Raw genomic sequence first — 57671 nt, forward strand, 5'->3', positions numbered from 1 at the left:
GGCGAACCGGCGACCTCCTGCTCACCGGGCGCCGCCACGACCGTCACGCTCCTGCCCGACGGCCGCCTGCGCCGCGTGGACACGGCGGGCAAGTCGGTGACCTACACGAAGGGCTGAGCCGGGGGGCGCCTTGTGGCTCGGGGTGCGGATGCGTTGCCGGGTGCGGGTCGGTGGGGGTTTCTCGTGCAGGCCCCCGCGCCCTGAAGGCTTGGCCCTGCGGCCCGGCCTTCAGCTGAAAAGCACGGGGCGCAGCCCCGGCCGCCACCCACCCGCACCCGCCAACGCACCCGCGGCCCCGAGCCGTGAGGCGCCCTCGCCCCGGTCACCTCGCGTCCGGCGGTCTCTGGCGAGGCATGTTCGGCCGTGCCCCCGGCGGCAGCGGCAGCCGGCCGCCGGGTGGGAGTTCCGCGGGGCGGGAGAGGGACCCGCCCGTCTGGATGCCCAGCGGCGCCGCCCCCGCGCGGAACTCGACCATCCAGTCCGTGGTCTCCGCCCGCACCAGCTCCGTCACGTCCTCCGAGAACCGCCGCAGCACCGACAGGCACCGCTCCGCGGCCTCCCCGGCCGTCCCCTCCGTCGGCCCGAGCACCTCCCGCGCGCTCTCCGACGCCCAGTCGAACTGGAGCGCCTGGAGCCGCCGCTGCACCGCCTGCGCCGTGGCGACGTCCCGCATCCACCCGGAGGTGACCCCGAAGAACCGATCCGCCGCCACACAGGCCACACCGCCGAGCAGGGCCAGATACCCCCAGGGGGCCATGCCGCCCACCGCGCCGGTGACGTCCAGCAGCGGCAGGCCGGCCCCCGCCAGCGCGCCCACCGCCGCCCCCACCCGCAGCACCCGCGCCGCGAGCCGTTTCCCGACCCGGTCCGCGAGATACCACGCGGCGGTCTCCATCGCGGCCCGCTCCACCCACCGGTACAGCTCGTCCAGCCGCTCCGCCGGCACCGCCCAGTCCCCGTGCGGAAAGGGCCGCCCGGTCAGATCACCCGCCCACGGTCCGGCCGCCCCCGTCCACGGCTCCGCCCACAGCCCGGACCCCTCACCCCGCCCGTCCTGGGGGGACCCCTCGGGCCGCATCTCCGGCTGGCTCACCCGGTACTCCCTACTGACGACGCTGCTGACGACAGTGCGAGACGCGTGTACGCACCCCGCGTCACCGCCCGTGCGCACGGGCTCTTCCTACCTCCCAATGGGTGGCGAAAACCCCGGTTTCACGGCTTTTCCGCCTGGAAGGGGTCCTTGATCAGGTATACGAATCCCCGCCCGCTCACCCGAAAGAGTGGCGCCGCGCGGGTCGGGCCGACCACGTAGGCTCGTGGGCGACCGCAAGAGAGCGAAACGAGGGAGCTGAACGTGATCCCCGGTGGTGGCCAGCCCAACATGCAGCAGTTGCTCCAGCAGGCCCAGAAGATGCAGCAGGACCTGGCGAGGGCCCAGGAGGAGCTCGCGAACACCGAGGTCGAAGGCCAGGCGGGCGGCGGCCTGGTCAAGGCCACGGTCAACGGCTCCGGCGAACTGCGCGCCCTGAAGATCGACCCCAAGGCGGTGGACCCGGAGGACACCGAGACCCTCGCCGACCTGATCGTCGCGGCCGTCCAGGCGGCCAACGAGAACGCCCAGAGCCTCCAGCAGCAGAAGCTGGGCCCCCTCGCCCAGGGCCTCGGCGGCGGCTCAGGCATCCCCGGTCTCCCCTTCTGAGCCGTCGCGCCCCTCCCCGACCCCATCCGTGCCCCGTACCGCCTTCCTCGGACCGGCGGCGGCCGACTACGGTACGTACTGAAAGACACCAGGAAGGACGGCAGTCCGTGTACGAAGGCGTGGTCCAGGACCTCATCGACGAGCTGGGGCGGCTGCCCGGCGTCGGTCCCAAGAGCGCGCAGCGGATCGCCTTCCACATCCTTCAGGCGGAGCCCACGGACGTCCGGCGTCTCGCGCAGGCCCTGATGGAGGTCAAGGCGAAGGTCCGCTTCTGCGCGACCTGCGGCAACGTCGCGCAGGAGGAGCTGTGCAACATCTGCCGCGACACCCGCCGCGACCCGTCGGTCATCTGTGTCGTGGAGGAGCCCAAGGACGTCGTCGCCATCGAGCGGACCCGTGAGTTCCGCGGCCGGTACCACGTCCTCGGCGGAGCGATCAGCCCCATCGAGGGCGTCGGACCCGACGACCTGCGTATACGGGAACTTCTCGCCAGGTTGGCCGACGGTACGGTCACGGAGCTGATCCTGGCCACCGACCCGAATCTGGAGGGCGAGGCCACGGCCACGTATCTCGCCCGCATGATCAAACCCATGGGCCTCAAGGTCACCCGCCTGGCCAGCGGCCTCCCGGTGGGCGGCGACCTGGAATACGCGGACGAGGTGACCCTCGGCCGCGCCTTCGAGGGGAGACGATTGCTGGATGTCTGACGCCACGCTGCACGCGACCGGCCAGAACCCGGACGACTTCGCCGTCCAGATCGCGGACCAGATCGAGAGCTTCCTGGTCGCGGTCACCGAGGTGGCCAAGGGCGACGAGCCGGACTCGGCCGTGCCCTTCCTGCTGCTGGAGGTCTCCCAGCTCCTCCTGGCGGGCGGCCGCCTCGGCGCGCACGAGGACATCGTGCCGGACGAGCGCTACGAGCCCGACCCGGGCCCCGAACCGGACGTCGACGAGCTGCGGGAACGCCTGGCCGCGATGCTCGACCCGGTCGACGTCTACTCCGAGGTCTTCGACCCGTACGAGCCCCGCAAGGCGCCCGTGCCGGCCCGGATCTCCGACGACCTCGTCGACGTCATGGCCGACCTCCGCCACGGCATGGCCCACTACCGCGCGGGCCGCACCACCGAGGCGCTGTGGTGGTGGCAGTTCTCCTACTTCTCCAACTGGGGCTCCACCGCCTCGGCGACCCTGCGCGCCCTGCAGTCCCTGGTCGCGCACGTCCGCCTCAACCAGCCCCTCGCCGAACTCGACGGCCTCGACACCGACCAGGAACTCATGGGCGACGAAACCCTGGAGTTCGAGGCGGGCAAGGTCATGGCGGAGGAGATCGCGGGCCCGCTGGGCCTGCGACAGGTCAAGTAGACCGCCGCGTGTACACGGCGGGAGCGCGGCGCGTGAGAGCGTCCGACTCGCGCCGTACGTATGACGAACCGCGCCACCGGCGGTCATCATGGGACGTATGAGCGCCTCGCACGACCGTCGCCCCGCCGCCGTGGACGCCTCCGGTATGGCTTCCGTCGCCGCCGCGGGCAATGTCGGCCAGGCGTTCACCGGACCCGGCGCCGTCGGCCTCAACATCGGTACCGCTCACCTGATGTCCCCGGTGGCGTGCCCGCACGCGGAGTCGGTCGACTGCCCGCCGGGCCTGAACAACCTCCGCTCCCGCGCGACGATGTTCGTGGGCCGGGACGACGAACTCACCGCCCTGGACGACGCCTCGGCCGTCCCCGGTCAGGCGCTCGCCCACGTCCTGCACGGACTCGGCGGCATCGGCAAGTCCACGCTCGCCGCGCGTTGGGCGGCCCGCCACAGCGAACGGCACGGTGTCGCGCCGGCCTGGTGGATCAGGGCGGACAGCCCCTCCGCGATCGACACGGGTCTCGCCGACCTCGCGATCGCCCTCCAGCCGTCCCTGTTCGCCCTCCTGCCCCAACAGCAGCTGGCGGAGTGGGCGTTGAGATGGCTCGCCGCCCACTCCGGCTGGCTGCTCGTCCTGGACGACGTCTCCAACCCCGAGGACGTCACCCCCCTTCTCTCCAGGGCGCCTTCGGGCCGCTTCCTGATCACGAGCCGGCAGTCGACGGGCTGGCGGGGCGTCGCGGAACCGGTGCCCCTGGACGTGTTGCCCGGCCCCGACGCGGTGGAACTCTTCGCGCTGCGCCACCGTGAGGACCCCGACGCCGCCGAACTCTGCGCGGAACTGGGCCACCTGCCGCTCGCGATCGCGCAGGTGGCGGCGTACTGCGAGCAGAGCGGCTGCTCCGCCCGCGAGTACCTGGAGGATCTCGCCGACCTGCCCGCCGAGATGTACGCGGCCAGGGACGAGAACAGGGACCACGAACGCACCGTGGCCCGCGTCTGGCACGTCACCCTGGACCGCCTCGCCGACGATCCGCTGACCGCCCGCATTCTGCTGACGCTCGCCTGGTACGCCCCCGACGGCATCCCGCGCACCCTGCTCGGCGGCCTCGGCTCCCGCCCGGCCGTCCGCGGCGCCCTGGGCCGCCTCGCGGCCCACAGCATGGTCACGCTCTCCGACGACGGTGACACGGTGTCCGTGCACCGCCTGGTGCAGGCGGTCTCCCGCACCAGGGACACCGCCGACCGGCACCGGAGTCCCACGGCGGTCGCGGACGCGTGCACGGCGGCGACCGAAGCGCTGGGGCGGGCGGTGCCCGACGACGTCGACGACCCCTCCACCTGGCCCCTCATGCGGACGCTGCTGCCCCATGTCGAGGAACTCGCCCGGCACACGCGCGAGCAGGAGGACTCGGCGGCGATGCTGCGGCTGCTCACGCGGGCCGGTGACTACATGCTCGGCGCCTCGGTGGGGTTCGTACCGCGCGCACGCGCGCTGCTCCAGCGCGCGGAGGCGGGCTGCGTACGCCTGCACGGGCCCGACTCCGTGGAGTCCCTGGACGCGCGGGTCCAGCTCGTCTCCGCGCAGCGGTTGTCGCTCGACATCGAACAGGCCGCCCACAACGCCGAACAGACCTTGGCCGATTGTGTGCGGGTGCTGGGCACCGAGCACGCGTTGACGTTCTCGGCGCAGCTCAGTGGCTACAAGCTGGCCTCCCTCGCGGGCGACACCCAGCGGGCGCTCGCGCTGGCCCGGGACGCGCTCGCGGGCCGGGTCCGGATGTTCGGCGAGGACGACCACCGGACGTTCGCCGCCCGGGGCTCCGTGGCCCTGGCCCTGGCCGAGACCGGCGACCCGGCGGGCGCCCGGGACCTCGCCGCGGAACTGCTCGACGACTGCGTGCGCGTCCTGGGCGAGGAGCACCCGCAGACCCTCGCCACCAAGAGCACCGTCACGATGCTGACGCAGCAGGCATCCCTTCCCGTGGTCCCCATGGCCGCGATGTTCAAGTTCTTCAACGCGGCCGTGGTCGGTGAGGACGTCCTCACCGCGGCACGCGACGTGGTCGAAGAGCTCGTCGTCCACGGTCCGGTGACGCTCGTCCGCCCGACGGAGGAGGACGTGGCTGCCGCGGAACGGAACCTGGAGACCTGTCTGCGGGTGCTCGGTGAGGACCACGTCGAGACGTTCAGCGCGAGGATGACCCTGCTGGGCGTCTACGCGGCCACCCGGGACGAGCGGTACGCCGAGAAGGGGGTGCGCCTCATGGTGGACGCGCTGACCACCCTCGGCGAGGACCATCCGATCACGGGCCTCCTGCTGAACGTCTTCGAGGCCCTGCACACCGCCTCCGAGGACTGGGCCGGCTTCGGCTTCCCCGACCCCGGTGCCGGGCCGGACCTCCCGGAAGCCCCCGACGCACCCCCGGAGCGCTGAGCCCGGCGGACTCCGCGGGCAGACGGGCGAGCAGACGGGCAGACGGGCAGGCGGGCGGGCAGACGGGCAGACGGGCAGGCGGGCGAGCAGACGATGGCATCGGGGCTGGGCATGATGCCCCCATGACACTCAAGCCATGGGCATGGGCGGGGATCGGCATCTGCGGGGCGGGCGTCGCGACACTGGTCGGCCTCGCCTTCGTCGACCTGGGGACGGCGGACCAGATCGCCAGTGTGGCCGGGGGATCGGTGGGCCTCATCGGCCTCGTGCTCGCCGTCGTCGCCCAGTTCGGCGGTTCCTCCGCACCGCCGGCGCCACCCACCGCGCCCGCGGGACCTCCGCAGGTCACCGCGTCCGCCGCCGGTGCGATCGCCGCCGGCGGCAACATCGGTGGCCTCCACCGGGGGTGCGCCCCTTCCGGCGCCCGCGTCCCCGCCGCCTTCCCCCTCACCCGCGTCGGCCCCGCCGGCGGGCGGGGTGACCGCGTCCGGGGCCGGATCCATCGCCGCGGGCGGCGACATCGGAACGGCGTCCACAGGAAACTGACCGGCGGCGTCCACAGGAAACTGACCGGCGGCGGCCACAGGAAACTGACCGGCGGCGGCGTCCGCGGGGACCTGACCTGCGGCGGCCGCGTCGCACGAGCCCGGGCCGGCCGGCAGCGTGGCTCGGCTTCCGGGGCGGCGGGCCGGTCATCAAGGGGTCACAACCCGCCGGACGGACGCGGATGTGGCGTGCGCGACCGCCTGATGGGGGCCGGTACCGGCGGTAGCGTATGCACCGTCGTACGTACTGCGTGCCTCCCCCCGACAAGGAAGCGGACCACCGACGTGACCGTCCTCCTGCTCCTTCTCCTCGCCGTGGCTCTGGCCGCCGCCGTGCTGGGCCCCCGTGCGCTGCTCCGGGCCGGGTGGCCGGAGCGGGAACCGGTGGTCGCGCTGTGGGCGTGGCAGTGTCTCGTCGCGGCCGCGCTGCTCAGCTGCCTCGCGGCGCTGGTGCTGGGCGCGGCGGCCGTGTTCGAGACGGTCCGGACGCATGCCTTCGCGCCCGCGCCGCCGGCCGTGACCGCCGCGTACGACCTCACGGCCGCGCCGCCCTGGACGGCCGTACTCACCCTGCTGCTGGCCTGCGGGGCCGCGTGGAGCGGGGCCATGCTCGCCCGGGAGGTCGTCGAGGCCCGGCGCCGCCGCCACCTCCGCCGCGCCCATCTGCGGGAGCGCGCCCCCGATCTGCCGGCCGGTCTGCCGGACGCGCAGGGGCCGCTGCTGGTGCTGGAGGACGAGTACCCGGACGCCTGGCTGATGCCCGGTACCCCGCCTCAACTGGTCGTCACCACCGGCGCGTTGGGCAAGCTGACCGACCGTCAACTGGACGCGGTGCTCGCGCACGAGCTGGGCCACGCCCGTGCCCGTCACGACTGGCTGCTCCACCTCTCCACCGCCCTCGCGACCGGTTTCCCCCGCGTCCCGCTCTTCGCGCACTTCGCCGACCAGACCCACCGCCTCGTCGAACTCGCCGCCGACGACACGGCGTCGCGCCGCTGCGGCCACCTCACCACCGCGCTCGCACTCATCGAACTGAACCAGCACCGGGGCGTGTTGAGCTGCGCCAGCACCCGCCGGCTGCTCGGCGACCGGGTGGAGCGGCTCCTGTCGCCGCCGCCCCGCCTCGACCGCCTCCGCCGCGCCGGAACCACCGCGGCCGCGGCGCTCCTGGCCCTCCTGCCCCTCCTCATCGCCTTCGCCCCGGCGCTTGGCACGCTGTAGCCCTCACGGCGACGCCGGACACGTACGGGGGCCCGGGCGCCCCGGGTGTCGGCAGGGCGGGCTCCCGTCGCGGCGGCGTCCCGGACAGCGGTCGGATCCGGGCCCGTGCGCGCTACCGTCTCCTGGAGGAGAGGGGGCGGGCTCATGGGCGAGGAGTCGCCGTCGGCGGAGGCTTCGGGGGAGCGGGCGGTCGCCGCCGGGCGGGACATCGGCAGTGTGTCGACCGGTGACTTCGCCACCCACATCGAACGGGCGGTCGTGCTCCCGCCGGAGGCGTTCACGGCGGCATCCGCACCGGCACCCGGACCCGCGCCGGCCGCGGGTGGGGCCCGGGTGCATCATCTGCCCTTCCGAGCGGGCCCCTTCGTGGGGCGCGAGCGCGAGATGCGGCTGCTGGACGAGGCGTTCGACGAGGCCGGAGGTGTCGTGGTGCACGCCGTTCACGGTCTGGGCGGCATCGGGAAGTCGACACTCGCCGCACACTGGGCCGCCACCCGTTCCGCGGACTTCGACCCCGTGTGGTGGATCACCGCCGAGTCCACGGCCGAACTGAACACCGGGCTGGCCGCGTTGGGCCGCGCCCTGCGACTCGACCCGGTCGGCGTGCTGACCGAGGAGGCCCTGAGGGAACGCACGGTCCAGTGGCTCGCGTCCCACGAGGACTGGCTCGTCGTGCTGGACAACGTCTCGGACCCGAAGGTCATCGAGCCGCTGCTGGCGCGGGCGACGCGTGGGCGTTTCCTGGTCACCACGAGGCGCGGGCCGACGAGTTGGCGGGGTGTCGCCCGGACGCTGGAGCTGGACGTGCTCGCGCCGGCCGAAGCGGTGGAACTGTTCACGGGGCTGTACGACGGGCCCGCGGAAGGCGTCGAGGAGCTCTGCGGTGAGCTGGGCCTCCTTCCCCTGGCGGTGGACCAGGCCGCCGCGTACTGCCGGGAGGCGCAGGTCACCCCGCGCGCCTACCTCGGTCTGCTCGCCCGCCGCCCCGCCGACATGTACGCCGCCACAGCGGAGGGCGCCGACGCACAGCGCACGGTCGCACGGGTGTGGCAGGTGACTCTGGACCGGCTGGACGACACGCCTGCCGCCAAGGGCATCCTGCGGACCGTCGCCTGGTGGGCGCCGGACGGCATTCCCCGCAGCTATCTCGACGGACTCGCGGATCCCGTCGAACTGAACGAGGGCCTGCGCCGCCTGGCCGCCTACAGCATGATCAGACTCCGGGACGAGACCCTCTCCGTCCACCGCCTGGTACAGGCGGTGACGCGCGCGGCCGAGCCGGAACTGGCGCTCGGACTGCGCAACTACGCCGCCAAGACGCTCCAGGACGTGCGTCCTGAGGGGAGCCTGTGGGGCGAGGCGGGACAGGTGTGGGCAACGCATGTGGAAGCGATGGCGGGCTGCGCGCCACCGGAGTCCGACACCGAGGCCATGGCCATGCTCCTCGTCCGTGCCGGTACGAACCTGGCGAAGGTCGATCCGGCGCGTGGCATGGCGCTGTACGGGCGGGGCGTGGCCGCCGTGGAACGGTTCATGGGCGACGAGGTCCCGGACGCGGCCTATCTGGGCCGCATGCAGTTGCCCCTCTTCCACATCATGAACGGTGAGTACGCCCAGGCGGTGTCCCTTCTGGAGCGGAACGTGGAGGAAACCGCCGACCGGTTCGGAGAGGACGACCGAAGAACCCTGAGGGACCGTGACGCACTCGTCGCCGTTCTGACGCGCACGGACCCCGTCAGGGCGGAGGCGCTGGCGCGCGAGAACGTCGAGCGCGCCGCATCGGTTCTGGCGCCGGACGACCCGATGCTGATCGGTTTCCGTCTGGTGCTCAGCATGCTCACCTGGACGGACCCTGACCTTCCGGAGATCGAGGCACGCGTCGCGGAAGTGCGCGGTGTACTGCCCGAGGACGATCCGGAGTTCGCGGCGCTCGAAAGGCTGCATCTCAATGCGCTGATCAGCGCCGGAGAGACAACGGCTGCTCGTGAACTGGTGCAGAGGCTGATCGTGTTGCATCAGAACATGCTCGGAAGCCTGGACTTCCTGACCGTGGAACTCCGTGTGGCACAGATCAAGCTCCTGGCCACCACCGGTGAGGAAGAGCGGGCGGCGGAACTCCTTCACGCCCTTCTGGAGGAATGCGAACGCAGCGAGAACGGCGAGCCCCACCAGGGACATCCGCTTGACTTCGTGTTGCGGCAGTTCAGCGACGACTGATCGCGCTTTCCCGGCGACCCGACGAAAGTTGTCCGCCTCTTGCACCGGCCCTGTACGTCCGCTGCACGGCCCCTAACCGGCTCCACGCGAATCTGGAGTCACTTCCACCGCACACGACGCGGAGGCAGTGAAACCCCCCATTCGCACAGGAGTTAACGATGACCCGCAAGAACCGCATACGCGCCGCCATCGTCGCCGCCACCGCCCTCGTCACCGCCGGTACGGTGACCGCCGGCGTCAGCATCGCCGGGGCCGAGGCCGCTCCGCAGAAGCCCTCCAAGAAGGAGATCGCGGCGCTCTTCGACGGCTGGAACAAGTCGCTGCAGACCGGCGACCCGAAGAAGGTGGCCGACCGCTACGCGAAGGACGCGGTTCTGCTGCCGACCGTCTCCAACAAGGTCCGCGCGGACCGCGCCGGAATCGTCGACTACTTCCACCACTTCCTGGAGAACAAGCCCAAGGGCAGGAAGATCCAGACGATCATCAACGTCCTGGACGGCAACTCCGCGATCGACGCCGGTGTCTACGCGTTCACGCTCACCGACCCGAAGACCGGCGACCAGCGCGTGGTCAAGGCCCGCTACACGTACGAGTACGAGAAGCGCAACGGCGTCTGGAAGATCGTGAACCACCACTCGTCGGCGATGCCCGAGGGCTGATCACCGGTGCCCGTACCGGTGGCTGAGCGACACCCCCCAGCTCAGCCACCTCTTGCTCGGCGGGGCACTCCGCTCGGCGGCCTCCCGCTCAGCCACCCCCGTGCCGCGCCGCCCTCAGGGTGAGCGCGACGCACAGGCCGCCGCCGGGCGCGTCCTTGAGGATCACGGTTCCGCCGTCGTCGGTGACGAGTTGCTTGACGACGGCGAGACCGAGGCCCGAACCGGACTTCCCGGTGAGGCCCTGACCGCGCCAGAAGCGGTCGAAGGCACGGGACTTCTCGGCGTCCGACATACCGGGCCCCTCGTCCAGCACCGACAGCACCACCTCGTCGCCCCGGGGCTCCACCCGCACGGTGATGGTCGCACCGTCCGGTGAGACCTCCAGGGCGTTCGACAGCACGTTGTCCAGGACCTGGTCCAGATGACCGGGACTGGCCAGCACAAGCGGCCGGCCGTCGGCACTCCCCCCGAGCGTGATGGTGACTCCGCGCTCGTCGGCGGCCGGTCTCCACACGCCCAGGCGCTCCCGGACGACGTCCCGCAGGGACAGCGGTTCCGCCGCCGTCACCTTCGCCTCGGCCCGGGCCAGCACCAGCAGCCCGTTGACCAGCCGGCTCATCCGGACCACCTCGGCGGTCGCCTGCTCCACGTCCTCCCGTACGAATTCGTCGTCCACGCCGTCCGCGATGTTGTCCAGCGACAGGCGCAGGGCCGTCAGCGGGGTGCGGAGCTGATGGGAGGCGTCTGCCACGAAGATGCGCTGCGAGGCGATGAGCGTGTCGAGGCGCTCGCTCGCCTGGTTGAGCGTGCGCGCCAGGGTCTGTGTCTCCTGCGGGCCCGTGATCGCGGAACGTGCCTTGAGGTCGCCGTCGCTCATCTTGCTCGCCATCTCGTTCAGCTGGCGCAGCGGGGCGGTCAGGCGCCGCGCGGCGAACACGCCGATGCCGGCGGCGGCCAGCAGGACGAGTACGGCCAGGCCCGCCCGGAAGCCCCAGATCTGCCAGAGCCGGGCGGTGAGGTGGTCGGTGGAGAACTGGATCCGGACGGCACCGACGACGACGTCCGCCCGCTTCTTCTCGTCGGCTCGCTTCCCGTCCCGGTCCGCGCCTGTTCCGTTCGCCGCGTCACCGTCCGCCGTGTCGCTGTTCGAGGAGTGTTCGAAGGAGGGGACGGTGACCACCAGGTTCTTGCCCCAGATGAAGTCGGAACCCCAGTCGACGGTCTCCTCGCCCCGGTCCAGGGCCCTGGTCAGCGCCGCGTCCCGGGTCGGCCGGCGCAGCACCTCCCCCGCGCAGCGGTCGGTGGCGGAGACCTCGACCTTCTCCTGGTCCTTCGGGTACGCCCCGGCCATCTTCGCCAGCGCCTCGCAGGAGGCGACGTCACCCGCGCCGAGCAGCCGGGCCATCGTCCTGGCCTCGCGGGTGATGGACTCCTTGGTGTCGTCCCGCAGCTGCTTGGTGAGCGTGAACGCCACCGGCACCGTGAACAGGGCGATCGCCACAGCCACGAGGAGCACGTAGCTGCGGATGAGCTGCCGGATCATGACGCGCCGCTGTTCCCGCTCGCGCCGCTGGGAGCCCCGTTGTCACGGTTCACGCTTGCCCCACTTGGCCCGCTCGCCCGGCTGGCCCCGCTTGCCTGGCTGGCCCCGCTTGCCTGGCTGGCCCCGCTCGTGGCGCCGCCGTTCTCGTCCCCGCCGTTCACGATCAGCCGGAAGCCCACCCCGCGTACCGCCTCGATGGTGATCGCCCCGGCGAGCTTGCGCCGCAGCGCCGCCACATGGACGTCGAGCGTCTTCGTCGGGCCGAACCAGTTCGCGTCCCAGACCGCCTCCATGATCTGCTCGCGCGACATCAGCGCGCCCGGCTCCTCGGTGAGGAACGCCAGCAGGTCGTACTCCTTGGGGGCCAGCCCCACCTCCGCGCCGTCCAGGTGCACCCGCGCGGCCTTGCGGTCGATGGTGAGCCGGGAGCCGTACCGGTCGGGGCCGGCCGCGGGCGCGTCGGCGGGGCGCGGCTGCACCCGGCGCATCACGGCCCTTATCCGGGCGATGACCTCGCGCACCCCGAACGGCTTGGAGACGTAGTCGTCGGCGCCGAGCTCGAGCCCGACCACCCGGTCCGTCTCGTCGCTGCGGGCGCTGATCACGATGATCGGTACGGCACTGCGGTCCCGCAGCACCTTGCAGACGTCGAGACCGTCCGTGTCGGGCAGCCCCAGGTCGAGGAGCACCACGTCGTACGGGCCGTCGTACGACAGCGCCGCCCCGCCCGTCGACACCCACTCCACTTCGAAGCCGTATCGCTGCAAGCCACGCCGGAGCGACTCGGCCACCGGCTCGTCGTCTTCCACCAGAAGTACGCGCACAGCCGAACCATAATCGTTGAACTTTAAGGCGGTTGCCGTACCCGGGGGGAGTGCGGTCGAGTGACCTCGCCCACTTTAGGACTGCGGTGTGCCCGGGGCGGGCAGGGACCACCCCGGAGCGGCCTGGCCACCGGCGGTCTCCCGGCGAAGAAGCCGGGGTGAATTCCGGCGGCGGCCCGCAGGAATCCGAGGTGATCGAAGGGTGAGCGGGACATCTCACCATGCGGGAGCCCGGAGGCGGAATTCGGCCGCTCGATAGACTGAGCCGACCGCAGTACGTGGGTATGTGCGGATAAGGGACGAAACCGAGCGAGGAGCGCACGTGGGCCTTGTCGTGCAGAAGTACGGAGGCTCCTCCGTAGCCGATGCCGAGGGCATCAAGCGCGTCGCCAAGCGGATCGTGGAAGCCAAGAAGAACGGCAACCAGGTGGTTGTCGTGGTCTCCGCGATGGGCGACACGACGGACGAGCTGATCGATCTCGCCGAGCAGGTGTCTCCGATGCCTGCCGGACGTGAGTTCGACATGCTGCTGACCGCCGGAGAGCGTATCTCCATGGCCCTGCTGGCCATGGCGATCAAAAACCTGGGTCACGAGGCCCAGTCGTTCACCGGTAGCCAGGCAGGCGTCATCACCGACTCGGTCCACAACAAAGCCCGGATCATCGACGTCACGCCCGGCCGTATCCGGGAGTCCATCGACCAGGGCAACATCGCCATCGTCGCCGGCTTCCAGGGTGTCAGCCAGGACAAGAAGGACATCACCACGCTGGGCCGCGGCGGGTCGGACACCACCGCCGTCGCGCTGGCCGCCGCGCTCGACGCCGAGGTCTGCGAGATCTACACCGACGTCGACGGTGTCTTCACCGCCGACCCGCGGGTCGTGAAGAAGGCCCGGAAGATCGACTGGATCTCCTTCGAGGACATGCTGGAGCTGGCCTCGTCCGGCTCCAAGGTGCTGCTCCACCGCTGTGTGGAGTACGCCCGCCGCTACAACATCCCGATCCACGTCCGCTCGTCCTTCAGCGGACTCCAGGGCACGTGGGTCAGCAGTGAGCCAGTCGTCGGAAAGACGCAGCAGCAAGGGGAACAGAAGGTGGAGCAGGCCATCATCTCCGGTGTCGCGCACGACACCTCCGAGGCCAAGGTCACGGTCGTCGGCGTCCCGGACAAGCCGGGCGAGGCCGCCGCGATCTTCCGCGCCATCGCCGACGCCGAGATCAACATCGACATGGTGGTGCAGAACGTCTCCGCCGTGACCACCGGCCTCACGGACATCTCCTTCACCCTCCCCAAGACCGAGGGCCGCAAGGCGATCGACGCGCTGGAGAAGAACAAGGCCGGCATCGGCTTCGACTCCCTGCGCTACGACGACCAGATCGGCAAGATCTCCCTGGTCGGGGCGGGTATGAAGACCAACCCGGGCGTCACCGCCTCCTTCTTCGAGGCGCTGTCCGACGCGGGCGTGAACATCGAGCTGATCTCCACCTCCGAGATCCGCATCTCCGTCGTCACCCGCGCCGACGACGTCCCGGAGGCCGTGCGCGCCGTGCACACCGCCTTCGGACTCGACTCCGACAGCGACGAGGCCGTCGTCTACGGAGGCACCGGTCGATGACGGTCCGCTCGTACGGTCCGCACGGCGGCGGCACCGGCCGTTGATGGCCGTCGCCGCCGGGCGGACCGGCAGGCCGACGCTCGCGGTCGTGGGGGCGACCGGGGCCGTCGGCACCGTCATGCTCCAGATCCTGTCCCACCGCGCGGACATCTGGGGCGACATCCGTCTGATCGCCTCCCCCCGCTCGGCCGGCCGCAAGCTGGCCGTGCGCGGGGAGGAGGTCGAGGTCCTCGCCCTCGCCGAAGAGGTCTTCGACGGGGTCGACGTCGCCCTCTTCGACGTACCCGACGAGATCGCGGAGCAGTGGGCGCCGATCGCGGCGGCCAAGGGCGCGGTGGTGGTGGACAACTCGGGCGCCTTCCGGATGGACCCGGAGGTGCCCCTCGTCGTCCCCGAGGTCAACCCGCACGCCCTGCGCGTCCGGCCGCGGGGCATCGTCGCCAACCCCAGCTGCACCACCCTCTCCATGATCGTGGCCGTGGGCGCGCTGCACGCCGAGTACGGGCTGCGCGAACTGGTCGCCTCCTCGTACCAGGCGGTCAGCGGCGCCGGCCGGGCCGGCGTCGACACCCTGCGCCGGCAGATCTCCCTCGTCGCCGGTACGGAACTGGGGACCAGCCCCGGTGACGTACGGCGGGCCGTGGGCGACGACACCGGGCCGTTCCCGGAGCCGGTGGCGCTGAACGTGGTGCCGTGGGCCGGGGAGCCGCGCGCGGACGGCTGGTCCTCGGAGGAGATGAAGGTGCGGGACGAGACCCGCAAGGTCCTCGGGCTGCCGGCGCTGCCGGTCGCCGTGACCTGTGTACGGGTCCCCGTCGTCACCGCGCACTCCCTGACGCTGCACGCCCGCTTCGAGAGCGAGGTCACCGTCGCCAAGGCGCGGGAGATCCTCGCGACCGCGCCCGGTGTGGTCCTCTTCGACGACCCCGGGGCGGGGGAGTTCCCGACCCCGGCGGACGTCGTGGGCACGGATCCGACCTGGGTGGGCCGGGTCCGCCGGGCCCTCGACGACCCCACCGCCCTCGACTTCTTCGCCTGCGGCGACAACCTCCGCAAGGGCTCCGCCCTGAACACCGTGCAGATCGCGGAACTGGTGGCCGGGGCGGGTGTGAGGGGCGGGCGGTAGGACGGGCGTCCGGTGGAGCCGGGGCGGCTGGTCGGCCGGGGGTTCGTGGGTCCCGGGTTCGGGCAGTGGTCCCGGGTTCGGGCAGTGGGTCCCGGGTTCGGGCAGTAGGTTCCGGGTTCGGGCCGGTGGGCGGCTGCGGGTGGGCCGTCGTGGGGGGGGCGCGGATTCCCTCCCCCTCCCCGTCCCTGTTCCGGTGGTCCTGGCGTCCATCAGTCGTTGTCCCGGGGTGCACTGCTCGTTGGCCCTGGGTGCACCGTTCTCCGAATTCCTCGCGTTGCGCCCGGCGTTGGGATAGACCGGCTGTCGCGGCGCGTGGGGCGCCGTCGGCTGCCGTGGGCGTTGTCGGTGGTGGCGTGTAAGTTCTTCGAGTCGGCGGTTCGGCGGTCGAAGGATTTTCGGCCGGACAGCCGTGTGATTTCCGGGTTGATTCAGGCCTCCCGGCGATCGAGGATTTTGCTCCCCGTCCGCCGCAACCGCGCGGCGGACGGGGAGCGTCTTTAACGAGCGCCCTTCGGCGGGGCTGGGCGCGCACGGAGTCGGGGCATAGGGGAAGAGCTGGTACGCATGAGGGCGTTCGACGCGCTGTCCGCTGTTCGGTCGGCCGTGCAAGGCGAGACGCGAGGCGCGGGGCGGGGGCCGGGCAGGGGTGCCGTACGAACAGGCGCGCGGTCTGACGCAAAAGTGATGCCTGTCGCGTACAACCCCGACGGGGGGATACGGGTCCAACAGGCGTGGCAGAGGTACTCGATTTCACCGCGGTACAGACGAGGGGCACCGCCCTCCGTCCACCCCGCCGTCCCCGCTTGCCCGGTCCGCCCGGCGGCATGCCGGTGATCGCGCCCATGCCCGCGGCGCGGCCCACCCGCATTCCCAGCCAGCGCGACGGCGCCGAGGACACGGCCACGCTGCCGGCCTCCGGCACGACCGTCGACCATCTCACCGAGACCTACCGCGCCCACTACCGCTCGCTGCTGGGCCTCGCGGCCCTCCTCCTCGACGACACCGCCTCCTGCGAGGACGTCGTGCAGGAGGCGTTCATCCGCGTGCACTCCGCGCGCAAGCGCGTCCGCGACCCGGAGAAGACGCTCGCCTATCTGCGCCAGACGGTCGTGAACCTCTCGCGTTCCGCCCTGCGCCGCCGCATCCTCGGTCTGAAGCTGCTGTCGAAGCCGATGCCGGACATGGCGAGCGCGGAGGAGGGCGCCTACGACCAGCTGGAGCGGGACTCCCTCATCAAGGCGATGAAGGGCCTCCAGCGCCGGCAGCGCGAGGTCCTCGTGCTGCGCTACTTCGCCGACATGACCGAGGCGCAGGTCGCCGAGACCCTCGGCATATCGCTGGGCTCGGTCAAGGCGTACGGCTCCCGTGGCATCGCGGCTCTGCGCGTCGCCATGGAGGCGTCGGCATGAACGGCGACGCCAGGGACGACCGGCACGACACGCACACCAGGCGCGAGGGTCACGACGAGCTCGGCGCCCGCAGGCGGGCCTCCTGGGGCCGCCGGGACGACGAGCGTGCCGAGGGCACCGCGGACGCCGAGGGCACCGCGGACGCCGAGGGAACCGCGGACGCGGAGGGCACCGCGGACGCCGACGGCACTGAAGGCACCGCAGGGCAAGGGCGGGACCGGCGCGTCGGGGGGCGCGGGCTCGACGAGCACGAAGAAACGCAATCGCACGCTGGGAACGGAACTGTGAATCACGGCCCCGAAGAACAAGACCCCGTCAAGGGTCAGGGTCTCGAAGGCCGCGGTCCGGACGAGCCGGCTCCGGACGACATGCGCGCGGACGACCCGACCCTGGGGGAGACACACACCAACGGCACGGATCCGGGCGGGACCGGCTCGGGCGACGACGGCTCGGGCGACGACGGTACGAGGGACGACGGTACGAAGGACGACGGTGCGAAGGACGCCGGTTCGGGCGGCGAGCGCCCAGCCGCCTCCGCCTCGGGCGACGAGCGCTTCGACGACCCGGCCCCGACCGCGACCGGCTCGAAGGGCCAGGGTGGCTCGAACGGCTCGAACGGCTCGCACGGTCTGCATGGCCTGCCCGGGCTGGACCGCTTGGACGGTCTGCGCGGCTTGAACGGGGCGAAGCCGTCCGGGGCGAAGGGGCTGGACGAAGCCGGTCCCAAGGGGCCCGGCGGGTTCGACTCCGACGAGCTGATGCTGCGGAACCTGCTGCACCAGGCCGTCTCGGAGATCGAACCCCGTGACGGCACCCTGGACCATCTGCGGCGGGCGGTTCCGGCCCGGCGCGCCCGCAAGCGTCAGGCCGTCGTCGGTATGGCGGCCGCCGCGCTCTTCATCGGCACGGCGATCCCCGCCCTGGTCCACGTCTCGAACTCCACCGGCTCCGACGCCAACCCCTCGGTCGTCGGCCACGGCTCGGCGACCCGTGGGAGCGAGGGCCAGTCCAAGGGGCAGACCGGCGGCAGCGGTTCGTCGGGCGCTTCCTCCGGCGGCACCAAGGACTCCGGCAAGGGCAGCGGCAAGGGCAAGGGCGACAAGGGCAAGGGATCGTCCGCCGGCGTACCCGGCGGCACCGAGGCGACGCCCACCGCCGCGAGCGCGGCCCTGTGCACGGCCGCCCAGCTCAGCGGCAGCGCCGGCGTCGGCTCCCCGGACTCCGGCGGCGCCGTCTACGGCAGCTTCCGGGTGTCCAACGTCTCCGGCTCCAGCTGTACGGTCGCCGGCGGGGGCGGGGTGAGCGTGGCACCCCAGGGCGCCGCGGACGCCGCCAGGATCACCGTGGCGAACCATGTCGCGGGTGACGCGGCCGCCGGGCTGCCCGACCCGTCGCTGTTCCTCTCCCAGGTGGTGCTGGAGCCGGGGGCGGCGTACGAGGTGCGGTTCGCCTGGGTGCCCTCCGAGCCCTGTCCCACCACCAGCGGCGGCACGACCGACGGCGGCACCGGTGGTACGGATCCGAGCCCGGACCCGACGCCCACGCAGGAGGACCCGGGGGCGACAGCCGACGGCGGCAGCTCGATGTCCACCCAGCTCGGCAGGGAGGACGGCGTGGCCGACGGCAGCATCGTCATCTCCCACACGGCGGAGGGCGGCGTCGCCACCTACTCCACCGGCGTCGGCAACGCCTGCGCGGGCACGGTCTACCGGACGGGCCTGCTGACGGCGTCCTGACAGGGGGAGGGGACCCGGACCGTGAGGGTCCCGGACCGTGAGGGTCCCGGACCGTGCGGGACCGGACGGTGCGCATCCCCTCCCGCCGGCACGGCCCTATTGCGGGGCGGGCGCCGCTTCCCGCGACCGGCCGTCGCCGGAACGGTCCTCGTCGGAGCCGCCGTCGCGGGAACGGTCCTCGTCGGAGCCGCCGTCGCGGGAACGGTCCTCGTCGGAACCGCCGTCGCGGGAACGGTCCTCGTCGGAACGGTCGGCGTCCGTGTCGCCTGCGCCCCCGGACGGCCCCTCCTTCGGGGCCGTCGAGCGGTGGCCCCCCTCCGGCACCAGGCCCAGCTGCTCGTCGCGGACGATCTCCACCTCGCGGCGCAGCAGCCGGAACCACATGAAGACGACGAAGCCGGCGAAGACGAACCACTCGCCGGTGTAGCCGAGGTTCTGGAACGCCTTGAGGTCGAGCCCGGTGTCCTGCGGTGCCGTCGCGGGCACGGCCTTCATCCCCGAGTCGCCCTTGTCGAGCGTGACCCACGCGTCGTACAGGTCGTCCGGCACCAGGTTCACCAGCGTGGCCGCGCTGATCGCCCCCGTCTGGCCGGCGGGCAGGCCGCCCTGCACCGGCACGCCGTTCGAGCCGGGTGACTCGGATGCCTGGAGCGCGCCGGTCACGGTGACCTCGCCGGTGGGCGCCGCCGGGGGACGGTCCGGGTCCGCGGTGCCGGGCAGCCAGCCCCGTACGACCGGAAGGGACTTGCCCCCGTCGGTGCGCAGCAGCGTCAGGACGTAGAAGCCGTCCTTGCCGTCCAGTTCGCGGTGGGGGACCAGGAGCTGCTCTCCGTACCGTCCGGTCGCGGTGACCAGCTCGCCGGACGTCTCCTTGTCGACCGGCAGCAGCTCGTCCAGCGGCCGGGCAGGGGCCCGGTCCGCGGGGTCGACGCGCTCGGTCGCCGTGCGGTGGTCCTGCATCCGGTCCTCGAACCGGCTCAGCTGCCACGACCCCATGAACACGCAGAAGGGGATGGCGAGCAGCACGAAGACGTTGATCCCCCACCATCGGGGCGTCAGCAGAAACCGGTACACGCCTTCCACCGTACGGTGCCCGCACCGTCCGTCCGGCCGCGGGGTGGGGCGGGTCGGCCACCCGCCGGGGCCGTTCAGTACCGCTCGACGAGGTGCTCCCGGCCGGTCGGCGGCTCGTACGGCTCGGGCCAGAAGTCGGTGACGGAGGTGATCCGGCCGTGCGCGTCGGCCGTGAAGAAGGAGACCGCGTACATCTCCTCCAGTCCCACCGTGACGTGTATCCAGCTGACGGCGCGGTCCGGCTCGGCGACGATCCGCTCGACTCGGGCGTGCCAGTCCGCCGGGTAGTCGCGGTTGAACCGCACGTACCGCTCCCGGCCGCGGATCCGCTCCCTGGTCTGCGGCAGCTCGTACACCACGTCCTCGGCCAGGGTCGCGGCGAACGCGTCCCAGTCGTGGGCCTCCGCGCTGGCCCAGTACGTCTCGACGGTCCGGCGCAGCCCGCCCGCCGGGGTGTCGGCCGTCGGCACATCGCTCGTTGAGGTCATGCGGCGAGTGTGCACCCGGGCACTGACAACCGGTCCGGCAGCCCGCACAACCCGCCCGGGCCCGACCTGGGCTTTCAGCGGTTTTCCACAGGCGTGGGGGCGGGGCCGGGCGGAAGTTTTCCACAGGCTGGGGGCCTCGGCGGCGCAATGTCCGACGGTCGGGGCAGTATGGGGCCATGACTGAGAGCAACGGGTCCACCCCGCAGCAGCAGAGCGGGTCCATGCCCGACTGGGAGAAGAGGTTCCGGGCGCCGAGGGTGTCGCTGCCGGACTGGGCCGAGGACGCGCCGCACCGCTCGCTGTTCGTCTCCAACGCCACGGGGACGTACGAGTTGTACGCGTGGGACCGTGTGACCGGGGAGCAGCGCCAGGTCACGGACCGGGCCACCGGGACGACGGACGGGGTGCTGTCCCCGGACGGCGAGTGGATCTGGTGGTTCGACGACAAGGACGGCGACGAGTTCGGCGTCTGGCGCCGCCAGCCCTTCCACGGCGGCCCGGACGAGGAGGCGACGCCCGGCCTGGACGCGTCGTACCCGGCGGGCGTGGCCATCGGCCGCGACGGTCTGACGGCGGTCGTGGGCCGCTCCACCGACGAGGACGGCTCGACGATCCATCTCGTCCGGCAGGGTGAGGCGCCCGTCGAGATCTACCGGCACCGCGAGTCGGCCGGCGTGGGCGACCTCTCGCACGACGGCTCCCTGATCGCCCTCGAGCACACCGAGCACGGCGACGCGATGCACTCGGCGCTGCGCGTGGTCCGCCCGGACGGCTCGACGGTCGCCGAGCTGGACGACACCAAGGGCGGCACGATCGAACTGGGCCTTGAGGTGCTGGGCTTCGCCCCCGTCGAGGGCGACACCCGACTGCTCATCGGGCACCAGCGCCGGGGCCGCTGGGAACCCCTCGTCTGGGACGTGGCGTCCGCCGAGGAGACCGACCTCGGGCTCGCCGACCAGCTGGAAGGCGACCTGAGCGCCGAGTGGTATCCGGACGGCTCCGCCCTGCTGGTCGTCCACAGCTTCGAGGCCCGCAGCGAGCTGTGGCGCTATGAGCTGGCGACCCGCCGTCTGGAGCGCGTCGAGACCCCAAGAGGCACGGTCTCCGGGGCATCGGCCCGCCCCGACGGCAGCGTGGAGTACCTCTGGTCGTCGGCCGCCGAGCCGCCGGTCGTGCGGTCCACGACGGGCGAGGTCGTCCTGGACCCGCCGGGCCTGAAGTGCCCGGGCTCGGTGCCGGTGGAGGACGTGTGGGTGGAGAGCCCCGGCGGCCGGGTCCACGCGCTCGTCCAGCGCCCGGTCGGCGTGTCCGGCCCGTACCCCACGCTCTTCGAGATCCACGGCGGCCCCACCTGGCACGACAGCGACTCCTTCGCCGCCGGCCCGGCCGCCTGGCTCGACCACGGGTACGCGGTGATCCGCATCAACTACCGCGGCTCCACCGGCTACGGCCGGGCCTGGACCGACGCCCTCAAGCACCGGGTCGGCCTGATCGAGCTGGAGGACATCGCGGCCGTCCGCGAGTGGGCGGTGAGCTCCGGCTTCGCCGACCCCGACCGCCTCGTCCTGTCCGGCGGCTCCTGGGGCGGCTACCTCACCCTCCTCGGCCTCGGCACCCAGCCCGACCTGTGGAGCCTCGGCATCGCCGCCGTCCCCGTCGCCGACTACGTCACCGCGTACCACGACGAGATGGAGGCGCTGAAGGCGATGGACCGCACCCTCCTCGGCGGCACCCCGGAGGAGGTCCCCGAACGCTTCGCGGCGTCCTCCCCGTTGACGTACGTCGACGCGGTGAAGGCCCCGGTGTACATCTCCGCCGGGGTGAACGACCCGCGCTGCCCCATCCGCCAGATCGACAACTACGTGGACCGACTGGTGGCCCGCTCCGCCGCCCACGAGGTCTACCGCTACGACGCGGGCCACGGCTCCCTCGTCGTCGACGAGCGCATCAAGCAGCTCCGCCTGGAGCTGGACTTCGCCTCCCGCCATCTGGGGGTGGGTGCGTAGAAACGACAGGGACGGGCGCGCAGCGGCTGCGGTGGGCGCCGAGCGACTGGGACGGATGCCTGGGACTGGGATGGATGCCTGGGGCTGGGATGGGTGCCTGGCGACTGGGGGTGAGTGTCTGAGGGCTCCGCTCGCCGACGCCCACCTCCCGACACTCGCCCGCCGCTCGCCCACCGCTCCTCGCTCACTGCCGCTCGCCCACCGCTCACCGCTCAGGCGGCCGCCAGGGCCGTCGGCTTCCGGGACTCCGCGGTGTCCCGGGGCGCCTCGGCCGCCATGAGCAGGTCCACCAGGGTCGCCCGGGCCCGGGCGACCCGCGAGCGGACCGTCCCTATGGGGCACGCGGTCAGCCGCGCCGCGTCCTCGTAGGGCAGCCCCAGCACCTGCGTGAGCACGAACGCCTCGCGCCGTTCGTCGGGCAGTGCGGCCAGCAGGTCGACCAGCGCGATCCCGTCGTCGAAGCCGGGCAGTCCGCTCGGCTGGGCCCGTTCCACGGCCAGCCGCCAGTCCGGTACGTCGGCCGGCCGGGGCCGCGAGGCCGCGTACCGGAAGCTGTCGGTCACCGCCCGCCGGGCGATGGACAACAGCCAGGTGCGGGCCGAGCAGCGGCCCTCGAAACGGTGCAGGCTGCCGAGCGCCCGCAGGAACGTGTCCTGGGCCAGGTCGTCCACCACCTGAGGGTCGGCGCAGAGATGGGCGACGAAACGCCGGACGTCACGGTGCAGGGCGCCGACGAACCGCTCGACGGCCTCCGGGTCACCACCGCGCGCGGCGAGCGCCCAGGCGGTTATCGACTCATCGCTCGACGCGGGGGCGGTCGCGGGTGGGGTGGGGGTAGGGGTGGTCACCTGGTGTCCTTCTCGGGTCATCCGGGTGCGCGGACGCGGCGGCCGGTGGGCATCACGGCGCGCGCGTCGGCGATCCGGTGGGGAAAGGCGGCCGTACGGGGCGCCGACAGGGCGGCGCGGTACGGCCGAGGCCCGGGGCGCGCGGTTGCGCGTACGAGGTGCGGGCGTGCGCGAGGGCACGGCCCGCACGGCTGCCCCGGGGCACCGGTTGCCGTCAGCTGACAGCGATCGCGGCGGGCGGTCCCCGAGAGGTGAGGGTGTGGACGAGAAGGAGACGGCGCGGCGAACGGTCCGAGCGGCCACGGCGCACCCTCGGACGCGGCCTGCCCGGCGGCAGAGCGAGCGCGAGCGCCATCCGCAGCGGCGCGGCCAGCCAGCCGGCCACGGCCCGCAGCAGCCCGAAGGCGGCGCGCTCGCCGTACGCCAGCCACAGCCCGGCCAGCAGCGCGGCCAGAAGGTGCGCGGCGAGCATGCCGGACGAGGACCCGAACGCCCCGTCCATGAGGTACCCGGTGTGGTCCGCATGGCTCATGTGACCGGCCGAACCCGGGTGGACGAAGTGATGCATGTGGGCGGAGCCCATGCCCATGCCCATGCCCATGCCCATGGCGCTCGCGCCGTCGGCACCGACGGCGCCGCCGTTCAGGGAGCCCGCGGCGGCCGGGTGGGACGGCTGCGCGAGCGAGAACCCCGAGTGGAGGGCGGTCTGCGCGGCGAGCACGACGGACACGATCAGCGGGAGCCCCCGCTCACGGCCCGCCAGGCACCAGCCGACCCCGCCGGTGGCGGCGGCCGCCGCGCCCATGGCCCACCACGGGACCGGGCTGCCGGACATGGTGACGTGGCCCAGGGCGGCGAGCAGCACACAGACGGCCGCGAACATCGCGGCCCGGACTGCGCGGGAACACCACCCTGCGGTCATGGCGCCCCATCCTCGCATTCGGACACCGGTCGTCACCCCCGTCCCCCTTGAGTACGGATGTCCACCCGCGGTCGCACTCACACCCCCAACTGTGATGTGGATCACGCGAGAATCGGTCACTTTCATGAGGCAGGCTTCTGCTTCGTGGGGAGTCCTTCGCAGCAGAGCAGCCGGCCCGGTCCGGGCCGACAGTCCGACCCGTCCGGCCCGAACTCCCAAGCGGTGCCGGGCACATCGGTCGGCGCGCCCCGGCCCGGCGTCCTCGCCGGGCTCGTTGGGCAGCGCGGACCGGCCGATTCGGGGGCGCACATGGTCGTCTGCGGCGACGACGGGCTCGCGCACCGGCTCGCCGCCGAACTGTGCACGGTGTACCGGGAGCAGGTGACGCTCGTGGTGCCGCCGACCGCACGGGTCGCACCCCGGCCGGTGGTGGGCCGCACCCGGGCCGCCACGATCCTCGACCGGGTCTCCGCGGCGGTCAACCGGGCGGCGGGCAACGGCGATCCGGCGGGTGCCGACCGCGCCGGTTCCGGGGCCGACCGGAACGCGCCCGCGGGCATCGCACCGCACGGTGAGCAGTTGCTGGAGGCCGGGGAGGCCACGGAGGCGGTCCTCGCCGAAGCCGGGGTGGAACGGGCCGCCGCGCTGGCGCTCGTCTATGACGACGACGAGACGAACATCCGGGCCGCCCTCACCGCCCGCCGGCTCAACCCGAGGCTGCGGCTCGTCCTGCGGCTCTACAACCGTCGGCTCGGCCAGCACATCGAGGAACTCCTCGACCGGGCGGCCGCGTTGGCGACCGGCGGCGACCCGGACGGCGGCGTCGACGGGTTCGGCGCCTCCACGACCGTCCTCTCCGACGCGGACACCGCCGCGCCCGCGCTGGCCGCGACCGCCGTCGCCGGCACCACCAAGGTCGTCCAGACCGACGGGCTGATGCTGCGGGCCGTGGAGCGTCCGCCGGGGTATGCCGCTCAGGGCCCCGGCCGCGGCCTGTGCACGCTCGCGCTGCTGTCGGCCACGACCAACGACCCCGCCGGCGCGGACGGTTCGGAGGGCAGCGGGGCGGGCGGCCCCCAACTGCTGCCCGACGAACGGGCCGTGGCCGAGGCGACCGGGCGCGGGACCATCGTCCTGGACACCGTGCGGTACGCGGGCCCCGCGCTGCCGCCGGGCCGGTCGGGCGGCGGGCCGTTCGGGATGATCGGCGCCTTCAGGTCGCTGTTCTCGCGGCGGCTGCGGTGGTCGCTGGCGGGGCTGGTGGCCTGTGTGTTCGCCCTCGCCGTCGCGCAGATGGTGACCACGGGTGAGCATCCGCTGCGGGCGACGTACGTGACCCTGCTCGACCTCTTCGCGATCAACGACCCGGCGACCGAGGGAAGCGACTCCCGGCAGATCCTCCAACTGCTGTCGGGCCTGATGGGCTTACTCCTGCTGCCCGTGCTCCTGGCCGCCGTGCTGGAGGCGCTGGGCACCTTCCGCAGCGGTTCCGCTTTCCGGAAGCCGCCGCGCGGCCTCTCCGGCCACGTCGTCCTCCTCGGCCTCGGCAAGATCGGCACCCGTGTCCTGGCCCGGCTGCGTGACCTGCACATCCCCGTGGTGTGCGTCGAGGCCGACCCGGAGGCCCGCGGGCTCGCGGAGGCCCGGCGGCTGCGGGTCCCGGTGGTGCTGGGCGATGTGACGCAGGAGGGCGTGCTGGAGGCGGCGAAGATCCACCGCGCCAACGCGCTGCTCGCGGTGACGAGTTCGGACACGACGAACCTTGAGGCGGGCCTGTACGCGCGTTCGGTACGCCCCGATCTGCGCGTCGTGCTGCGCCTGTACGACGACGACTTCGCGACCGCCGTGTACCGCACGCTCCGGGCCGCCCACCCGCACGCGCTCACCCGCAGCCGCAGTGTCACCCACCTCGCGGCGCCCGCGTTCGCCGGGGCGATGATGGGGCGCCAGATCCTCGGCGCGATCCCCGTGGAGCGCCGTGTGCTCCTCTTCGCCGCCGTCGAGGTGCGGGGCCATCCCCGCCTGGAGGGCCGTACCGTGGCCGAGGCGTTCAGCGCGGGTGCGTGGCGGGTGCTGGCCCTGGACACGGCCACGGAGCCGGCGGAGCGGGGTGGTGGTCCGGCCGCCGGTTCAGGGCTGGTCTGGGACCTGCCCCCCACGTATGTGCTCCGCGCGGAGGACAGGGTGGTCCTGGCCGCGACGCGGCGCGGGCTGGCGGAGCTTCTGGGCCGGCGGGCCCGGTCCACGTCGTAAAGGGCTGGGGCCGCCCAGTGGCTCCGGGGCGCCCAGTGGCTCGGGGGCGCCCAGTGGCTCGGGGGGCGACTGTCGCAGGGCGACTGCGGGTGCGTCGTGGTTTCTCGCGCGGTTCCCCGCGCCCCTGAAAAGCGCCCGGGGCCGCGCCCCGTGCTTTCAGCCGAAGGCCGGGCCGCAGGCCCGAAGCCTTCAGGGGCGCGGGGAACCGCGCGAACGGCCGAAGACCACCCGCACCCGCCCTGTGACAGTCACCCCCGAGCTAGAGCCTGTCCGATGGGGCGCCCGGGTGGTCCGCCGTGACCAGCCATGACGTGCTGCGCAGTCGTACCGTGCCGTCCGCCGCCTCATAGCCGCGCAGATGATCCGTCAGGGTGCGGCGGGCGCGGGCCCGTGCGGTCGCGTCGGCCTGCTCCATCAGGGAGCGACCGGGCCCCGTCCCCAGCAGGAACTCCGCCGCGTCCTCCGCTCCGTGCCCCCACGTCCCGTACGCCTGGGCCTGGTTGATGGTGACGTCGGTGAATCCGGACGCGGTGAGGACGTCGCGGATGCGGTCCGGGGCGGCAAGGGAGAACATGCCGGGCCGCCCCGACCGCCCGAAGTCGCCGACCGGCAGAAAGTCGCGCAACGCCGCCATCGCCACCACCCAGTCGTTGAGCATGGCGTCGGCCGGGCAGACGAACGCCAGGCGCCCGCCGGGCCGCAGAGCCCGGCCGACGTTGCCGAACGCCCCTACGGGGTCGGCGAAGAACATCACCCCGTAGCGGCTGATCGCCGCGTCGAACGCGCCCGCCTCGAAATAGTGCGCCTGCGCGTCTCCCTGCGTGAAGGAGACGTTGGCGATGCCCTCCCGCTCTGCTCGGGCCCGGGCCTCGGCCAGCATCGGGCCGGACAGGTCAAGGCCCAGCGCGCCCCCTTGGGGCGCCCGGAGCGCGGCGAGGCGCGTGGTCTGACCTGAGCCGCAGCCGAGGTCGAGGGTCCAGTGGTCCTCGGTGACTCCGGCGGCGTCGAGGAGCGGCTCGTTGAAGCCTTCGTTCACGGCGTTCCAGCGGTCCTGGTGGCGGGCCCAGTGGGCTCCTTCGGGGCCGTTCCACGCCTGGGACTGCTCGGTGTTGACGACGGCCGGCACGGGTGCCTCCTGTGGTGGATGACCGAGAATGGGCATGTGCCCAAACAGTATGGGCGAGTGCCCAAACCCGCAATCCCCGCTACCATCCGAGAAGTTGTGCCCCCGGAGGGCGCCGGAGAGCCGGAACGGAAGAGAGGCCCATGTCACCGCGCGGAGTGGCGACGCCGGACGTGCGCGAGCGGCTTTTCGCGGCCGCCGAGCGCGTCGTGGAGAGGGAGGGGCCCGGCGCGCTCACCAGCCGGTCCGTCACGACCGAGGCGGGCTGCGCCAAGGGGCTGTTGCACGCGCACTTCGCGGGGTTCGACGAGTTCGTGGCCGAGCTCTGTCTTGACCGGTTCGCGCGCACGGCGGCGAAGGCGCGGGAACTGTCGGGCCTTGTCGGGCAGGGCACGGTGGCGCGAAACCTCGAGGCTGTCGCCCTCGCGCTGTTCGACTCCGGTGGTCCCGCCATCTCGGGCCTGGCCGTGACCCGCCCCGCCGCCGCGCTGCGTATCCGCGAGGCCCTGGAAGGCGGGGCGCCCGGATTCACCGCGATCCAGGAGGCCATCACCGGCTATCTGCGGGACGAGCGGGAGCTTGGCCGGGTGGCGGACACCGTCGACCCGTCCACGGTGAGCCTCGCTGTCGTAGGCACCGCCCACCACCTCCTGATGACCAGCTGGCCGGGCACACCCGACCCACGGCCCCCCATGACGCGCCTGGTGTCCGTGTTGGTGGACGGCCAGGGCGGCCAGGACGGCCAGGGCGGCCAGGACGGCTAGGAAGGCATGGCGTGCCGGGTCAAAGCCGCCGGGCCGGCACGCTCAGCCGTCACGCGACTCTGCGGACACGCCCCAGAACGCCCCCACCTCCGCCTCGTGCCCCCGCCTCCGCCTCATGCTCACACCTCCGCCTCATGCTCACAACGCTCCTCCACCCCGAACGTCTCCCACGCGGGAAACGGGTCCTCGAAGCCGGCCGCACCTCCCGCCTCCCCGTCCCGCACCAGGCACGCACCCAACGCGGCCCGCAACGCCTCACCGCGCAACCCCGCCCCGATGAACACGAGTTCCTGCGCGTCACCGGCGGAGCCACCCCACGCCGCCGACGGCTCGAACCGGGCCACCGACCCCGCCTGCGACCACAGCCCCACCACCCGGGGCCGGCTCGCCAGCGTGAAGAAGCCCTTCGACCGCAGCACCTGCCCGAAGCGCCCGCTGTCCAGCTCCTCGGTCACGAAGTCCCACAACCGCCCGGGGTGGAACGGGCGCCCGGCCCGGAACACGGTCGACGAGATCCCGTACTCCTCGGTCTCCGGGACATGGTCCCCGTTCAGCTCCCGCACCCACCCCGGCGCCTCCTGCGCCCGCTCCAGGTCGAACAACCCGGTCCCGAGCACCTCCGCGACCCGCACCCGCCCGAACCGGGCCGGTACGACCCGCGCGGCCGGGTTCAGCCGGGTCAGCGTCCCCGTGAGCCGCTCCGCGGTCGCCGGGTCCACGAGGTCCAGCTTGTTCAGCACGATCACATCGGCGAACTCGACCTGGTCGATCAGCAGGTCGCTGACGGTCCGTTCGTCCTCCTCGTACTGGTCGAGCCCGCGCTCCGCCAACTCGTCGCCGCTCGCCAGTTCCGGCAGGAAGTTCACGGCGTCGACGACGGTGACCATGGTGTCCAGCCGGGCGACATCCCCGAGCGTGGCGCCGTCGTCCCGCGCGAAGGCGAAGGTCGCCGCGACCGGCATCGGCTCTGAAATCCCTGAACTCTCGATGAGCAGGTAGTCGAAGCGGCCCTCGCGGGCCAGCCGGTCCACCTCCTCCAGCAGATCGTCACGCAGGGTGCAGCAGATGCAGCCGTTGGTCATCTCGACCAGCCGCTCCTCCGTCCGCGACAACGCCGCCTCACCGCCGCGTACGAGGGCCGCGTCAATGTTGATCTCGCTCATGTCGTTGACGATGACCGCGACCCGCAGCCCTTCGCGGTTGGCGAGGACATGGTTGAGCAGCGTGGTCTTGCCCGCGCCGAGGAAACCGGAGAGAACGGTGACGGGCAGCCGGTCGAGTCCGTCGTACGCCCCGTGGGCCGTGGGCATCGCTCTCAGTCCTCGGGGTGGAGCAGTCCGCGCTCGTACGCCTTCAGCAGTCGCTGCGGTACGAGATGGGTGACGCCGTCCACGGTGAAGGGCACCAGCTGTGGCGTGCTCGCCTTCCACTGGGCGCGGCGGTGACGGGTGTTGCTGCGGGACATCTTCCGCTTGGGCACGGCCATGGGGTCCTCCTCGACGAACGGTGGAATGCCGGAATGCCGGAATGCCGGAATGCCGCACGAGACGCTACATGAAAATGGATCCCATTACGAAAAAGCTGTCCGGGTGTCCGCGCGCGACGCCTCCCCGCCCCCTGTGCTGCGCGTCGCGGTGCGGCACTTGAGCGGGAACGTCCCCGTCGCCGTATGGGAGGGGAAGCCGGCGCCGACCCGGGCAGCGCGGCCGTACCCGTACGGAGGTACCGTCCCCCGTGGCCATCACCAAGGAAGCCCCCGACCGGCCCGGCCCCGAGGATTCCCGCGGCCGGCACCTCAACTCCCCCCTCCTGCTCACCATGCTGCTGGTCCTGGCCGTCGCCGCGCAGGGTCCCCTGCGCCGTGTACTGGCCGCGCCCGTGACGCAGAGCTGGATGACGGTGTTCGTGGCGGTGGTCGTCCAGGCGCTGCCCTTCCTGGTGCTCGGGGTGCTGCTGTCGGCGGTGATCGCGGTGTACGTGCCGCCGTCGTTCTTCGCCCGCGCGCTGCCGAAGCGGCCCGCGCTCGCCGTCCCCGCGGCGGGCCTGGCCGGTGTGGTGCTGCCGGGGTGCGAGTGCGCGTCGGTGCCGGTGGCGGGCGCGCTGGTGCGGCGCGGCGTCACGCCCGCCGCGGCGCTCGCGTTCCTGCTCTCCGCCCCCGCCGTCAACCCGATCGTGCTGACGGCGACCGCCGTGGCGTTCCCGGGCGACCCCGAGATGGTGCTGGCCCGTTTCGTGGCGAGCCTGCTGGTGGCGTGCGCGATGGGCTGGCTGTGGCAGCGGCTGGGGCGCGGCGAGTGGATGCGCCCGCCGGAGCGGCCGTCGTACGAAGGGCTCGGCAAGGGCGCGGCGTTCTGGGGTTCGGTGCGGCACGACGTGATGCACGCGGGCGGGTTCCTGGTCGTGGGCGCCATGGCGGCGGCCACGCTCAAGGCGGTCGTCCCGGCGAGCTGGCTGAACGCGGCCGCCGACAACCCCCTGGTCGCGATCCTCGCCCTCGCCGTGCTGGCCGTGCTGCTGTCGATCTGCTCCGAGGCGGACGCGTTCGTCGCCGCGTCGCTCACCCAGTTCTCCCTGACCTCCCGACTGGCCTTCCTGGTCGTCGGGCCCATGATCGACCTCAAACTCTTCGCCATGCAGACCGCCACCTTCGGCCGTGCCTTCGCCCTCCGCTTCGCCCCCGCCACCTTCGCCCTCGCGATCCTGGTGTCGGCCCTCGTCGGGACGGTGCTCCTGTGAACCGCCACGCCCAGACCGTCGTCCTCTTCCTCACCGGCGGCGCCCTGCTGCACGCCGGCTCCACCGACCTCTACCTCCGCTACGTCAAGGCGGGCCTGCGGCCGCTGCTCATCGGCGCGGGCGTGGTGCTGATAGCGGCGGCGCTGGCGACCCTCTGGTACGAACGCCGGGCGACACGAGCCGGACAGGGCCGGGCACACGAGCCCGAGCGGCATGCCGACCGCGACCCCGGACACGCCCACCGTGAACCCCGGGTCTCCTGGCTCCTCGTCCTCCCCCTCCTCGCCCTCGTCCTGGTCGCGCCGCCCGCCGCCGGGTCGTACACCGCGATGCGCACCGGATCGGCCCTCCAGGAGCAGCCCTGGGGCTACCCGGAACTCCCCGCCGACGGACCGCTGAGGCTCAGCGTCGCCGACTACGCGGGCCGCGCCGTCTACGACAGGGGCCGCTCCCTCGCGGGCCGGCAGATCAAGGTCGCCGGCTTCCTCGCGCTCGACGGCCACGGCGCCCCGTACCTCGTCCGCATGGCCCTCAACTGCTGCGCCGCCGACGCCCAGCCCGTCAAGATCGCCCTCACCGGCGAACTCCCCCCGGTCCTCCAGCCGGACACCTGGATCGAGGTGACCGGCGCCTACACCCCGAAGCGCACCAAGGACCCGGTCAACGGCACGGCCGTCCCGTATCTCTCCGTCGCCTCCACCCGCCCGGTCAAGGCCCCCCAGGACCCGTACGACGAGGCGTGGAACGGCTGACACCGGCCCGCCCGGCGTCCTCCACCGCCGCCCCGTCCACTCGTGGCCGCCACTCGTGGCCGGACTCGGCCTGGATAGCTGACGGCCCGTCAGTTATGGTCGCGGACAACGCCGTACCCCGAGAGGTGAGTGCCGTGCCGACACGTCCCCGGACCCCGAGCCCGCAGCCGCCCGGTGCTCCCCGCTGGGTCGCGATGTTCTACGAGCCCTCGTCGTCCTCGTGGAAGGTGGGCGCCCAGTCGCCGTACCGTTCGCCCGTGCTGTACGCCGTGGGGGAGATGACCCAGACCCTGCGGGCGCGCGGCGAGGACCCGGCGGTCGTGGTGTGGGGCCCCGGGGTCGGTCCGGGCGGCGAGGGCTGGGAGCGGCACGACCCGGCTGACCTCGCGGCGGACGCCACCACACCCGGGGCGCCCGTGCCTGCCGCCGAGGCGCCCGCGGCGAAGCCCAGCACGCTCGCCGAGCGCATGACCGGCCGGCGTCAGCAGGTGCTCATGGCCGGTCTCGGCAAGGCGGGCCTCTACGACCTGGCGCCGGACGACCTGGCGGCCCTCCGGGCGGTCGTCGACTGTCTCGACGAGACCACCGTCCGCAGGGTGGCCCACTGGCTCAGCGTGGCGGGCACCGGCCGTCCCTAGGGGCGGGCGCCGGTCGCCCTCAGGTGCCAACTAGCCGGCCGTGGGTGGGAACTGCCGTCGCCTAGGCCCTGTCGTCAAATTCCCGCCGTCGCCCGAAGGGCGGGGTAGGTGGGAATTTGACGACAGGGCCTAGGGGGTGCCGCTGCCTCCGGGGTCCCCGCTCGGGAGCGGGCCGTGGCTGTGGACGAGCGGGTCGAGGCGGTCCGGGTAACTCCAGCGGAAGGTGGCCAGGGCGCGGGCGCGGGCCTCTATCACGGCCATGCGGGCGGCTCGTTCGGCCTTGTCGCGGTGGGCCGCCTGGCCGGTCGCCTGCCCCTCCCACTTGCGGTAGAGGAGGCCGACCTCGGCGGAGAACCAGCCGCGGCTCACGGCGTTGAGCGCGAGGAGCAGTCCGGTGTCCTCGGAGGCGGGCAGGGCCATCCAGCCGCCGAGCGCGAGCGCGAGTTCGCGGCGGACGAAGAGCGTCGCGGGGTGCACCGGCGCCAGGAAGTCATGGGCCGCCCAGTGGTCGAGGACGGCGCCGCGCTCTATCGGGCCGTGCCCGGGGTCGCCGGGGAAGCCGAGGGTGGAGCCGTCGGGCAGGACGTCCAGGACGCGTGAGGTGGCCCAGCCGAGGGTGCGGTCCGCTTCGAGGGCGGCCAGATCGCGGGCGAGCGCCCCCGGCGTGAGCCGGTCGTCGGCGTCCAGGACCTTCACATAGGCGCCGTCCGCCTCGGAGAGGGCGATGGTGCGGGCGACGCCTGGCCCGCCGGGCCGCCCCTGGCGGAACGTCACCCGGGTGTCGTGGGGGACGTACGGGGCGACGGCGTCCGAGGCGCCGTCCTCCTGGATGACCCAGTGCCACTCCCAGCCGCCGGGTAAGCGCTGGTCGCGCAGCGACGCGTAGGCGTCGGCGAGGAAGGGGGCCGAGGGGGCGTGGACGGCGGTGACGACGACGATGCGCCGGGTCACGGCTGCACCCACCACCCTTCGAGGCGTCGTGTCGATCGGCCGCATGACAACGCCCGGCCGCTGGCGACGGGGGATGCACCAGCGACCGGGCTATGGCCAAGGCTAACAAGGTCGCCCCTGCGGCGGGAGTCGACTGCCCGACTGCGTTGACAAGTTGTGATCGGGATCACGTCCGGGGGACGCAGTAACCAAACGTTTGTTAGATCGCGCGGGCATCACCGAACCACCGGTCCACGGCGTCTCCGACCCGCCGAACCGCCTGGTCACCGCCCGTTTCAGGAACCCTCGCACGGCGGTTCGTACGACAGCCGTGGCAGGTACTCGTTCCACTTCGCCCGCGTCAGCACTCCGCGTGTCGCGGTGCAGATGTGCCGTACCGCCTCGTCCGTGTCCAGGTTCCACAGCCGTACGGTGTCGGCGCCGCTGGAGACGCCGAGCATGCCGCTCTTCGGGCTGAACGACAGGAAGTTGCCCGTTTTGGCGTTGGGGCTCATGGACGGGCCGATGGGGGAGGCGTCGGCGGGGTCGGAGACGTCCCACAGCCGCACCGTGTTGTCGTTGCCGCCGCTGGCCAGGGTCCGTCCGTCCGCGCTGAAGGTCAGCGACACGACGGCCTCGGTGTGGCCGGTGAGCGGCTCGCCGAGCCGGGTCGCACGGGAGGGGTCGGAGACGTCCCACAGCCGGACCGTGTCGTCGTCGCTGCCACTGGCCAGCGTGGCGCCGTCCGGACTGTACGCCAGGTCGTTGACGGGGCCCTGGTGGTCGGTGAGGGGGGCGCCGAGGCGGGCGGGGCGCCGCGGATCGGTCACGTTCCACAGCCGGGCGGTGCCGTCCGCGCTGCCGCTGATGAGCGTACGGCCGCCGGGGCCGAAGACGAGGGCGAGGATGTAGCCCTTGTGCCCGGTGAGCGGCTTGCCGAGCGGGACGGCGCGGGCCGGGTCGCTGACGTCCCACAACTGGATGGTGTGATCGTCGTACGGGGTGGCCAGCGTGCGCCCGTCCGGACTGTAGGCCAGCGCGTCGGCGTAGCGGGTCCGCAGCATCAGGGGCCGCACGTGCGGCGCCGGGCGGGTGGGGTCGCTGACGTCCCACAGGTGCAGCGACCGGTTCCCGGAGACGACCGCGAGGGTGCGGCCGTCGGGGGAGAAGGCGAGGGAGCGGTTGCCGCCGTCCTTGACCAGGAACGGCTTGCCCAGCGCCACGGGCCGGCCGGGCTTCTCCACGTTCCACAGCCGGATCCGGCCGTCGCGCCCGGCGGTGGCGAGCACCCGCCCGTCCGGCCGGAACACCCCTCGCCGGCCGACCATGTCCGCCGTCGGTATCGACCACAGCCGGACCTTGCTGTCCCCGCTCCCGGTGGCGAGGGTCCGGCCGTCGGGGCTGAAGCCCAGCGCGTACATCTCGCCGCTGGCCCCGGCGAGCGGCTCGCCCACCTGCGACGGGTACGCCGGGTCGCGGACGTTCCACAGGCTCGCCGTGCTGTCCGCGCTGGCGACGGCGAGCGTCCCCCCGTCGGGGCTGAACGCCACGGACCACACCGGCCCGGTGTGGCCGCTGAGCGGGGCGCCGAGCGCGTCCGGGTGCCGCCGGTCCGCCACGTTCCACAGCCGCACGGTGTTGTCGGCGCTGCCGCTGGCGAGGGTGCGCCCGTCGGGGCTGAACGCCACCGAGTGCACGGTGCCGGTGTGCGCGCGGAGCGGGGCGCCGAGCGCGTCCGGGTGCCGCGGGTCGGCGACGTCCCACAGCCGTACGGTCCGGTCGTCGCCCCCGGCGGCCAGGGTCCTGCCGTCCGGGCCGAACGCCACGGAGCGCACGGGCGCGCCGTGCCCGGTCAGCGGCCTGCCCAGCGGCTCGGCACGGGACGGGTCGGACACGTCCCACAGCCGTACCGTGCGGTCCTCGCCGACGGAGGCCAGCGTCTTCCCGTCCGGGCTGTACGCGATCAGGTAGATGGTGCCGTCATGGCCGGTCAGCGGCGCGCCGAGCGACCGCGGCGACCGGGGGGCGCGCACGTCCCACAGCCGGACGGTGCCGTCGTCGCCGGCGCTGGCGAGCGTCCGGCCGTCCGGGCTGAACACGGCGCTGCTCACCCAGCTCGTGTGCCCGGTGAGGGGCTTGCCCAGGGCCTTCGGGCGGGACGGGTCGGACACGTCCCACAGCCGTACGGTCCGGTCGTAGCTGGCGGTGGCCAGGTACTTCCCGTCGGGGCTGTGGGAGGTGAGGTAGACGGCGCCGGTGTGGCCGAGCAGGGCGGTGGCCAGCGGCGCGTTGACGATCGAGATCAGCCGGTTGCTGGTGCCCTCGTCACCGGGCCGCAGCCCGTGCGCCACCAGGTCGAGCTGGGCCGACAGCGACGGGTCGGTGTACTGGACGCGGTCGGCCTCGGCGACCACCTGCTCGAACACCGCGTCGTTGCGCTGCTGCCAGGCGACCACCGCCGAGCCGACCGCCACCAGGGCGAGGACCACCAGGGCGGCCACCGCGCTCCGGCTGATCCACACCGTGCGCTTGCGCAGCCTGACCGCGGCCGCCAGGAACTCCACCGCGCTGCGGGTCAGCAGGGTGTCGTCGGCGGACCTCGCCCAACTGCGGGCCTGCTCCAGCCGGGAACCCCGGTACAGCAGCGACGTGTCGCGGTCCGACTCCTCCCAGGCCCGGCCGTCCTCCTCCAGCCGCTGGCGCAGCAGATGGTCGTTGCGGCCCTCGTCGATCCAGCTCCGCAACCGGGGCCAGGCGTGCAGCAGCGCCTCGTGGGTGATCTCCACGGTGTCCGCGTCGAGCGTCACCAGCCGGGCGCGCACCAGCGCCTCCAGCGACTCCTCCGTCTTGCCCGGGTCCGTCGACTCGTCCGCCAGCTGCCGCCGGGTCCCGCGCCGCCGGGTGGCCTGCGTGTCCTCGCCGAGCCGCACCAGCCGCAGCAGCAGCAACCGCGCCGCCGTGCGGGCCGCCGGGTCCAGCCCCGACCAGGCCCGCTCGGCGGTTGCCGCCACGGCACCCTGGATACCGCCGGCCGCCCGGTACCCGGCCAGCGTCAACCGCCCCGCCTTGCGCCGCTGCCAGGTCACGAGCAGCGCGTGCGACAGCAGCGGCAGCACGCCCGCGTCGTGCGCGCCCCGCGGCCCGTCCGCGCTCACCTCCCGCACGATCAGCTCGGCGAGCCCCGGCTCCAGCTCCAGGCCCACGGCCTTGGCCGGCCCGGTCACCGCCTCCCGCAGCTCGGCGGTGGTCAGCGGCCCCAGCACCATGTGCCGGTGCTGCAACGCGTCCGCCAGCTCCGGATACCCGAGGCACTCCTCGTAGAAGTCGGCCCGGATCCCCAGGACGACCAGCACGGGCGCGAGGTCTCCGGCCGCACCGGGGGTACAGGCGGCGCTGAGCACCTGGATGAACGTCCGCCGGTCGGCCTCGTCGGAGGAGAGGGTGAACGTCTCCTCGAACTGGTCGACGATCAGGACGGGGCGGGCGGGGGCGCCCGGGTGGGAGGTGCCGGAGGTGCCGGAGGCGGTGGGGGTGGGGGAGGTTGCGGTGGAGGTGGGGCCGATTGCGGTGGAGGTAGGGGTGGGGGAGGTGTCGGAGGCGGTGGTGGTCGCGGAGATGTCGGAGACGGCGGAGGGGGCGCGGCGCCGGGACCAGGCCGCGACCGCCTCCCGTACCGCGTCGGCGAAGTACGGTGTGCCGGGCTCGTACGCCGCGGACACGACCTGGGTCAGCTCGGGTATGTGACGGGTCAGCTCCCCGATGGGGTCGGCGCCGGGGACGAGCTGGAGGACGTGGTCGCCGTCGACGTTCCCCTCGCCGTCCTGGCCGCGCTCGCCGTGCTCGCCGCGCTCGCCGTTCCTGCCTCCGGTCCCGGCGTTGCCGCCGCTGTTCCCGGCGGTCCCGGCTGTCCCGGCGGTCCCGGCTGTCCCGGCGGTCCCTCGGTTTCCGGTGCTCCCGGTGCTCCCGCCGCCGAGTGCGCCGGCGCGCACGGCGGGGACGAGTCCGGCGTTGAGGAGGGAGGACTTGCCCGCCCCCGAGGCGCCGACGAGCATGACGAGGCCGCCCGTCTTCTCCACCGCCCGGAGCTGGCCGACGAGGGCGTCCGTGCTGCGCTCCCGCCCGAAGAACCAGCGGGCGTCCTGCTGCCGGTAGGAGGCCAGCCCTCGGTACGGGCAGACGCCGCCGGGTACGGCTGGCACCTCACCCGGAGGCTGCTGTTCCTCCTCCGCGGCGGCCCCGTTCGAGGCGGGCCGCTCGCCGGCCGGACCGGCGACCGCGCGCTCCCAGAGCCGCTGCCACTGGGCCAGGTCGTACAGCCCCTTGGACACCGGAGTGGGACGCGCGCGCCGCGCCTCGGGGATCAGGACCTGGAGGACGGCGGCGAGGGCGGCGAACTGCGCGGGTACGTTCTTGGCCCGCCGCCAGTCGCTGATCCGCTGGGCGGAGACCCGCACGGGACGCCCGCGTTCATCGACCCTTTGCAGTCGGACGACCGACTCCGAAACACTTTTGAGGGGAGGATTGCCCGCTTCCTTGTACAGCAGCGCGAGACGTTCCGCGAAGGCCGTGCGTGCCCCTGAGTCGTCACTCAAGGCCCCCACCCCTTACTTCCCCTGCCACTGGACATCCGGACCGGAAAACTCACTTTATATGCCTGACCTGCGGCGAAGCCGTCCGGATGCCCTCGGCCCCTCCTCGTCGCTGGCCCCGACTGGCAGGATCACGACCAAGCAGCCGCCGCTTCGTGCGGCGCCCTCGCAGGCCACCAGCGCAGCGCACGCAGAGACGACTCATGCCGCCGTTCGTTTTAGGTCAGCTTCACCGACGCGATCACCGGCACCGCCGTACACGATCACCGGCACCGCCGCACACGATCACCGCCACCGCCGTACGTGATCACCCGACTCACGGACGAGATCACCGATCCGTCCGCTGATACCTCGATCCAGTCCCCCTGACCCGGATCGAGCACCCCCGCAACGTCCGGCACCGGTCCCCACGTGGGGAGGGACCGGTGCCGGACGAAGGCGGGGAAAGGGCGGGTGCCGGGCCCGCGTATGAGTAGGGCACTCTCCCGGGCCCCGGAGCCACGACGCCGATGCGACCGGTCCCGCGCGGCCGGGGCAACCCTGGCGACGACCGGGGCACCCTGAGGGACGACCCGGGGCCACCCAGAGGGATGTGGATGCCCGGGGCACCCTGAGGGACGACCGGACACACTACGGAGGACACCCGAGACGCCCCGCAGGGATGACATCGCCCCGAGACGCATCGGTTTCTGGCCGCCCGCAGGGATGACATCGCCCCGTTTCGGCGCTATGCCGTTTCCATGCGGTGTGCCGAGGGGGAGGCGAGCCGGGGATGGCTGAAGCGGGGGCGGCCGGCGGCGGGAGGCGCGCCCGCCTACGGGCGATCGTCGTCGGCGCCGGGATCGGCGGGCTGACCGCGGCGGTGAGCCTGAGCCGAGCCGGATGCGATGTGACGGTGGTCGAACGGGCGGTCCGCTTCGGCGAGATCGGCGCCGGCATCCAACTCGCCCCCAACGCCACCCGCGTCCTGCGCCGCCTGGACCTGCTCGACGCGGTCGCCGCACAAGCGACCCGCCCCTCCCACTGGAGCTTCCGCACCTGGTCCGACGGTGCGGAGATCACCCGCTACCTGCTGGGCCGGGAGGCGGAGGCCGAGTTCGGCGCACCGTACCTCCAGGTCCACCGGGCCGACCTGCACGGGGCCCTCGCGGCAGCCGTCCCCGCGCGCTCGGTACGCCTCGGCACGACCGCCGTGGCGATCGCCCAGGACGACGACTCGGCGTACGTCACCACGGCGACCGGCGAACGCCTGGCCGCGGACCTGATCGTGGCCGCGGACGGCGTGCGGTCGCCGGCCCGCCGGTGGCTCTTCGGCCCCGACGAGGCGGTGTTCTCGGGCACGGCGGCGTACCGCGCCCTGCTCCCCGCCGCGGAGGTCGCCGACCTGGACCTCCCCGACTTCGCGATCTGGCTGGGCCCGGACCGCCACTTCGTCCACTACTGGGTACGCCGCCGGGAACTCCTGAACGTCGTGGCGGTGGTCAGGACGGAGGAGCCGCAGGGGCGCCGTACGGCGGCGCAGGCGCAGGCGTCCTCGATGGTCATGGCGACGGCGCGGGAGTCCTGGACGGCCCAGGCCGAGCCGGGAGAACCGCTGAACGCGTTCGAAGGCTGGGACCCCCGAATACGCCACATCCTCGAACGCGCCGACCGCACGAACCGCTACGGCATTCACACCCGCACCCCGCTCACCCGCTGGAACGTCGGCCGAGTGACGCTTCTGGGCGACAGCGCCCACGCGATGGTCCCGTTCCAGGCGCAGGGCGCGGCCCAGGCGATCATGGACGCGGCCGTCCTGGCCGACACCCTCACGGAGGCGACCCCGGCCGACGTCCCCAGGGCCCTGGACCACTACGTACGGCGCCGCCTGGCCACCGCCACAACCGTCCAGACCCACTCGGCCCAGGCAGGCGAGGACTACCACCTCCCCGACGGCCCCGAGGCCCGCTCCCGCAACACCCGCATGGCGAGCTACGCGACGAGACACCCCTTCGGCCCCCTGGCAGGAGCGTGGGCGGAAGACCTGACGGCCCCCACGCGCGGGGAGCGAAGCGCCTCCAAAAAATCGAGCACGTGAACGCTCCCCGTGGCACCGCCGTCCCGGCGTCCCAGCCTCTCAGCGTCTCAGGGCGACGTCTCAGGCAGCACACGTTTCCGCAGCTCAGGGTGGGTGGGATGGTTGCGTTGTCGCGGGTTGGGCGGCGGCGGTTGCGGTGGGCGCCCGGTGTCTCTGAACCTGTGGATGTCGCACCGACCGGGCCGGATCGAGGGCCCCGGTCGCAGCCTGCCGACGACCCCTCCTGATGCCTGCGTACCGGGCATCGGTGTGCCCCTGCGGGGCGCCCGATGCCTCGGCGGCCTGCCCCCGGATGCGGCGTCCGACGGGAGAGCCGGCGCAGCCGGGAGCGACCCCCTACTGATGACGAGAAGAAGGAAGACACGACATGAGCAGGAACACCCGCGTACTCCGTCGTCCGGGCCGCCGCGCGGCCGTCGCCGCCGGACTCGTCCTCGCCGTCGGCCTCGGCGTGTCGACGCAGACGGCGGCCCACGCCGCCGCCCCCGCCCCAGCGAAGGCATCCGCAGAGGCATCCGCGAAGGTGTCCGCAGAAGCGTCCGCGAAGGTGTCCGCCGCGCCGCGGTCGATCACCGGCTTCAACGGCGACCTGGTGACCCAGACCGCCGACTTCTACGGCGCGTACGTCGACGCGAAGGACGACGCCGCGGGCCCGGACACCAAGTTGGCCAAGGCGCTGCGCGCGCACTACCTGACGCCGGCCTTCGCGAAGCGGCTGGCGGCGTGGGAGAAGAAGAACAACCTGGACGGCGTCCTGCGCGCCCAGAACGTCCCGGTGGAGTGGACGGTGAGCGAGGGCCGCAACGGCCTCGAGACCATCGTCTCCCTGACCTACGGCGGCGGGGAGTCACCGACGACCACGACCAGGTTCGCCGTGAAGCATGAGGTGGCCGACGGCATCACCGACATCCGCCCCATCAGCGCGGCCCCCGCGAAGCCGTCCGCCGCGAAGCGGTCGGTCACGGGCCGGACCGGCGACTCGGTCACCCAGATCGCGGACTTCTACGGCGCGTACGTCGACGCGAAGGACGACGCCGCGAGCCCGGACACCAAGTTGGCCAAGGCGCTGCGCGCGCACTACCTGACGCTGGCCTTCGCGAAGCGGCTGGCGGCGTGGGAGAAGAAGAACAACCTGGACGGCGTCCTGCGCGCCCAGAACGTCCCGGTCGACTGGACGGTGAGCGAGGGCCGCGACGACCGCGAGATCACGGTCACCCATGCCTTCGGCGGAGGGGAGACGCCGACGGTGACGACCGACCTCGTCGTGAAGCTGGAGCCGGTGTCCGGCGACGTCACCGACATCCGCCGCACGCGCACCCACTGACGCCCCACCCACCCCGCCCGGCCCGCTCCCGGCCCCGCCCGGCAGCGGGCCTGAAGGCCGACCGGACGCCACCCCCACCCGATCCACCCGATCCACCCGATCCACCCGATCCACCCGATCCACCCGATCCACTCGATCCGGCCTCTGCCTGCGAACTGCCGCGCGTCAGCCGTCCTCTCCGGCCCCGTCGCCCTCCATGTTGGCGGCGGGGATCGGAACCCAACGGCCGGGGCTGTGATAGACGCGGTCGTACCGGTAGCCCGCCAGCCCTTTGGTGCTGGTACTGCGGAAGGGACGGCCGTGGTCGTCGATGCGGACCGTGCCGGTGCGGCCTTGCGAGGACCAGGCGAGTTCGAGGTACCAGTCGCAGGTGCAGGACTCGTTGAGCGCTGTGACCACCAGGACCTCGGGGTCCTGCAAGGACACCCGGTAGGGGAAGTTGATGGCCGGGATCTTCGTGCCGGACCCGTTGTCGCCGGGCACCGAACGGGCCAGGGGCTGGTGTGCGTCGAGGTTCACGGAGAAGTGGCGAGGGACGATGCCGGCGCCGCAGCCGTCGCTCAAGGAGTACACGGTGCCCCGGTCGGCGGCGGGTGCGGCCCGGTTCACCACGCGCACGTGCAGGGCGTCCAGGACGACGGCGGCGGAGCCGCGCCCCTGCACGGTGATCTGCACACCGGTGGCACCCCCGTGCACCGCCCGCTGGGAGTCCACCCACGCCGCGACGTCCTCCGGGTGCGGCGGCGGCGGAACCTGCTGCGGCCCCTTGGCGACGACGTAGTCCTCGCCGCACCCGGTGAGCCCCCGGGTGTGGAAGTTGGCGGTCCAGGTGAGGGGAGCCACAGGCTGAGCCGTGCCGGCCCGCGCCTGGTGCGGCTCGTGACGGCCACTGCCCGTGGCCGAGGTGGAGGGCGGCCCGGCGGCGGAAGCGGTGAGACCGAGAAGCGGGGCGACGAGCGAGACCGCCAGCACGACCGACCGGACGGGCCGCCGAGGGCGCCCACCGGGGAACCACGACCGGGACGGAGATGGAGTCACCCCGGAAACCTGAACACCGGTCGCCACGGGAACGGCCGAGACGGCCGAGGCGGCGGCACCGCCCGAGGCGGCGGCACCGCCCGAGGCGGCGGCACCGCCCGAGGCGGCGGCACCGCCCGAGGCGGCGGCACCGCCCGAGGAGTCGATGGACACCGCTGTGTTCGTGGCCTTGCGCGGCGCCGGTGCGTGCCGACCGTCGGACGGACGAGGCCGTTGCCGCGCGGCGTAGGCCATGATCCACCGGCGGTGCAGCTCCGTGCGCTCTGCGGGGGAGGCACCGCAGAGCACGGCGAACCGCTCGATCGAAGCGAAGTCCTGCGGGACGGCCTCACCGGAGCAGTAACGGTGCAGAGTCGAAGCATGCACGTCCAGCCGACGGGCAAGTGCCGCGTAGCTGCGGTCGGTACGTTCCTTCAGACGCCTCAGCAGCAACGCGAATTCCGCTACGTCATCGTGGATCGCATCCATGCAGTCCGCACTCGTATCCGCTCGTCGACCCACAAAGGCCGGTCCCGACGGAGCACGACATCCCGCCGCTCCCCATGTCTGCACGCCCATACGCGCGAGACGGTTCCAGCGTTGAGACCGAGTGCGGAAGTGGGCCGACCGCCCGACCGCCCGACCGCCCCACTGGGACTCCGTCCCTACCCGGATCTCATGGACGGCTGCATCCAGGCTTACTCCGTGTCGGAGAGCAGGGCGTCCAACGCCGCCCGAGCCTGGGCGATTCCACGACGCCACTCCTCGCTCCGGAGGGCCGCGGTGTCCCACTCGACCACCGGTTCGGCGCCGGTCACGCAGTAGCCGTAAACCTGGTGGGCCACCCGCTCGGTGAGAAGTTCGTCGTAGTGGAACGTCCCCTCGAAAGCCGCCCAGGCCACCGCCCGAGTGTCCGCGCAGACCCGCCGAAGCGCAGCTCGCGTGTACTCGCGCAGATCGAGCGAGACGTCATGGAAGTCGAGGTCGTACGACACCAGACCGAGCCGCTCGACAGCTTCGGGCTGCTCCAGCAGAGGGAACGACAGAAAGGCGTCGGGAACCATCCCGGCAAGGCGAAAAGCCTCCTCGGCCAACGGAATGTTGCCGGAGCCGACGACGAACACGTTCACCGAGGCCGGCCCCCGCCAGCACAACGCATCAAGCACCCCACCCACCAAGGCACCCCCTCCCCTCTAACCACCACCGAGGCACACACTGCCGCCGTAACGGGAAGCCAGTGACCCCCGCTAGACAAACAGCAACGCCAGAGGGACCTTACCGACTCGGTAAGGTCCCTCTGACCTGCTACTCAGCTGTCGGGGTGGCGGGATTTGAACCCACGACCTCTTCGTCCCGAATGAGCTTCGGCTACTGATCTTGCCAGCGCTGATGGTGTTTGCCCTGATCAGGGAGTCAGAGTGTCGTGGTCTCGGGTGGTCCCGCAGGGGCTCGGAGAGCGGATGCTCTGGACCGCTAAGCCGTCGCGTGTCATGGGCTCACTGCAGCTGACGCGACAGGTCCTCGACGAGAAGGTCGAGAGTGGCCTCCTCATGGAGCGCGACGCCGAGGGCGGTCATTGCCGGGGCCAGATTCGGGTCCCAGGTCGCGCGGACAGGCTCGCCGTCGAGCGGTAGCTGAGGGATTCCCTCGGCCTGACTGCGAGCAGCCAGGCGCTCGTAGTCCTCGGCACCCATTCGCCACGGCAGGGCCTCGTAACGGCGGATGATTCTGTTGGCCAGAGCAATCCCCGGCCAGTCGAAGTCACCGTGGTAGGCGAAGGTGCAACCGGTCGCGGCGAGGGCGTCGAGAAGCGTCATGACCACCGTGGCGGCGCTGCCGGAAGTGCACACCAGCGGTCGGACACATGCCGCGTCGGCCGCGGCTTCCACCACCCGCGGGTTCTCGCATATGTGGACCACCGTCCCGGCGGGCAGCCGCAGCCGCAGGGTGAGCAGGTCGCGCGCGGTGAGGTGGGCTTCGGCGTGGTGGGCGGCCCGCTCCCGCAGGGACTGCTCCCGCCATCCCTCTCCGGCAGGCCGCAGTCCGTAGGTCAGCACCGTGCTGGAGACCTCGTCCGGTGTGACGGACACCAGCCGCCACAGGGCGCGTCTGCCGGCCGCGTCGCTGGGAAACTCGGTGCCGTGGGCAACGGCGACGCCGCGCTGGACGAGGCGTGCGAGCCAGGTTCCATCGTCCAGGCCGTGCGCTGATCCGGTCACCGTGGCCGCGAGTTCCCCGCGGCCCTGGGTGCCGTCGCGTTCGGGATCGAGGAGTACGGCGAGGACCTGGACGGCCTGCTGGAGCGTGCGTACCGCCGCTTCGGGTGTCACTCCTCTCGGAACGCCGGTGCGGCGCAGCACGTCGGACCACTGCCGGGTCCAGTCCTGGCCTGCGAGGGGTGAGGCGTCCAGCGAGGAAGCGAGCGACGACCACACATGACTGCGCCGTGCTGCCGCGTCCGCGCGGGCGGCACGGCGGTCGGTGAGCGGTGGTCCGAGTTCTTGCAGGACCTCCTTGAGCCCGAGTCCGGCGGCCGAGGTGCGCAGTCGCGCGTCGAGCGCGTCGAGCCGCACGGTCACGGCGGCACCGGTCAAGGGTTTGCCCAGCAGGAGTGACAGGTCGTTACGCTCCTGAGCGTTCACCGCGGCCAGCCGGAGGGAACCGGTCGCCTGCACACCGTTGCCTTCCAGGCGTCTGCGTGCCGCGTCCCAAAGCCGGGTGAGCCCTGGCCCTGCCAGCCATTCGCGTGTCGCGGCGGGCAGCTCGCTCATACGGACACCAGACGCCGGTGCCGACCGTTCCAGGTGTAGTGCAGGGTGGCCACCCCGCGCACATGGGGGTCACGCAGACACTCGTAGATGTGCAGGGACGGCACCTCGGGCCAGTTGCCCATGAGCCGCTCGCTCGTGAGGACGAAGTCGAGATCGAGATCGACGAGGATGCGTCCCAGCCGCCCGTGGGTGGGTTCGTCGACCTTGGCGAAGGCGTCGTCCAGGAGGATCAGCCGCGGCGCGTGCGGCGCCGACTCGGCGAGGCTGGTGAAGTGGGCGGCAGCCGCGGCGAAGAGCACCAGGTAGGAGAGCACCCGCTGCTCGCCCTGGCTGAGCCCGGTACGGCCGGTCAGTCTGCGCCTGCGACCGGGAGCCGCGTCCTCCACCACGAAGGTGTGGAAACGGAACCAGCTGCGGTAGTCCAGTGCGGTCCGCAGATGGGCGGCGTAACCGGCCGAAGGATCGGCACGTCGGGCGTCCTCGATCCGGCGTTGCAGTACCTCGCGAAGCTGCTCGGTCTGCTCGCGCGTCCTCAGGCTCGACGGGCTGCGCAGCAGTTCGACGGCTGCCCGCACGTCCGCGTCCACATCGTCGTCCAGCTTCCACAGCAGCTCTACGCCGAGACCGTGTGACGTCCGTACGGTCCGCAGGGTGGCGTTGAGGGCCGCGACCAGGTTGGCCGCGGTGATGACCTGGGCCGAGAGGTGGTCGCCGAGTTCGCCGGTCAGGAACCGTTGGAACACGTCGCGTTCGCGCTCGGTGAGCCGCCCTCGTGCCTCTGCTGCCTGGGTCGCGATCCGCTCTCCCACGGCCGCGACATCGTGGGACCCGTGGTCGTCGAGGAGACGGCACACCTTGATTCCGTCGCGTTCTTCGAGTTGGGCGTCGAACCCGCCGGCCAACTGGTCGTGCAGCTCCGTGTGCCGGTTGAGCAGGGTGCTGTCCGACACCACGTCCCTCGGGTGGGGCAGGACGCGTGTCACGGCGTCTGCCAGTGACCGGAGTGCTCGCAGGCGGCTGCGGACGTCCGAGCCGGGATCGTCCGCCACGAGCTCGGCCAGTGCGGACCGGTCCAGTCCCGCGCCGCTCGTCACCTCCGGACGGTCCAGGGCGGCGCGCAGCGCTCCGCCGGTGGTGATGACCGCCGTCTCCTGGCCGGCCAGGTCCTCGCGCAGGCGTTTCTCCTCCTCTTCCGCGCGTACGCGCAGCTCGCGGAGTTCGTCGCGGGTCCGTTGCGCCGCCGGAAGGGCGCGGCCGGCGTCCGCGACGCGCTGCCTGGCTGCCTGCTCGCGGGCGAGGATCTCCTCTTCGGACGACCCGATGGCCTCCTCACGGGTGCGCAGGTCCTGTTGGGCGGCGCGCAGTTCGGTGAGGCGTACCCGGTGGTCGTCCTCCGCGTCCGTGCGGTCCTGCCGGGCGCGGTCGTACCGCTCGTCGTCGGCCGTGCTCCCGGAGAGCCGCTCGGCCGTGCCGCCGACCGCTCTGCGCAGTCGGCCGATGCCGGTGAGCAGGGCTGCCAGCGCGGTCCGTACCCGGTCCAGGGCGGCGGTGTTGGCCGGCAGGTCGTGGGCGGTCGCGGTGGCCTCGGCCTCGGCGCGTGCCGATACGGCGTGAGCGCGGGCTTCCTCGGCCAGTCGTGCCGCGCGGGTCGCCTTGGTGGTCAGGTCCCGCAGAGTCCGTTCGGCTGATTCGGCACGGCTCCAGGCGTCGGCGAGCAGCCGGGCCCGCGGGAAGTCCCGTTCCGCGAGTGTGAGGGCCCTGCGCCTGGAGTCGGCCTCGGCGAGCTCGTCGCGGGCGGCGGCCAGACGCTGTTCCGTCCGCGTGAGCCGGTCCTCCAGCTCGGCGAGGATGCGCCGCCGGGTCTCGGCGCGTATGGCGGCGCCCACGTACTCGGCGACGCTCTTGTGGTGACGGCCGCGCAGAACGCCCACGCGCCAGCTTCCGTCGTAGTGCACCGCGTCGGTACCGGTGGCCTCGTCGGCCGGTGTGAGCGCGATGGCGGCCAGCAGGCGTTCCACCTGTTCGGACGTGACGCCACAGTTCTGCTGCGGGGCCGGGCACAGGGCCGAGGCGAGCGTCGGCCCCTCCGGTGGCACGGCACCGGGTTGGAGCAGGGTGTCCCGGGTGCGGGAATCGAGGAGGGCACCGTCCGCGCTGACCCACGCGTCGAGGATGCCGCTCGCCTCCAGCGCCGCCTCCAGACCGGCCCGGTCGGCGGAGGTCAGGTTCTCCGCGAAGTCCACCAGCCGGTAGAAGGGCGCTCCGCTGCCCGGACTCCGCTCGGCGTCGCGGTGGTGCGGGACCGGCGGCTCGGGGTCGGTACGTCGCTCCCAGCCCTGCTTCTCCTTCGACAGGCGCTCGATCTCCTCGCTGAGTCGTCCGACGTCGAGCGCCAGGGCGTCACGGCGCCCGGTGAGTTCCTCGCCGTACGGTTCCAGGGCGGTGTGAGCGGCCTGCCGCGTCTGGCTGTCGACATCGGGCGGCAGGGTACGGTCCGCGAACGGCGCTTCGGCGGAGCTCTCACAGCCGACCGTGGCGAGGACGGCGTCCAGGGGCGGACAGCCGGGGCCCGCCGCGGCCCGGGTGCGTGCCACCCACTCGGCGACCGCGCGGGCGTAGCCGCCGCTCTCCGCGGCGACCTTCTCGCGACTGCCCTCAAGACGGGCGGCGGCCTCTTCCGCCTCGCCTTCCAGCCGTTCCCGCTCGGTGTCGGCCTGTCCCGCTCTGGCCCGTGCCTCGTCGGCCCGAGCGGAGAGGCGGGTCACCTCCTGGACCATCCGCGTCCGGTGTTTCACCACCGTCTCGGCGTCCTCCAGCTGTCCCTTCCAGATCCGCAGCCCTTCCTGCGCCGCGGTCGTGTCGACGTGGACCACCGGCCGGTGCCGTACGATCCGCGTCTCGCCGCCCGGGGCGATCAGCTCAGCTTCGCTGCCCCGGGACCGGACCGTGCGCGGCAGGGCCACCGCCTCGCCGAGATGGCCGGTGGGGAGCCCGGCCTTCTCAGCTTGGGCCAGCAGTTCCCGGTGCTCGGTTCTCAGCTCGGCCAGCCTGCTGCCGAGGTGCTCGATGCCCTCGGCCAGTCGCTCCGCCGCGTTCTCCTCCGCGTCGTGTGCGTTGCGCAGGGTCGTGAAGGCGGCCACAGCCGCGGTGTGCAGGGCCTCCACGGTGCCGCGACGTTCGGCGAGTTCGCGCAGGCTGCGGTAGGCGTGACTGGCGTGCAGGGCGGCGAGGTCGGTCCGGGCGGCCTCTTCTTCCTCTTGCAGGGTCTCCAGCCGGGCCTCCGACTCCTCCTCTCGCATCCGCAGGTCGCTGGTCCGCTGTGCGGCGTCACCGGCAGTCCGGCGTCGCTGTGCGAGGACGTCCAGCTCCTGGCCGACCCGCTGCGCGGATGTGTGCAGAACCCCCGCCAGGTAGTCGCGGTAGCTGACGAGGAACGTCCGCAGCGCCGTGTCCGTACGCTCCAGACGGCCCAGTTCGTCCCGTACGGCGTCCAGGTCGTGGAGGTTGCGTGCCACCTTCTCGACCACGTCCTCGTCGAGCCCCGGCAGGGTCTCGCTCAGCAGGGAGGCCAGGCCCCCGTGCTCGATGCGGTCCCCGACCGTGGGGCGCCGGAGCCGGTGGAGGAGCTGGGTGAGGTTGCGGTAGTGCGTCGCGTCCGTGATGCCGAACAGCTCCCGGGCCACGCGCGTGCGATGGAGGACGGCACGGTCCGTGGTGTTGTCGGGGCCGACGATCTCCTTGAGCCGGTCGACCGCCAGGGGCTGCCCCGCTTCGACCAGTTGGAGATCCTCACCGATGCGCAGCGGGGTGACGAAGAAGGTCGGCAGCGCCTTCTGCGTCGACTTCGAGGCGCGGATGGCGACACCGAGCGTCAGAAAGTGGTGGGCGCCCCCGTCGGCCATGGCCCGGAACTCCACCCACAGGTAGCCGAGGCGGTTGGTCTGCTCGAACCCGTCGAGCATCAGCCAGGCGAGGGTGGTCCGGCCGGTGCCCGTGGCGTCCAGGGCCCGGGAGTCGCCGTCCAGCAGGTAGGGCAGCAGCATCTCCAGCGCCTTGGACTTCCCCGCGCCGTTCTTGCCGCGCAGCAGAAGCCGCCCCTCGCCGAAGGCGAACTCCTGCTCGTCGTACTGCCAGACGTTCTGGATGCCGGCGCGGTGCAGCCGGAACCGGGTACCGGCTGTCGTCTCGGGGCCGGAGCGCGGCAGCGGGACGAGGCCGCGCGGTTCGGTGGTCATAGCGGCAACTCCTGCTGTGTGGCGGCGCTTCGGCTGGCCGTCGGGGCTGGGCGCACGGTGACGTGGGTGGCGTAGCGTGCCGCCGCGGCGAGCAGCACCCAGCCGCCCCCGGTCGGCCGCGCCCCGCGGACATCGGTCACCAGGCGTCCTTCCGGAGCCTGGGCGACGTACCCCTCCGGCAGTCCTTCCCCCTCGGCGCGCAGCGGACCGGCGGGGGCCATCAACCGCATGCGGGCCAGGAGGTCCAGTACGGCCTCCTTCAGGGCGGGCGGGTCCTCCAGATAGCCGCGCTGCCAGTTGCTGCGCTGCCCGTACTCGGCCACCAGCTCTGCCAGCAGCTCATCCACCAGACCGTCCGGGACCGCCACTCCGATGACGAGAGACCCTCCGGTGGCCGGATGCCCCGGCTCCTGCGGCCGGAGCCGCTCCACGAGCCGTTCCACCAGCAGCAGCGCGGCCTGCGCGACGGTACCGGTGCCCGGCAGGTGCAGGTCCGTCAGCTCTTCCTCGGGGTCCACCAGCGCCACCCCCTCGGCGCGGATCTCCGTCTCCAGGCCCAGGAGTTCGGAGAACGCCTGGGCTTCCCGGCGCTGCCGGGTGCGCAGCCAGTCGCGTTCGGCGTCGGTCAGTTCGTCGAGAAGGACGACAGGAGTCTCGACGAGCATGCGCCGCACGTAGGTGCGAGGCCCGCCGAAGCCCGGGTCCGCTGCCCGCCGGACCAGGTCGGCACCGTCCCGCGACTGGGCGAGCGGCCCGGCCACGACCACGCGGGCCAGCTCCCGGTCCACCGTGATCAGGGCCTCTCCGCCCGCCTCCTGCGCGAGCGCGGTCACATGGCCCTCGGTCTCGATGAGGACACCCCACTCGACCAGTTGGCGCAGAGCCGCGACCAGGGTCCGTTTCCCGGCCGCCCGTTGCGTCCCCTCCAGCTCGATCCCGGCATCGGCCGCCGCGGCCCTGACGTCGGCGACCAACTGCGACAGCAGCATCTGCTCGGGCGCGGTCACGAGCACGGACAGGGCCAGCGCGAGGCAGGCGTACGTGTGCGGGGTGAAGGGTGTGCCGGTGGACCGTGCGAGCCGGTGCCCCGTACCGGCGCCCAGACCGGCCTTGAACAGCCGGGCGTAGGAGCTGTCGACCAGGAGCCGATAGCCGAGCACCTGCTGGAACCGCTTGCCCAGCCAGTCGGCGTGCCTGCGGATCAGCGGGAAGAGGTCGGCGTGGGGTCCGTCCGACGTGACCAGCGGGTGGGCGAGCAGCAGCCGGGCGGCGGTCCGGCGCTCGGCGGCGAGGGCGACGTCGTGGGTCGAGGGGAGTGTCATGACACGCTCACCTCGGCAGGGCCGTCGGCCGCGGCGGAGGTCCTGCCGATCTCAAGCTCCAGGTCGTCCAACAACAGGTCGCCGTCGGTCGAGTGCAGGACCGTGCGTGCGCCCGCCGTTCGTCGCACGGTGAGCCGGATGCCCAGTTCGGCGTCCTCGCTCTGCGCCGCCTCCAGACCGAACCCCTGTGCCGCACCGTTTCCGTCCGCATCCCGGTGTTCCGTGCCGCCGTGCGGCCTCCTGAGCTGCGCGTTCCCGAGCGCCGTGGCCAGCAGTTCGAGAAGCAGCCCCAGTGCCGACGACGTGAGCCGTACGTCGGCGAAGCGACCGGAGGCACTACGCAGTTCGTCCGCTGCCGCCGTCCTGGCCGCCGCCCGCTCACGGGCGGCCTCCCGCAGCCGTCGCTTCTGGGCGGAGTGGTCCTCCACCGAGGAAGCCCGGCCCCGCTGTGCGCGGCTGCCCCTCTCGCGCAGCGCCACCGGGACCTCGACCACCGGGCCGGTCCACCAGCTCGTGTGGGCCGGTACCACCTCGTCGGTGGCCGGCGGGACGCCTAAGTGGCGGGCGCCGTACAGCCCGAAGGCGGCGACGGCGATGTCGTGTGCGTCCTGCGGCGCCGCCTCGTCGAACCACCGGGCCAGTCGCAGCAGGTCCCTGCGCCGGGACATCTCCCCGGTGGCCGAACGCAGCATCCGCTTGGCGTTGGCGAGCAGCGACTGCAACGCGCGCAGGGTGGCGTCCCGCAGTTGGTCGACCTGGCTTCCCTGACCGTCGGTGTCCTTGAACCAGCCGCGCAGCCCCTCCCAGTCGGCCTGCTCGCGCCCCCGACTGCGCTGGACCCGGGTCTCCGGGCGGCCGTCGCCTTCCGCCGACAGCCCGGTGAGACCCTGGGCGTGCGCGTCCAGCTGGGAGAGCAGGGCCGGAAGGTGCGGCCACAGCGTGTCCAGTGCCGCCGAGATCCGGGGCGCGCGAAAGGACACGTCCTCCGTGATCGCCTCGACGTAGTCCAGCAGCAGTTCCTTGAACCCCTGGTACTCGGTGCTGTCCAGGTCGTACCGGGCCAGCACCTGGCCGAGGTAGGCGTAGAAGTCCCGTACGGAGTCCGCGAACTCGGTGAACTGCACGAACAGCGTGCTGACCCGCTCCAGCCCGTCCTGCGGCTCGATGCCGCCCGGCGCGGTCACGCGCTCGGCCAGTTCCTTCAGACCGCGTTCGACCAGCGCCAGCAGCTCGCCGCTCACCTCCCGGGCGGCGTCGGCCTCGGCCAGCACCCCGTCGACGTCCCGCTGGACCCGCTCGCCCGCCTTGGACAGCTGGTAGCGCGAGCGGGAACGCTGGTACTCGCTGATGCTGGACGCCTTCACCGTGTGGCTGCTGCGCAGCAGATTGCCCCACTGCACCAGCTGCTCCAGCCGGACCGTGAGGGTGTCGGCGTCGAGACCGGCAGCCGGGCCACCGGCCTGGCGCAGCTTCGCCATGACGTCCGGGACGGCCAGGTCCGCCAGCAGCGTCCCGCAGAAGACCCGCATGATCGCGAGATGCTCCAGCCGCTCGGGCGCGCCGAGGTACTTGTACACGTCCAGCCGCCTGCGCGTCTCGTCGTCACCGGTGTCCGGTGGCGCGGCGTCCGGTGGTGCGCCGGGTGCGGGTCCCTCCATGTCCGCGAGGCTACGCGGCGTATTCGTCCGTTGGTGGGGCATGGCGGGAAATGATCCTGGACGGGAAGCCACTGGGTGGTCCGAGTCCGTGCCGTCCGCCGAATCGGTCAGGGCGGCCAGGTGCGCTCCACGCGGTCGCGTCGTACCGCGTAGGCGGCGGGACCGCCCCTGCCAACCGCGCGATGGATCGCCTCACGGTGAGCGCCGAGCCGTTCGACCATCTCGACACTGCGCAGCTGCTGATTGTCGAGGTAAAAGAGCACCGTCTCACGCTCCAGGACCGGTCGGATCTCCAGATCTCGGCTCTTGATCCGGCCGTCCTTCGAGAGCGGCACCCATGACTGGTCGAGACCGTAAGCGATCCACTCCTCATCGGCGACATCCTGTCCGTCGTCGGGAAAGACGTCACCGATGCGGTGAACGGTCCAGCCGCACGCCCTCAGCCCTTCCGCGACACGACGTCCGAGATTGCGGTCGAGGAAGAACTCAGGCGGCAAGGCGCACCACTGCCCGGCACAGCTCGTCCACCTGCTCGGGCGTCATGTCGAAGTCGTACGCGATGTCCTCGACGCTCTCCCCGGCCTCCCAGAGATCGGTGATGGCGTTGACCGCGACACGGTTGGCGGCCACGACGGGCCTCCCGTGACCGAACCTCGGGTCGATCACGACGGGTACGGAGTCCGGGTACTGCCTGAGCCGCAGACTGGAGGGGAAATCGTCGTCGGGCTCCCAGTTCAGGTAGCGGAGGTAGTCGGAGACCACTTCGTGGATGGGCGCCTGACCGTCCCGGGCCCTGCGGAGATCGCCGAGGCCGTGCTCGATGAAGATGTCCACGCCGTCCGTCGCGATCCGCTTCGACACGAGGCCGTACGGGGTGGCGAAGGCATCCCGTACGGCAGCGGCGGCTTCCTTGATCTCGCTCATCCGGAGCCCCAGGGATCGCAGGGAACGGAGGACGTGCGCCTCGGCCACCGCGATGAACGGCACCGAGGGCTGCCCCTTGCGCGGCGGCTCGACCTGGTGGACCAGGGGCGCCCCGGCAGCCCTGCCCTTCAGCCACGAATGGAGCGTCGACTGCGGAATCTGCAGGTAGGAGGCTGTTTCCGTGGGAGTCAGAAGTCCGTCCCGGAACCTGTCGACCATGACCCACCTCCTCCTGCCGTCTTGCTCGGTACCCGGTTTCGCATCGTCGCACATCAAGCCTGCCACCCAGGAGCGGACCGGACACCCGCCCACCAGCTCAGCCGGCCGCACGCAGGTGTTCCTCGCCAAGACGGTCACGGCAGCTCCGGCAGTGTCCGGGCTCCGGAGCGCGGAAGGCGCGCTCGCAGCCGTCGCAGGTCTGGAACGGCAACACGGCTGGGCGCTCGCCCGGCTCGGGCAGCGGTGCCGGGGGTGGCACGGGCAGCGGAGTCTCCCGGAGGCGGAAGGCGAGGACGCTGGCCGGTCGGGCCCGGAAGCGGTCGGGGAGCCGTGCGGTCAGTAGCTCGGTGATCTCCCGTGGTCCGACACCGGCCGCCAGCCACTCGGCGACGGCCGGCGCCAGGCGGGTGGCCTCCTGCGCGGACAGGACGAGGCGGGGGTCGACCCGGCGCAGGGTGGTCAGTACGGCCACCGCCTTGGGGTTCGCGTCGGCAAGCGCGGGCGCCGGGCCGCCGGGCTCCTCAGGAGTGGGAGCGGGCACCGGTTCCCGTCGGGGCGCGGGCTCCTGGACGGCAGGCCGGGGTCGGCGCGGTTTCGGCGGCTCGGGCGGGGCGTCCGGGCCGTGGCCGCCGGGCACGTCGTAGAAGTACGTCCGGGTACGGACCTGCCCGGTGGGCGTTCGTTCGCGGCGGCGTTCCAGGTATCCGGCCGCTTCGAGCTCCCTGAGCGCACGCGAGATGAGGATCTCGCCCTCGCTGAAGTGCTCGCAGAGGGCGGCGATGCTCACGGGGGAGCCGTCGGGGAGGGAGGAGATGTACGCCGCGACGCCGACCGTGACCGCGCTGCCGCGTCGCTGGGCGAGGGCGTTGGAGAGCACCGTGAAGTCGGCCGTCAGCCGGGTGCGTACATGGATCACGCCGGAGGTCGGAGCTCCGGCGTCGGCGCGCAGGGGCGCGTTAGACTGCGGGTCAGCCATCGGGAAGGCGTTCACTTCCTGATCGGTCAGGCCCTCGATCGGGATTGCCGTCCCGGCCGGGGGCCGTCGTCTGTGTGAGGTTGTCGCGGCGAACGTAACGGTCTGTGTCCCGCGCCTGCAAGCCGGTCACTCGCACGGGTGACGCACGCCCTCCGGCGCGGGGAGGGTGGGTGGGCGGGTAGTTCTTTCCCCGGTTCTTTCAGGAGGTCAGCGGCCCGCCGGACCCTCGCGAACAAGGGCCCGGTGAACCCGCAATGCGGACGGCGGCCAGGGCCCGGCCACCTCAGAGACGGTGGTGCCCGGCCTTCAACTCGTCTATGAAGGCAGCCCAGGCAGCGGCTTCGAAGCACAGCGCCGGACCCTGCGGGGCCTTGCTGTCACGGACCGGGACGACGACCCCTCGGAACCCGTCGGCCACCTCCACGCAGTTGCCGCCTTCCTGATTGCTGTAGCTGCTCTTGCGCCAGGCGGCGCCGTTCAGATCGGGACGGGACCTTCGCTCCACGGTGGTTGTCCTCCATCACGGATCGGATCATGTCGAGCGACATGAGCGGGGGCAAAGCTGCCGCCCGCAGCCGATCGTAAGCCAGCGCGAAACTCCTGACCTGGTCTGGCTCCTCGATGAGTTGGCCGTAGTGCGCGCCCTCGGTGTAGGCGATTTCCGAGCCGTCCGGCATGGTGAGCACCGTGAGCGAACCGCCCATGACATCGTGCTCGCCCTGGTCGAACGGCAGTGCCTGCACAGTGATGTGAGGTTCCACCCTGGTCCTGAGCAGCCGCTCCAACTGCTCACGCATCACCGCATGACCACCAACGGGACGCCGGAGCACCGCCTCGTCGAGCACCACCCACAGCTCGGGCCGACCGGGCGTGCCCAGCCGCTCCTGCCGTCCCATCCGAAGGGCGACCCGCTCTTCCAACTGCTCTTCGCTGCCGAGCGTCCGACCGACTCTCAGCACCGCACGCGCGTAGTCCTCCGTCTGCAGCAGGCCCGGCACCACATGAGCCGCGTACTCGCGGATGGCAACCGCCCGCTCCGAGTACTCCATGAACTTCCGCGACCAGTCCGGAAACGCCTCCCGGTACACGTACGGCCACAACTCAACCAGCAGGTCGTCCGCGCCGAGCGCCGCGTCCAGCGCACGCGCCAGCTCCAGCGTCGGCTTCGCTCCGGACGCCCGCTCGATCTGGGTGATCCGCGTGCTCACCACATGTGCCAGATCGCCCAGCTCAGCCTGCGTCAGCCCCGCCGTCGTCCGGAGCCTGCGCACCCGGGCACCGAACAGGGCCGCCATCGACGCGCTGGGGTCAGTTCCGTTGGCCAAGGCATCACTTCCGTTCCTTACGGCCTGAAAAGTAAGGCGGCGTCACCTGTCGAGCGTAGGGCGATCGGTCGACCCTTGAGTACGGAACGTGACGATTCGTATGCGTCGCGGAACGCCTCGACATGAATGAAAGGGACGAACGGCCGTGCTGACAGAAACCGCCACCCCGGGAGACAAGCCGCGACGCAGTGCGGCACCGCCTGCGGAAGCTGTGGTGCTCGGCGGTGGCGAGCGTGAACTCCAACCGCTCGTCGCGCATTTCCCCTCCTCTCCGCGAGCTGCGCAGCTCGCCCGGCGGCACGCCGTCCGGTGGCTGGAGGAACGGGGCTACCCGCCGGCGTCGGACGTGTCCTGCACGGTCGCCCTCGTCGTCGGCGAACTCGCGGCGAACGCCTTACAGCACGGTCGGGTGCCCGGCCGGGAGTTCGGCCTCCGACTTGCCCTCGATCGGGCTGCGGGCCTGCTGCGTGTCGAGGTCGCTGACGCCGCCTCCGCGAAGCGGCTGCCCACGACTGCGCCTTCGTCGTCTCCCGAGGAGGAGTCCGGCCGGGGGCTGCTCCTGGTGGACGCGCTGGCCGTGCGCTGGGGGTCGGCGCCTCGCCGCCCGGTGGGCAAGACGGTGTGGGCGGAGCTGAGCCTGAGCAGCCAACTATCTTTCGGATAAGGAATTCTGATAACCCTGGTCATCGCCATATTCATGGTCTGCAACTCCCTTCCGTTCCTAACGTCTGTCTCGTCAACCCGGGCTCAGCAGAGCCGTCGGAACAGACCACGGAAGGGCGGAGAGCACCATGACGGAACACCCCGAGCACAACCAGCCCCCAGAGCAGGGCGAGCAGGTCGGCCGTGCGCAAGCTCGCGATGGACGTGTCGGTGGACGGTACGGAGGCGGCGGCCCTCGGCGTCATGAGCCAGGGCGAACTGCACTCCCTCGCGCTCTCGCTCTTCCTGCCGCGCGCCGCCGCACCCGACAGCCCGTTCGGGTTCGTCGTCATCGACGACCCCGTACAGTCCATGGACCCCGCGAAGGTGCACGGCCTCGCGAAGGTCCTCCACGACCTCGGAGAGACCCGTCAGGTCGTGGTCTTCACCCACGACACGCGGCTCCAGCGGGCCTTCACCCACCAGGAGTTCCCGGTCACGGTCCTGGAGGTCGAACGGGAGGCGCGGTCGGCGGTGACCGTGCACCGGGTGACCGATCCGATCGGCCAGGCGCTCGCCGACGCGCGCGCCCTCGCCCGCACGCCGGACCTTCCGCCGGTCGTCATGACCCACGTACTGCCCAGCCTGTGCCGCACCGTCCTGGAGCGGGCCTTCTCCGAGGCCGCCTGGCTGCGGCTGCACCGCGCCGGACTGACCGAGCCCGAGGCCGAGAAGACCGTCGCGGCCGCCGTCACGCTCCTGGACATCGCTGCCCTGGGGCTCTTCGGCGACGCGTCGAAAGGGGTGGCGGACATCTACGGCGAGCTGCGCAGGCGGTGCGGATCCGAGGCGGTGAGCCTCGTCCGGCAGTGCCAGGAGGGCGCGCACCCGTCCGGCACCACGATGCCCGACCCCCTTCGCTTCGTGAGGGACGTCGAAGCCGTCGCCCAGACCGTGCGCAAGCCGGAGGAGAACACCCGGTGAACACGACGACCCGTCAGCTGATCGACGCCGCCGACCTGCTCCTCGGAGCCGGGGCCGGGACCTTCCCGGCCCCCGTCGCCAGGGTCGAAGCCGCTCCGCCCACCGTGCTCGCCGCCACGGCGGTGAGCAGGAACCGCGGTGCCGCCTTCGCCCTGCGGGCCGCGCTGGAGAACGCGGTCGCCGACCACCTCGCCGCCCGCAACGCTCCGCGCGCCATCCGCTCGGGCACCAAGCGGGCCGCGTTCCTCTGGCTGCGCGGCTGCGCCGAGCCGGAGACGGCCCGCCGCGCCAAGGCCGTGTGGTGCCGGCTCTGCCTGGGCTGCCACTACCACCAGTACGAGATCGGACCGACCGAGGACCAGGTACGCGCCTGGCGCACCGAAGTGGTCTCGGTGGTCACCTTGTGGTCCGTTTGAGGCGGTCCGAGCACCGTTCTCTGCTACTTCTGTACCAGGGGAGGCGGGCCTTGGCCCGCGACAGCGCGCGCAGCGCTGCGGGAGGGGAACACACGTGAGTACGACATCACGAGCCGCGGCCATCGCCGTGGAACAGAAGGCCGTCGACCGCGCCTACGACTGCTACGAGGCACGGCTCGCGGAACTGACCGGACAGACGGCGGCGACGGCCTGCGCGAGCGGCAAGGACAGCATCGCCGCCCGCAAAGGCGCGGAAGAGACGGCGGAG

General features: G+C 72.5%; 47 protein-coding genes (2 of these 47 only partly in view). 24 read left to right on the forward strand and 23 right to left on the reverse strand.

The annotated features are described in order from the left end of the window. Positions 1–117, forward strand: the end of a protein-coding gene (locus ACZ4Z2_RS19550; protein ID WP_468077793.1) for a serine/threonine-protein kinase. Its footprint begins 2145 nt before the window's first position; only the last 117 of its 2262 coding nucleotides appear in the window; the start codon falls outside the window, past its left edge; its stop codon occupies positions 115–117. A 205-nt stretch (positions 118–322) separates the two neighbouring features. Here the strand turns inward: ACZ4Z2_RS19550 and ACZ4Z2_RS19555 are convergent, their stop codons facing one another. Further along, on the reverse strand, positions 323–1093 hold the full coding sequence (locus tag ACZ4Z2_RS19555; protein ID WP_468077615.1) for an SLATT domain-containing protein: 771 nt from the start codon (positions 1091–1093) through the stop codon (positions 323–325). A 261-nt stretch (positions 1094–1354) separates the two neighbouring features. On the opposite strand from ACZ4Z2_RS19555, the gene ACZ4Z2_RS19560 reads away from it, so the two are divergent. The 7 genes from ACZ4Z2_RS19560 to ACZ4Z2_RS19590 all read left to right on the forward strand — a co-directional run bounded on the left by ACZ4Z2_RS19560 (position 1355) and on the right by ACZ4Z2_RS19590 (position 10137). After that, a complete protein-coding gene (locus ACZ4Z2_RS19560; RefSeq protein WP_468077617.1) occupies positions 1355–1699 on the forward strand; it encodes a YbaB/EbfC family nucleoid-associated protein in 345 nt (114 codons plus the stop codon). Between the two features lie 107 nt (positions 1700–1806). Further along, entirely contained in the window at positions 1807–2406 is a 600-nt protein-coding gene (gene recR / locus ACZ4Z2_RS19565) for a recombination mediator RecR (protein ID WP_055536881.1), read from the forward strand. Next, a complete protein-coding gene (locus tag ACZ4Z2_RS19570; protein ID WP_468077620.1) occupies positions 2399–3061 on the forward strand; it encodes a DUF5063 domain-containing protein in 663 nt (220 codons plus the stop codon). Before recR ends, ACZ4Z2_RS19570 begins: the two co-directional genes overlap by 8 nt. Before the next feature lie 97 nt (positions 3062–3158). Beyond that, positions 3159–5495: a tetratricopeptide repeat protein gene (locus ACZ4Z2_RS19575; RefSeq protein WP_468077622.1), complete on the forward strand. Its 2337-nt coding sequence runs from the start codon at positions 3159–3161 to the stop codon at positions 5493–5495. 830 nt (positions 5496–6325) lie between these two features. Continuing rightward, positions 6326–7261: a M56 family metallopeptidase gene (locus ACZ4Z2_RS19580; protein WP_468077795.1), complete on the forward strand. Its 936-nt coding sequence runs from the start codon at positions 6326–6328 to the stop codon at positions 7259–7261. 144 nt (positions 7262–7405) lie between these two features. After that, positions 7406–9478, forward strand: coding sequence for an NB-ARC domain-containing protein (locus ACZ4Z2_RS19585; RefSeq protein ID WP_468077624.1), 2073 nt, complete (start codon positions 7406–7408; stop codon positions 9476–9478). Between the two features lie 158 nt (positions 9479–9636). Then, positions 9637–10137 carry an SgcJ/EcaC family oxidoreductase gene (locus ACZ4Z2_RS19590; RefSeq protein ID WP_468077626.1) on the forward strand — a complete coding sequence of 167 codons (501 nt, stop codon included), beginning with the start codon at positions 9637–9639 and terminating at the stop codon, positions 10135–10137. A gap of 88 nt (positions 10138–10225) precedes the next feature. Here the strand turns inward: ACZ4Z2_RS19590 and ACZ4Z2_RS19595 are convergent, their stop codons facing one another. Continuing rightward, the gene (locus ACZ4Z2_RS19595) at positions 10226–11680 is read right to left on the reverse strand and encodes a HAMP domain-containing sensor histidine kinase (protein ID WP_468077628.1); all 1455 of its coding nucleotides are present in this window, start codon (positions 11678–11680) and stop codon (positions 10226–10228) included. Then, positions 11677–12504, reverse strand: coding sequence for a response regulator transcription factor (locus tag ACZ4Z2_RS19600; protein ID WP_468077630.1), 828 nt, complete (start codon positions 12502–12504; stop codon positions 11677–11679). Before ACZ4Z2_RS19600 ends, ACZ4Z2_RS19595 begins: the two co-directional genes overlap by 4 nt. A 322-nt stretch (positions 12505–12826) precedes the next feature. Between ACZ4Z2_RS19600 and ACZ4Z2_RS19605 the strand changes: the two genes are divergently transcribed. The 4 genes from ACZ4Z2_RS19605 to ACZ4Z2_RS19620 all read left to right on the forward strand — a co-directional run bounded on the left by ACZ4Z2_RS19605 (position 12827) and on the right by ACZ4Z2_RS19620 (position 18390). Continuing rightward, positions 12827–14119, forward strand: a complete 1293-nt coding sequence (locus ACZ4Z2_RS19605) for an aspartate kinase (protein WP_468077632.1) — start codon at positions 12827–12829, stop codon at positions 14117–14119. Between the two features lie 43 nt (positions 14120–14162). Next, positions 14163–15245, forward strand: a complete 1083-nt coding sequence (locus ACZ4Z2_RS19610; RefSeq protein ID WP_468077633.1) for an aspartate-semialdehyde dehydrogenase — start codon at positions 14163–14165, stop codon at positions 15243–15245. A 731-nt stretch (positions 15246–15976) separates the two neighbouring features. Then, a complete protein-coding gene (locus ACZ4Z2_RS19615) occupies positions 15977–16654 on the forward strand; it encodes a SigE family RNA polymerase sigma factor (RefSeq protein ID WP_468077635.1) in 678 nt (225 codons plus the stop codon). Beyond that, a complete protein-coding gene (locus ACZ4Z2_RS19620) occupies positions 16651–18390 on the forward strand; it encodes a hypothetical protein (protein WP_468077637.1) in 1740 nt (579 codons plus the stop codon). The genes ACZ4Z2_RS19615 and ACZ4Z2_RS19620 overlap by 4 nt, the downstream gene beginning before the upstream one ends. A gap of 96 nt (positions 18391–18486) precedes the next feature. Here ACZ4Z2_RS19620 and ACZ4Z2_RS19625 read toward each other — a convergent pair whose 3' ends face one another. Next, on the reverse strand, positions 18487–19464 hold the full coding sequence (locus tag ACZ4Z2_RS19625; protein WP_468077638.1) for an SURF1 family protein: 978 nt from the start codon (positions 19462–19464) through the stop codon (positions 18487–18489). A gap of 74 nt (positions 19465–19538) precedes the next feature. Next, the gene (locus ACZ4Z2_RS19630; protein WP_468077640.1) at positions 19539–19952 is read right to left on the reverse strand and encodes a nuclear transport factor 2 family protein; all 414 of its coding nucleotides are present in this window, start codon (positions 19950–19952) and stop codon (positions 19539–19541) included. A gap of 176 nt (positions 19953–20128) precedes the next feature. On the opposite strand from ACZ4Z2_RS19630, the gene ACZ4Z2_RS19635 reads away from it, so the two are divergent. Continuing rightward, a complete protein-coding gene (locus tag ACZ4Z2_RS19635; protein ID WP_468077642.1) occupies positions 20129–21958 on the forward strand; it encodes a S9 family peptidase in 1830 nt (609 codons plus the stop codon). A gap of 212 nt (positions 21959–22170) precedes the next feature. On the opposite strand, the gene ACZ4Z2_RS19640 is transcribed toward ACZ4Z2_RS19635, so the two are convergent. Together ACZ4Z2_RS19640 and ACZ4Z2_RS19645 are read right to left on the reverse strand one after the other, a co-directional pair. Beyond that, the gene (locus ACZ4Z2_RS19640) at positions 22171–22827 is read right to left on the reverse strand and encodes a sigma-70 family RNA polymerase sigma factor (RefSeq protein ID WP_468077644.1); all 657 of its coding nucleotides are present in this window, start codon (positions 22825–22827) and stop codon (positions 22171–22173) included. Between the two features lie 193 nt (positions 22828–23020). Beyond that, the gene (locus tag ACZ4Z2_RS19645; protein ID WP_468077646.1) at positions 23021–23728 is read right to left on the reverse strand and encodes a hypothetical protein; all 708 of its coding nucleotides are present in this window, start codon (positions 23726–23728) and stop codon (positions 23021–23023) included. A gap of 309 nt (positions 23729–24037) precedes the next feature. On the opposite strand from ACZ4Z2_RS19645, the gene ACZ4Z2_RS19650 reads away from it, so the two are divergent. Continuing rightward, positions 24038–25981, forward strand: a complete 1944-nt coding sequence (locus ACZ4Z2_RS19650) for an NAD-binding protein (protein WP_468077797.1) — start codon at positions 24038–24040, stop codon at positions 25979–25981. 259 nt (positions 25982–26240) lie between these two features. On the opposite strand, the gene ACZ4Z2_RS19655 is transcribed toward ACZ4Z2_RS19650, so the two are convergent. After that, positions 26241–27107, reverse strand: a complete 867-nt coding sequence (locus tag ACZ4Z2_RS19655) for a class I SAM-dependent methyltransferase (RefSeq protein ID WP_468077648.1) — start codon at positions 27105–27107, stop codon at positions 26241–26243. A 140-nt stretch (positions 27108–27247) separates the two neighbouring features. Between ACZ4Z2_RS19655 and ACZ4Z2_RS19660 the strand changes: the two genes are divergently transcribed. Continuing rightward, on the forward strand, positions 27248–27868 hold the full coding sequence (locus tag ACZ4Z2_RS19660; RefSeq protein ID WP_468077650.1) for a TetR/AcrR family transcriptional regulator: 621 nt from the start codon (positions 27248–27250) through the stop codon (positions 27866–27868). 119 nt (positions 27869–27987) lie between these two features. Here the strand turns inward: ACZ4Z2_RS19660 and ACZ4Z2_RS19665 are convergent, their stop codons facing one another. Then, positions 27988–29178 carry a GTP-binding protein gene (locus ACZ4Z2_RS19665; protein ID WP_468077652.1) on the reverse strand — a complete coding sequence of 397 codons (1191 nt, stop codon included), beginning with the start codon at positions 29176–29178 and terminating at the stop codon, positions 27988–27990. A gap of 5 nt (positions 29179–29183) precedes the next feature. After that, positions 29184–29354, reverse strand: coding sequence for a 50S ribosomal protein L32 (rpmF, locus tag ACZ4Z2_RS19670; protein WP_319761766.1), 171 nt, complete (start codon positions 29352–29354; stop codon positions 29184–29186). Between the two features lie 248 nt (positions 29355–29602). On the opposite strand from rpmF, the gene ACZ4Z2_RS19675 reads away from it, so the two are divergent. From ACZ4Z2_RS19675 to ACZ4Z2_RS19685, 3 genes are all read left to right on the forward strand, one after another. Further along, positions 29603–30604 (forward strand): permease, encoded by a 1002-nt coding sequence (locus tag ACZ4Z2_RS19675; RefSeq protein ID WP_468077654.1) that lies wholly within the window; start codon positions 29603–29605, stop codon positions 30602–30604. Next, the gene (locus ACZ4Z2_RS19680) at positions 30601–31356 is read left to right on the forward strand and encodes a TIGR03943 family putative permease subunit (protein ID WP_468077656.1); all 756 of its coding nucleotides are present in this window, start codon (positions 30601–30603) and stop codon (positions 31354–31356) included. The genes ACZ4Z2_RS19675 and ACZ4Z2_RS19680 overlap by 4 nt, the downstream gene beginning before the upstream one ends. Positions 31357–31490: 134 nt before the next feature. Further along, positions 31491–31994 carry a hypothetical protein gene (locus ACZ4Z2_RS19685; protein ID WP_468077658.1) on the forward strand — a complete coding sequence of 168 codons (504 nt, stop codon included), beginning with the start codon at positions 31491–31493 and terminating at the stop codon, positions 31992–31994. A gap of 129 nt (positions 31995–32123) precedes the next feature. Here ACZ4Z2_RS19685 and ACZ4Z2_RS19690 read toward each other — a convergent pair whose 3' ends face one another. Beyond that, the gene (locus ACZ4Z2_RS19690; protein WP_468077660.1) at positions 32124–32945 is read right to left on the reverse strand and encodes a glycosyltransferase family 2 protein; all 822 of its coding nucleotides are present in this window, start codon (positions 32943–32945) and stop codon (positions 32124–32126) included. Positions 32946–33220: 275 nt separating this feature from the next. Beyond that, the gene (locus ACZ4Z2_RS19695) at positions 33221–37525 is read right to left on the reverse strand and encodes an NACHT and WD repeat domain-containing protein (protein WP_468077662.1); all 4305 of its coding nucleotides are present in this window, start codon (positions 37523–37525) and stop codon (positions 33221–33223) included. 760 nt (positions 37526–38285) lie between these two features. Here ACZ4Z2_RS19695 and ACZ4Z2_RS19700 point away from each other — a divergent pair. Both ACZ4Z2_RS19700 and ACZ4Z2_RS19705 read left to right on the forward strand, forming a co-directional pair. Next, positions 38286–39590, forward strand: coding sequence for an FAD-dependent monooxygenase (locus tag ACZ4Z2_RS19700; protein WP_468077664.1), 1305 nt, complete (start codon positions 38286–38288; stop codon positions 39588–39590). Between the two features lie 367 nt (positions 39591–39957). Beyond that, the gene (locus ACZ4Z2_RS19705) at positions 39958–40914 is read left to right on the forward strand and encodes a hypothetical protein (RefSeq protein WP_468077666.1); all 957 of its coding nucleotides are present in this window, start codon (positions 39958–39960) and stop codon (positions 40912–40914) included. 165 nt (positions 40915–41079) lie between these two features. On the opposite strand, the gene ACZ4Z2_RS19710 is transcribed toward ACZ4Z2_RS19705, so the two are convergent. From ACZ4Z2_RS19710 to ACZ4Z2_RS19760, 11 genes are all read right to left on the reverse strand, one after another. Further along, positions 41080–42420, reverse strand: coding sequence for a helix-turn-helix domain-containing protein (locus tag ACZ4Z2_RS19710; protein ID WP_468077668.1), 1341 nt, complete (start codon positions 42418–42420; stop codon positions 41080–41082). A 209-nt stretch (positions 42421–42629) separates the two neighbouring features. After that, positions 42630–43097, reverse strand: coding sequence for a hypothetical protein (locus tag ACZ4Z2_RS19715; protein WP_468077670.1), 468 nt, complete (start codon positions 43095–43097; stop codon positions 42630–42632). A gap of 330 nt (positions 43098–43427) precedes the next feature. Next, a complete protein-coding gene (locus tag ACZ4Z2_RS19720) occupies positions 43428–44702 on the reverse strand; it encodes a TIGR02679 family protein (protein ID WP_468077672.1) in 1275 nt (424 codons plus the stop codon). After that, the gene (locus tag ACZ4Z2_RS19725) at positions 44699–48937 is read right to left on the reverse strand and encodes a TIGR02680 family protein (RefSeq protein WP_468077673.1); all 4239 of its coding nucleotides are present in this window, start codon (positions 48935–48937) and stop codon (positions 44699–44701) included. Before ACZ4Z2_RS19725 ends, ACZ4Z2_RS19720 begins: the two co-directional genes overlap by 4 nt. Beyond that, positions 48934–50259, reverse strand: a complete 1326-nt coding sequence (locus ACZ4Z2_RS19730) for a TIGR02678 family protein (protein WP_468077675.1) — start codon at positions 50257–50259, stop codon at positions 48934–48936. The genes ACZ4Z2_RS19725 and ACZ4Z2_RS19730 overlap by 4 nt, the downstream gene beginning before the upstream one ends. Further along, positions 50256–51917 (reverse strand): TIGR02677 family protein, encoded by a 1662-nt coding sequence (locus tag ACZ4Z2_RS19735; RefSeq protein WP_468077677.1) that lies wholly within the window; start codon positions 51915–51917, stop codon positions 50256–50258. Before ACZ4Z2_RS19735 ends, ACZ4Z2_RS19730 begins: the two co-directional genes overlap by 4 nt. Positions 51918–52024: 107 nt before the next feature. After that, a complete protein-coding gene (locus ACZ4Z2_RS19740; protein ID WP_468077678.1) occupies positions 52025–52414 on the reverse strand; it encodes a PIN-like domain-containing protein in 390 nt (129 codons plus the stop codon). Then, positions 52404–53060: a DUF433 domain-containing protein gene (locus ACZ4Z2_RS19745; RefSeq protein WP_468077680.1), complete on the reverse strand. Its 657-nt coding sequence runs from the start codon at positions 53058–53060 to the stop codon at positions 52404–52406. Before ACZ4Z2_RS19745 ends, ACZ4Z2_RS19740 begins: the two co-directional genes overlap by 11 nt. 97 nt (positions 53061–53157) lie before the next feature. Further along, entirely contained in the window at positions 53158–54036 is an 879-nt protein-coding gene (locus ACZ4Z2_RS19750) for a hypothetical protein (RefSeq protein ID WP_468077682.1), read from the reverse strand. 283 nt (positions 54037–54319) lie between these two features. After that, on the reverse strand, positions 54320–54460 hold the full coding sequence (locus ACZ4Z2_RS19755) for a DUF397 domain-containing protein (protein ID WP_468077684.1): 141 nt from the start codon (positions 54458–54460) through the stop codon (positions 54320–54322). Continuing rightward, a complete protein-coding gene (locus ACZ4Z2_RS19760) occupies positions 54414–55331 on the reverse strand; it encodes a helix-turn-helix domain-containing protein (protein ID WP_468077798.1) in 918 nt (305 codons plus the stop codon). Before ACZ4Z2_RS19760 ends, ACZ4Z2_RS19755 begins: the two co-directional genes overlap by 47 nt. A 175-nt stretch (positions 55332–55506) precedes the next feature. Between ACZ4Z2_RS19760 and ACZ4Z2_RS19765 the strand changes: the two genes are divergently transcribed. The 4 genes from ACZ4Z2_RS19765 to ACZ4Z2_RS19780 form a co-directional block, all read left to right on the forward strand. Next, positions 55507–56025, forward strand: a complete 519-nt coding sequence (locus tag ACZ4Z2_RS19765) for an ATP-binding protein (protein ID WP_468077686.1) — start codon at positions 55507–55509, stop codon at positions 56023–56025. A 182-nt stretch (positions 56026–56207) separates the two neighbouring features. After that, entirely contained in the window at positions 56208–56987 is a 780-nt protein-coding gene (locus ACZ4Z2_RS19770) for an AAA family ATPase (RefSeq protein WP_468077688.1), read from the forward strand. Next, positions 56984–57403: a hypothetical protein gene (locus ACZ4Z2_RS19775; RefSeq protein ID WP_468077690.1), complete on the forward strand. Its 420-nt coding sequence runs from the start codon at positions 56984–56986 to the stop codon at positions 57401–57403. The genes ACZ4Z2_RS19770 and ACZ4Z2_RS19775 overlap by 4 nt, the downstream gene beginning before the upstream one ends. A 94-nt stretch (positions 57404–57497) precedes the next feature. Then, positions 57498–57671 carry the 5' portion of a helicase domain-containing protein gene (locus tag ACZ4Z2_RS19780; protein WP_468077692.1) on the forward strand. The gene runs 1368 nt beyond the window's last position, so 174 of the gene's 1542 nt are visible here — the first part of the coding sequence; it begins with the start codon at positions 57498–57500; the stop codon falls past the right edge of the window.

It is taken from the genome of Streptomyces sp. NPDC030183, from assembly GCF_055573455.1.

Bases quoted from the DNA above. Each gene is read 5' to 3' on its own strand.
- ACZ4Z2_RS19660 (WP_468077650.1), top strand. From the start codon at position 27,248: ATGTCACCGCGCGGAGTGGCGACGCCGGACGTGCGCGAGCGGCTTTTC.
- ACZ4Z2_RS19645 (WP_468077646.1), bottom strand. From the start codon at position 23,728: ATGACCGCAGGGTGGTGTTCCCGCGCAGTCCGGGCCGCGATGTTCGCG.
- ACZ4Z2_RS19665 (WP_468077652.1), bottom strand. From the start codon at position 29,178: ATGCCCACGGCCCACGGGGCGTACGACGGACTCGACCGGCTGCCCGTC.
- ACZ4Z2_RS19570 (WP_468077620.1), top strand. From the start codon at position 2,399: ATGTCTGACGCCACGCTGCACGCGACCGGCCAGAACCCGGACGACTTC.
- ACZ4Z2_RS19650 (WP_468077797.1), top strand. From the start codon at position 24,038: ATGGTCGTCTGCGGCGACGACGGGCTCGCGCACCGGCTCGCCGCCGAA.
- ACZ4Z2_RS19725 (WP_468077673.1), bottom strand. From the start codon at position 48,937: ATGACCACCGAACCGCGCGGCCTCGTCCCGCTGCCGCGCTCCGGCCCC.
- ACZ4Z2_RS19745 (WP_468077680.1), bottom strand. From the start codon at position 53,060: ATGGTCGACAGGTTCCGGGACGGACTTCTGACTCCCACGGAAACAGCC.
- ACZ4Z2_RS19735 (WP_468077677.1), bottom strand. From the start codon at position 51,917: ATGGAGGGACCCGCACCCGGCGCACCACCGGACGCCGCGCCACCGGAC.
- ACZ4Z2_RS19730 (WP_468077675.1), bottom strand. From the start codon at position 50,259: ATGACACTCCCCTCGACCCACGACGTCGCCCTCGCCGCCGAGCGCCGG.
- ACZ4Z2_RS19620 (WP_468077637.1), top strand. From the start codon at position 16,651: ATGAACGGCGACGCCAGGGACGACCGGCACGACACGCACACCAGGCGC.
- ACZ4Z2_RS19635 (WP_468077642.1), top strand. From the start codon at position 20,129: ATGACTGAGAGCAACGGGTCCACCCCGCAGCAGCAGAGCGGGTCCATG.
- ACZ4Z2_RS19595 (WP_468077628.1), bottom strand. From the start codon at position 11,680: ATGATCCGGCAGCTCATCCGCAGCTACGTGCTCCTCGTGGCTGTGGCG.
- ACZ4Z2_RS19590 (WP_468077626.1), top strand. From the start codon at position 9,637: ATGACCCGCAAGAACCGCATACGCGCCGCCATCGTCGCCGCCACCGCC.
- ACZ4Z2_RS19575 (WP_468077622.1), top strand. From the start codon at position 3,159: ATGAGCGCCTCGCACGACCGTCGCCCCGCCGCCGTGGACGCCTCCGGT.
- ACZ4Z2_RS19610 (WP_468077633.1), top strand. From the start codon at position 14,163: ATGGCCGTCGCCGCCGGGCGGACCGGCAGGCCGACGCTCGCGGTCGTG.
- ACZ4Z2_RS19710 (WP_468077668.1), bottom strand. From the start codon at position 42,420: ATGGATGCGATCCACGATGACGTAGCGGAATTCGCGTTGCTGCTGAGG.
- ACZ4Z2_RS19585 (WP_468077624.1), top strand. From the start codon at position 7,406: ATGGGCGAGGAGTCGCCGTCGGCGGAGGCTTCGGGGGAGCGGGCGGTC.
- ACZ4Z2_RS19640 (WP_468077644.1), bottom strand. From the start codon at position 22,827: ATGACCCGAGAAGGACACCAGGTGACCACCCCTACCCCCACCCCACCC.
- ACZ4Z2_RS19720 (WP_468077672.1), bottom strand. From the start codon at position 44,702: ATGAGCGAGCTGCCCGCCGCGACACGCGAATGGCTGGCAGGGCCAGGG.
- ACZ4Z2_RS19750 (WP_468077682.1), bottom strand. From the start codon at position 54,036: ATGGCTGACCCGCAGTCTAACGCGCCCCTGCGCGCCGACGCCGGAGCT.
- ACZ4Z2_RS19700 (WP_468077664.1), top strand. From the start codon at position 38,286: ATGGCTGAAGCGGGGGCGGCCGGCGGCGGGAGGCGCGCCCGCCTACGG.
- ACZ4Z2_RS19760 (WP_468077798.1), bottom strand. From the start codon at position 55,331: ATGGCGGCCCTGTTCGGTGCCCGGGTGCGCAGGCTCCGGACGACGGCG.
- ACZ4Z2_RS19630 (WP_468077640.1), bottom strand. From the start codon at position 19,952: ATGACCTCAACGAGCGATGTGCCGACGGCCGACACCCCGGCGGGCGGG.
- rpmF (WP_319761766.1), bottom strand. From the start codon at position 29,354: ATGGCCGTGCCCAAGCGGAAGATGTCCCGCAGCAACACCCGTCACCGC.
- ACZ4Z2_RS19705 (WP_468077666.1), top strand. From the start codon at position 39,958: ATGAGCAGGAACACCCGCGTACTCCGTCGTCCGGGCCGCCGCGCGGCC.